This window comes from Paenibacillus pinistramenti (assembly GCF_005869875.1).
GTDB lineage: Bacteria > Bacillota > Bacilli > Paenibacillales > Paenibacillaceae > Fontibacillus > Fontibacillus pinistramenti.
Window position 1 is genome coordinate 1 of record NZ_VAWG01000014.1, and the last position, 57671, is coordinate 57671.

The 57671-nt window shown below is 53.7% G+C and carries 54 protein-coding genes and 1 riboswitch (1 of these 55 running past the window's edge); of the genes, 46 read left to right on the forward strand and 8 right to left on the reverse strand.

What is annotated here, in order from left to right:
• Positions 1-418: 418 nt before the first annotated feature.
• From FCN15_RS14760 to FCN15_RS14820, 13 genes are all read left to right on the forward strand, one after another.
• A complete protein-coding gene (locus tag FCN15_RS14760) occupies positions 419-1381 on the forward strand; it encodes a M15 family metallopeptidase (RefSeq protein ID WP_238996701.1) in 963 nt (320 codons plus the stop codon).
• Between the two features lie 263 nt (positions 1382-1644).
• Positions 1645-1983: a DUF3243 domain-containing protein gene (locus FCN15_RS14765; RefSeq protein ID WP_138495761.1), complete on the forward strand. Its 339-nt coding sequence runs from the start codon at positions 1645-1647 to the stop codon at positions 1981-1983.
• Positions 1984-2318: 335 nt separating this feature from the next.
• Positions 2319-3179, forward strand: coding sequence for an ABC transporter ATP-binding protein (locus FCN15_RS14770; RefSeq protein ID WP_138495762.1), 861 nt, complete (start codon positions 2319-2321; stop codon positions 3177-3179).
• 200 nt (positions 3180-3379) lie between these two features.
• Positions 3380-4663 carry a stalk domain-containing protein gene (locus tag FCN15_RS14775; RefSeq protein WP_238996702.1) on the forward strand — a complete coding sequence of 428 codons (1284 nt, stop codon included), beginning with the start codon at positions 3380-3382 and terminating at the stop codon, positions 4661-4663.
• A gap of 498 nt (positions 4664-5161) precedes the next feature.
• Positions 5162-6520, forward strand: a complete 1359-nt coding sequence (locus FCN15_RS14780; RefSeq protein ID WP_138495764.1) for an FAD-dependent oxidoreductase — start codon at positions 5162-5164, stop codon at positions 6518-6520.
• A 168-nt stretch (positions 6521-6688) separates the two neighbouring features.
• Complete coding sequence (locus FCN15_RS14785; RefSeq protein ID WP_338044381.1) at positions 6689-7327, forward strand: phosphatase PAP2 family protein; 639 nt, start codon at positions 6689-6691, stop codon at positions 7325-7327.
• 191 nt (positions 7328-7518) lie between these two features.
• Positions 7519-8340, forward strand: a complete 822-nt coding sequence (locus FCN15_RS14790; protein ID WP_138495766.1) for a formate/nitrite transporter family protein — start codon at positions 7519-7521, stop codon at positions 8338-8340.
• Between the two features lie 297 nt (positions 8341-8637).
• The gene (locus tag FCN15_RS14795) at positions 8638-10731 is read left to right on the forward strand and encodes a molybdopterin-containing oxidoreductase family protein (protein WP_138495767.1); all 2094 of its coding nucleotides are present in this window, start codon (positions 8638-8640) and stop codon (positions 10729-10731) included.
• A gap of 155 nt (positions 10732-10886) precedes the next feature.
• Complete coding sequence (locus FCN15_RS14800; protein WP_138495768.1) at positions 10887-12119, forward strand: MFS transporter; 1233 nt, start codon at positions 10887-10889, stop codon at positions 12117-12119.
• The gene (locus FCN15_RS14805; RefSeq protein WP_138495769.1) at positions 12100-12612 is read left to right on the forward strand and encodes a GNAT family N-acetyltransferase; all 513 of its coding nucleotides are present in this window, start codon (positions 12100-12102) and stop codon (positions 12610-12612) included. Before FCN15_RS14800 ends, FCN15_RS14805 begins: the two co-directional genes overlap by 20 nt.
• A 56-nt stretch (positions 12613-12668) precedes the next feature.
• The gene (locus tag FCN15_RS14810; RefSeq protein WP_138495770.1) at positions 12669-13463 is read left to right on the forward strand and encodes an SDR family oxidoreductase; all 795 of its coding nucleotides are present in this window, start codon (positions 12669-12671) and stop codon (positions 13461-13463) included.
• 210 nt (positions 13464-13673) lie between these two features.
• Positions 13674-15371 carry a glutamine--tRNA ligase/YqeY domain fusion protein gene (locus FCN15_RS14815; RefSeq protein WP_238996703.1) on the forward strand — a complete coding sequence of 566 codons (1698 nt, stop codon included), beginning with the start codon at positions 13674-13676 and terminating at the stop codon, positions 15369-15371.
• Positions 15372-15448: 77 nt separating this feature from the next.
• Complete coding sequence (locus FCN15_RS14820) at positions 15449-15973, forward strand: metallophosphoesterase family protein (protein ID WP_138495772.1); 525 nt, start codon at positions 15449-15451, stop codon at positions 15971-15973.
• 102 nt (positions 15974-16075) lie between these two features.
• Here the strand turns inward: FCN15_RS14820 and FCN15_RS14825 are convergent, their stop codons facing one another.
• Positions 16076-17266: an MFS transporter gene (locus FCN15_RS14825; RefSeq protein WP_162515373.1), complete on the reverse strand. Its 1191-nt coding sequence runs from the start codon at positions 17264-17266 to the stop codon at positions 16076-16078.
• 162 nt (positions 17267-17428) lie between these two features.
• Here FCN15_RS14825 and mobA point away from each other — a divergent pair, with 162 nt between their 5' ends.
• Positions 17429-18082, forward strand: a complete 654-nt coding sequence (mobA, locus tag FCN15_RS14830) for a molybdenum cofactor guanylyltransferase (RefSeq protein WP_138495774.1) — start codon at positions 17429-17431, stop codon at positions 18080-18082.
• Positions 18083-18179: 97 nt separating this feature from the next.
• Here mobA and FCN15_RS14835 read toward each other — a convergent pair whose 3' ends face one another.
• The 5 genes from FCN15_RS14835 to FCN15_RS14855 form a co-directional block, all read right to left on the reverse strand.
• Positions 18180-21365 carry an efflux RND transporter permease subunit gene (locus FCN15_RS14835; protein WP_138495775.1) on the reverse strand — a complete coding sequence of 1062 codons (3186 nt, stop codon included), beginning with the start codon at positions 21363-21365 and terminating at the stop codon, positions 18180-18182.
• Between the two features lie 177 nt (positions 21366-21542).
• Positions 21543-22475: a TetR/AcrR family transcriptional regulator gene (locus FCN15_RS14840; RefSeq protein ID WP_138495776.1), complete on the reverse strand. Its 933-nt coding sequence runs from the start codon at positions 22473-22475 to the stop codon at positions 21543-21545.
• A gap of 107 nt (positions 22476-22582) precedes the next feature.
• Positions 22583-22900 (reverse strand): DMT family transporter, encoded by a 318-nt coding sequence (locus FCN15_RS14845; protein WP_138495777.1) that lies wholly within the window; start codon positions 22898-22900, stop codon positions 22583-22585.
• A 4-nt stretch (positions 22901-22904) separates the two neighbouring features.
• Complete coding sequence (locus FCN15_RS14850) at positions 22905-23240, reverse strand: DMT family transporter (protein ID WP_138495778.1); 336 nt, start codon at positions 23238-23240, stop codon at positions 22905-22907.
• The gene (locus tag FCN15_RS14855) at positions 23237-23866 is read right to left on the reverse strand and encodes a TetR/AcrR family transcriptional regulator (protein WP_138495779.1); all 630 of its coding nucleotides are present in this window, start codon (positions 23864-23866) and stop codon (positions 23237-23239) included. Before FCN15_RS14855 ends, FCN15_RS14850 begins: the two co-directional genes overlap by 4 nt.
• A gap of 208 nt (positions 23867-24074) precedes the next feature.
• Between FCN15_RS14855 and cls the strand changes: the two genes are divergently transcribed.
• Positions 24075-25583, forward strand: a complete 1509-nt coding sequence (cls, locus tag FCN15_RS14860) for a cardiolipin synthase (RefSeq protein ID WP_138495780.1) — start codon at positions 24075-24077, stop codon at positions 25581-25583.
• Between the two features lie 75 nt (positions 25584-25658).
• Here cls and FCN15_RS14865 read toward each other — a convergent pair whose 3' ends face one another.
• On the reverse strand, positions 25659-26957 hold the full coding sequence (locus FCN15_RS14865) for a S8 family peptidase (protein WP_138495781.1): 1299 nt from the start codon (positions 26955-26957) through the stop codon (positions 25659-25661).
• Positions 26958-27014: 57 nt separating this feature from the next.
• Between FCN15_RS14865 and FCN15_RS14870 the strand changes: the two genes are divergently transcribed.
• The 4 genes from FCN15_RS14870 (at position 27015) to ychF (ending at position 31365) form a co-directional block, all read left to right on the forward strand.
• Positions 27015-27533: a hypothetical protein gene (locus FCN15_RS14870; RefSeq protein ID WP_138495782.1), complete on the forward strand. Its 519-nt coding sequence runs from the start codon at positions 27015-27017 to the stop codon at positions 27531-27533.
• A gap of 200 nt (positions 27534-27733) precedes the next feature.
• A complete protein-coding gene (locus FCN15_RS19520) occupies positions 27734-28804 on the forward strand; it encodes a MerR family transcriptional regulator (RefSeq protein ID WP_238996704.1) in 1071 nt (356 codons plus the stop codon).
• A 327-nt stretch (positions 28805-29131) separates the two neighbouring features.
• On the forward strand, positions 29132-30160 hold the full coding sequence (fni, locus tag FCN15_RS14885; protein WP_138495830.1) for a type 2 isopentenyl-diphosphate Delta-isomerase: 1029 nt from the start codon (positions 29132-29134) through the stop codon (positions 30158-30160).
• 104 nt (positions 30161-30264) lie between these two features.
• Complete coding sequence (gene ychF, locus FCN15_RS14890; protein WP_138495783.1) at positions 30265-31365, forward strand: redox-regulated ATPase YchF; 1101 nt, start codon at positions 30265-30267, stop codon at positions 31363-31365.
• A 117-nt stretch (positions 31366-31482) separates the two neighbouring features.
• On the opposite strand, the gene FCN15_RS14895 is transcribed toward ychF, so the two are convergent.
• On the reverse strand, positions 31483-32424 hold the full coding sequence (locus FCN15_RS14895; protein WP_138495784.1) for an SDR family oxidoreductase: 942 nt from the start codon (positions 32422-32424) through the stop codon (positions 31483-31485).
• Between the two features lie 198 nt (positions 32425-32622).
• Between FCN15_RS14895 and prfA the strand changes: the two genes are divergently transcribed.
• The 27 genes from prfA to spoIID all read left to right on the forward strand — a co-directional run.
• The gene (gene prfA, locus FCN15_RS14900) at positions 32623-33690 is read left to right on the forward strand and encodes a peptide chain release factor 1 (RefSeq protein ID WP_138495785.1); all 1068 of its coding nucleotides are present in this window, start codon (positions 32623-32625) and stop codon (positions 33688-33690) included.
• 4 nt (positions 33691-33694) lie between these two features.
• Entirely contained in the window at positions 33695-34600 is a 906-nt protein-coding gene (prmC, locus tag FCN15_RS14905; protein ID WP_420819582.1) for a peptide chain release factor N(5)-glutamine methyltransferase, read from the forward strand.
• Positions 34601-34729: 129 nt separating this feature from the next.
• On the forward strand, positions 34730-35905 hold the full coding sequence (locus tag FCN15_RS14910; RefSeq protein WP_138495832.1) for an FtsW/RodA/SpoVE family cell cycle protein: 1176 nt from the start codon (positions 34730-34732) through the stop codon (positions 35903-35905).
• 159 nt (positions 35906-36064) lie between these two features.
• Complete coding sequence (locus tag FCN15_RS14915) at positions 36065-36649, forward strand: DUF421 domain-containing protein (RefSeq protein ID WP_238996708.1); 585 nt, start codon at positions 36065-36067, stop codon at positions 36647-36649.
• A gap of 114 nt (positions 36650-36763) precedes the next feature.
• Entirely contained in the window at positions 36764-37492 is a 729-nt protein-coding gene (gene spoIIR, locus FCN15_RS14920) for a stage II sporulation protein R (protein WP_238996705.1), read from the forward strand.
• Between the two features lie 326 nt (positions 37493-37818).
• Entirely contained in the window at positions 37819-39012 is a 1194-nt protein-coding gene (locus tag FCN15_RS14925; protein WP_238996706.1) for an L-threonylcarbamoyladenylate synthase, read from the forward strand.
• 139 nt (positions 39013-39151) lie between these two features.
• Positions 39152-40000 (forward strand): DUF72 domain-containing protein, encoded by an 849-nt coding sequence (locus FCN15_RS14930; RefSeq protein ID WP_138495787.1) that lies wholly within the window; start codon positions 39152-39154, stop codon positions 39998-40000.
• Positions 40001-40096: 96 nt separating this feature from the next.
• The gene (locus FCN15_RS14935; RefSeq protein ID WP_138495788.1) at positions 40097-40657 is read left to right on the forward strand and encodes a manganese efflux pump MntP; all 561 of its coding nucleotides are present in this window, start codon (positions 40097-40099) and stop codon (positions 40655-40657) included.
• 76 nt (positions 40658-40733) lie between these two features.
• Entirely contained in the window at positions 40734-41312 is a 579-nt protein-coding gene (locus FCN15_RS14940) for a low molecular weight protein arginine phosphatase (RefSeq protein WP_138495789.1), read from the forward strand.
• Positions 41313-41397: 85 nt separating this feature from the next.
• Positions 41398-41480: riboswitch (ZMP/ZTP riboswitch) on the forward strand.
• A gap of 225 nt (positions 41481-41705) precedes the next feature.
• Positions 41706-42242 (forward strand): TIGR01440 family protein, encoded by a 537-nt coding sequence (locus FCN15_RS14945; protein ID WP_238996709.1) that lies wholly within the window; start codon positions 41706-41708, stop codon positions 42240-42242.
• Between the two features lie 91 nt (positions 42243-42333).
• Positions 42334-43581 carry a serine hydroxymethyltransferase gene (gene glyA / locus FCN15_RS14950; protein ID WP_138495791.1) on the forward strand — a complete coding sequence of 416 codons (1248 nt, stop codon included), beginning with the start codon at positions 42334-42336 and terminating at the stop codon, positions 43579-43581.
• 228 nt (positions 43582-43809) lie between these two features.
• Positions 43810-44439 (forward strand): uracil phosphoribosyltransferase, encoded by a 630-nt coding sequence (gene upp / locus FCN15_RS14955; protein WP_138495792.1) that lies wholly within the window; start codon positions 43810-43812, stop codon positions 44437-44439.
• 37 nt (positions 44440-44476) lie between these two features.
• Positions 44477-45649, forward strand: coding sequence for a non-hydrolyzing UDP-N-acetylglucosamine 2-epimerase (gene wecB / locus FCN15_RS14960; protein ID WP_138495793.1), 1173 nt, complete (start codon positions 44477-44479; stop codon positions 45647-45649).
• A gap of 176 nt (positions 45650-45825) precedes the next feature.
• Positions 45826-46098, forward strand: a complete 273-nt coding sequence (locus FCN15_RS14965) for an AtpZ/AtpI family protein (RefSeq protein ID WP_138495794.1) — start codon at positions 45826-45828, stop codon at positions 46096-46098.
• Positions 46091-46510 carry an ATP synthase subunit I gene (locus tag FCN15_RS14970; RefSeq protein WP_138495795.1) on the forward strand — a complete coding sequence of 140 codons (420 nt, stop codon included), beginning with the start codon at positions 46091-46093 and terminating at the stop codon, positions 46508-46510. Before FCN15_RS14965 ends, FCN15_RS14970 begins: the two co-directional genes overlap by 8 nt.
• A gap of 35 nt (positions 46511-46545) precedes the next feature.
• Positions 46546-47379 (forward strand): F0F1 ATP synthase subunit A, encoded by an 834-nt coding sequence (gene atpB / locus FCN15_RS14975; RefSeq protein ID WP_138495835.1) that lies wholly within the window; start codon positions 46546-46548, stop codon positions 47377-47379.
• Positions 47380-47483: 104 nt separating this feature from the next.
• On the forward strand, positions 47484-47708 hold the full coding sequence (gene atpE, locus FCN15_RS14980; protein ID WP_138495796.1) for a F0F1 ATP synthase subunit C: 225 nt from the start codon (positions 47484-47486) through the stop codon (positions 47706-47708).
• 132 nt (positions 47709-47840) lie between these two features.
• Complete coding sequence (gene atpF, locus FCN15_RS14985; RefSeq protein ID WP_138495797.1) at positions 47841-48329, forward strand: F0F1 ATP synthase subunit B; 489 nt, start codon at positions 47841-47843, stop codon at positions 48327-48329.
• The gene (locus FCN15_RS14990) at positions 48326-48877 is read left to right on the forward strand and encodes a F0F1 ATP synthase subunit delta (protein WP_138495798.1); all 552 of its coding nucleotides are present in this window, start codon (positions 48326-48328) and stop codon (positions 48875-48877) included. Before atpF ends, FCN15_RS14990 begins: the two co-directional genes overlap by 4 nt.
• A 15-nt stretch (positions 48878-48892) precedes the next feature.
• On the forward strand, positions 48893-50407 hold the full coding sequence (gene atpA, locus FCN15_RS14995) for a F0F1 ATP synthase subunit alpha (protein WP_138495799.1): 1515 nt from the start codon (positions 48893-48895) through the stop codon (positions 50405-50407).
• Between the two features lie 224 nt (positions 50408-50631).
• Complete coding sequence (atpG, locus tag FCN15_RS15000; RefSeq protein WP_138495800.1) at positions 50632-51498, forward strand: ATP synthase F1 subunit gamma; 867 nt, start codon at positions 50632-50634, stop codon at positions 51496-51498.
• A gap of 127 nt (positions 51499-51625) precedes the next feature.
• The gene (gene atpD / locus FCN15_RS15005; protein ID WP_138495801.1) at positions 51626-53026 is read left to right on the forward strand and encodes a F0F1 ATP synthase subunit beta; all 1401 of its coding nucleotides are present in this window, start codon (positions 51626-51628) and stop codon (positions 53024-53026) included.
• A gap of 49 nt (positions 53027-53075) precedes the next feature.
• Complete coding sequence (locus FCN15_RS15010; protein WP_138495802.1) at positions 53076-53489, forward strand: F0F1 ATP synthase subunit epsilon; 414 nt, start codon at positions 53076-53078, stop codon at positions 53487-53489.
• A gap of 478 nt (positions 53490-53967) precedes the next feature.
• Positions 53968-54222: a DUF1146 domain-containing protein gene (locus FCN15_RS15015; RefSeq protein WP_138495803.1), complete on the forward strand. Its 255-nt coding sequence runs from the start codon at positions 53968-53970 to the stop codon at positions 54220-54222.
• 310 nt (positions 54223-54532) lie between these two features.
• On the forward strand, positions 54533-55873 hold the full coding sequence (gene murA / locus FCN15_RS15020) for a UDP-N-acetylglucosamine 1-carboxyvinyltransferase (RefSeq protein ID WP_138495804.1): 1341 nt from the start codon (positions 54533-54535) through the stop codon (positions 55871-55873).
• A gap of 138 nt (positions 55874-56011) precedes the next feature.
• Positions 56012-56794 carry an alpha/beta hydrolase gene (locus FCN15_RS15025; protein ID WP_138495805.1) on the forward strand — a complete coding sequence of 261 codons (783 nt, stop codon included), beginning with the start codon at positions 56012-56014 and terminating at the stop codon, positions 56792-56794.
• Positions 56795-57096: 302 nt separating this feature from the next.
• On the forward strand, positions 57097-57671 hold the 5' end (the start) of the coding sequence (gene spoIID, locus FCN15_RS19525) for a stage II sporulation protein D (protein WP_238996707.1). 1102 nt of this gene lie beyond the right edge of the window; the window shows 575 of its 1677 coding nt (coding positions 1-575); it begins with the start codon at positions 57097-57099; the stop codon falls past the right edge of the window.

The following is a 57671-nucleotide window of genomic DNA, read 5'->3' on the forward strand; positions in this document are numbered from 1 at the left end:
TCCTCCGGCGGCCGCGGTGGTGGCCGCCAGCGGTAGGCGGCGCGCCTAGCCCGCCGCCGCATCACGCGCGGCCGTGCACCGCGGTCCGCGCCCATCGCTGCCCGCGCGTCCGTGCACCGCGCGCCACCGTCCGCCGCACCACACGCAGCCGTCCGCCATCCGCGCGGCCAAGTCCCGCGCCCGGCTGCCGGCGAAACGGCCCAGCTTATTCGCCCGGACAAGCTGAAACCTTTTTCCGGCGCGGAGCGTCTTGTTATCTGAAGATGGGAGATTTGGGATGGGTGATTTGGAGATTTGGCTCCGGGCTGCTCTTTGCCGGAGTTTGTACAGGAAGCATAGATAAGATACTAAGCCAGGATGATAGATATAAGATTAAGATTTAAGCTTTAGGCTTTACGTTCAGAGGGGGAACATGACGATGAAATCTACCGGGGTTATGAGAGGAACAGGCGTCGCTGCAGTACTGCTTCTGGGAGCCGTTCTGATGGCCGCTTGCGGCGGAAGCAACGATGCTTCAGGAGGGAACGGCGCCTCCAATCAGACCGGGATTACGGATCCGGCAGTTGCCTCAGGCAATACCAGCCTGGATAGTTCGGCAAGCAGTACAGATGCAGCCGGGGCTGAAGCTTCAGCCTCCGGCGCCCCGGAAGCAAGCGCCTCGGATGCCGAGAGCAGCGGGAGCGCCGGGACTGCCGAGCCTGCAGTTGCCAGCCCGGAGTCTGCCGGGGATTCCGGCCAAAGTCAGCCTCAGCAGGCGGTGGAAGGAGCCGGGCAGAACCCGGATACGTCCGTTGTAGCGAATCCGGACAGCGCAGCCGTCCTGATCAACAAGCAGTTTGGTCTGCCGGAGGATTATGAACCAGCAGACCTGGTTTATCCGGATGTGCCTTTTACCTTCTCCGAAAAGATTGAAAAGCGCATGATGCGCAAAGAAGCGGCTGCTGCTCTGGAAGACATGTTTGCCGCCGCCAAGAAGGACGGAATTTATCTCGCCGGCGTTTCAGGATACCGTTCTTATGAACGCCAGAAGACGATTTTTGAGAATTATGTCAAGAAAGACGGAGAAGAGAAGGCCCGCACCTACAGCGCGTATCCGGGATACAGCGAGCATGAGACCGGTCTGGCCATCGACGTATCAGGCAGCGACGGCAAATGTGCGGCCGAGGACTGCTTCGGCGGCACCCCGGAAGCGGAGTGGATCGCTGAGCATGCGCCGGAATATGGCTATATCGTCCGTTATCCGGAAGGCAAAGAAGACATTACAGGCTATAAATATGAACCTTGGCATATCCGGTATGTCGGTAAAGAGATTGCCGCAGATATCGCCAAACGCAATATTACGCTTGAGGAATACTATGACGCTGTGCCGGTCAGCAAATAAAGCCGGGACAGCCTGCTCTCAGAAAGCAGCCGCGAATGATGAATTCGGGCTGCTCTTTTTTTTATATAAAATGTGCAGGATTGCAGCTCTTCATGAGGAGCCTCTCCTAAAAAGTCCACGGCGCAGGTCTCGATTCTGCCTCACTTTTTGCGGGAGTTTATTATTTAGACCAGGCAGGTTTGACAGCATCCAATCCGGGTAAGGACATAGGGAGCCCAGCCGCTCTGACAATATGGAGTCCCAAACTTGAGGAGGTAATTGACATGTCTGAGAACAATCATGTAGTGAACAAAGAAGGTCAAGTCGCCTTAAACAAAGTGGATGATGCGCTGAACCGGATCAGCGACAAGCAGAAGGATGACATTCTGGGGAGCTTTAACGAATTCAAATCTTATTTGAGCAAAAGAGTTGAGCTGGCTCAAAATATTGGCCTGAACGAAGAAGCCATCGCCCTGGCTGCCGAGAAGGTAGCCGGTTATCTGGCCGAGAAGGAAGAGCCGCGCAATGCCGAGGAGAAACTGCTCCGCGAGCTTTGGAATGCAGGCGATAAAGAGCAGCAGCATGCGCTCGCCCACATGCTTGTCGGACTGGCCAGATCTTGACCGGAGCCTGCGCCGCCAATAAGCCGTTAATATAATAAGCCTAAGCCGCCAATAATTGGGGCACGATGAATCATAACTTGCTGAGGAACCCTTTCAGGATGGAGCTTTTTCCCTTGCCTGAAGGGGTTTTTGGCATGCTTGGACCATCTGCTCTGTCTGATAGATTTGTCACAAAAACTCATCAAATCTTCATCAAAACATCAGAAAGTTGGAAATAAGTATTGACACTGATAATGATTATCAGTATGGTTATATCAGAACACATTGATAATGATTATCAACCAACTCATTCGGATTATATAAACTTTAACTATTGAGGAAAGGGAGTCATCGCCATGGTAACATTGCAAACGGCCCATTTGGACATCGCTTATGAGGAGCGCCTGATCGTAGAGGACTTGAATATTAAAATTCCTGACGGCAAAATTACGGCCCTTGTAGGAGCGAATGGCTCCGGCAAGTCAACCATTTTGAAGACAATGGCGCGGATTCTCAGTCCTAAGAGCGGCAGTGTCCTGCTGAACGGCAAATCCATTCATAAGCAGTCCACACGTGAAGTGGCGAAGCAGCTCGCGATTCTGCCTCAGAATCCAACCGCTCCGGATGGCCTGACCGTTTATGAACTGGTATCTTACGGCCGCTTCCCTTATCAGAAAGGGTTCGGAAGCATGAACGCCGAAGACCGCCGTGTGATTGAATGGGCGATTGATGTGACCGGCATGTCCGCCTTCGCAGAACGTCCAATTGAGCAGCTTTCGGGCGGCCAGCGGCAGCGTGCATGGATTGCCATGGCTCTAGCTCAAGAGACGGATATGCTGTTCCTCGACGAGCCGACGACTTTCCTTGATATGGCGCACCAGCTTGAAGTATTGGAGCTTCTTGAAGAGTTAAATGCTGAACAGCACCGGACGATCGTCATGGTTGTTCACGATTTGAACCATGCGTCGCGTTACGCACAGCATATGATCGCCATTAAATCCGGCAAGGCTGTTGCTGAAGGCGCTCCTGCTGAAGTCATGACCCCTGACGTGCTGCAGGAGGTATTTGGAATTGAGGCGGATATCATTATTGATCCTCGCTCCGGAGTTCCGCTCTGCCTGCCTTACGGCCTGTGCGGCCGCAAGCCTTCTGCACGGGTGAGAACCAATGAAGAAGCTATGGTACCAGCTGCACAGATGGCAGCGGCGTTCCGTTAAGACTACAGCATACTTTAAATGTCCTGCTTACTAGACACAAAGACCGTGATTCTCTCTCGTTAGAGGGGATTGCGGTCTTTTTTTTATACTAAATTTGGAATCAAATCCTGGAAAAAGTATAATAAAAGAATCCTATATTCATAGTTTCATAGAACTTAATAGATTCATTATTCAGATTCAAACAGAAGAGGAGATGGATGATGAGGTTTCCAAGACGCAAAAGCATTCTGCTATTAGCCTTGGCCGGTTCTCTATTTATCGGCTCCGCTGGTTTAAACCATAGAGAGGGGGCTGCCGTCTATGCAGCGTCCTCGCAGCAGGCAGCGGTCCCGGCCATTCTGCTTGACGGGTATCCGCTTCCTTTCTCAGCGGCTCCGGCAGTCAAATCCGGCACAACCATGGTTCCGTTCAGGTCTGTCGCTGAAGCGCTGCATATTACGGTTACCTGGAATGCGAAAGCCCAGACCGTTACGGCCACGAAAGCGATGAGCAGCGGGACCGTGCGGACGGTGGTGCTTAAACAGGGCAGCAAACAGGCTGCTGTGAACGGCGCAGCCGTCTCTTTGGCGGTAGCGCCTTATGCACAAAATGGAAGCGTGCTTGTCCCGCTGAGCTTCTTCAGCAGCCAGTTCGGCGCAGCCGTCAGCTGGAACGGGGCGACCAAGACGGTGTCTATTCAATCACCGCCGGAGGATTTGGATACGACGGTCTTTTACGCGCTGAATTCGTTCTCCAAACGCAGTTATATGTCTCATTTTGACGCGGTTGATTTCGGATGGGCACGTATAGATGCAGACGGCAAATTGACCCTGCAGGGTCAGGATTACTACTGGCCGGAGGCGGCAGGCGAGATTACGCCGGAATCGCTTGTGGACAGCGCCGTGGCTGCCGGGCAGAGGGCGGAGCTCATGGTGGCAGGCACTGACGGCCAAGGGGAGCTCACGAAGCTGCTGGGAGATGCTTCACTCCGCGCGGACGCTGTTCAGGAGATGGTGAGCGTGGCGTCGGAGAAACATTTTACAGGCATTACACTGGACTTTGAAGGTCTCGGCTTGACAGGGGACGCGCTTGCCGTGCAGCAGTCGCTGAATGGATTTGTGCAGGACCTGGCGGCTGCCGCTCATCAGGCGGGGCTTAAGCTGACGCTTGCCCTGCATCCCTTGAACGGATCTTATAAGGGTTATGATTACAAAACATTAGGAAATTATGCGGATGAGCTGATTATTATGGCCTATGACTTCAAGAGCGAGAAGGGCCCGGAGCCGCTTGCCAGCATTGATACAGCGATTCAGCTTGCCCTCAAGCAGGTGGACAACAGCAAGCTTGTGCTCGGGATTTCGCTCGGCAGTGAAACGGCCCAGTCGATTGCCGGCCCGGCAGGCCTGGCTAAACGGTACGGCCTGAAAGGCATTGCGCTGTGGCGTCTCACGCTTGTGGATGACGAGACCCTTCAAGCGCTGGAGAAGAGCGTCATATTGAACTGAACCGGCCGAAGTGCCTAGATAAGGCTTGGAAAAAGGATACACAGCCCGGATTGCCTGCGCAGTCCGGGTTATTTTTTTGTGGTGCACCCTGCAAATAGCCGGCCTGCACGATAACGAAATCCGGCGCTGCTCTTTCCATAACTGACCTCGGCAGGATGAATGTATAGCTTATTCGGCGGGATAACCGGCCGGCTGCGGGAGAAACTATCGGGAGAAGGCAGAGCAGCAATGATCTGCAATGATCTTCTGCACTCTTTATCCTGAATCAGATATCTAAAAATTGAACAAAAAGTGAAAAGTGAAAAAAATCACTTGATTTGTGAAAAATGTCACACTATAATAAAAACATAAACAAGGTGAACAAATTCACAAACAGACAAAACGTTCGAACAAACGATCAAACGATCAACGAACAACCAGCGGATGTCAAACAAGTAATGTTAATCACGATCTGCTTCGCGCAGAATTTTCGTTCAACTTTAGAGGAGGAATTTTAAGATGAAGATTGCAGTTATTGGATGTACCCATGCAGGCACGGCGGCTATTGTAAATGCAGCGAAATTGTATCCTGAGGCTCAAATCACGGTGTATGAACGTAACGATAACATTTCGTTCCTGTCCTGCGGTATTGCCCTTTATGTAGGCGGCATGGTGAAGGATCCGGCCGGATTGTTCTACTCTTCGCCGGAGCAGCTTAAAGAGCTTGGGGTCGACACAAGAATGCAGCATGAAGTAACTTCTGTAGATACGAAGCAGAAGGTGCTGACCGCCCGCAACTTGAAGACTGGAGAAACATTTGAGGATACTTTCGACAAGCTGATTGTAACGACAGGATCCTGGCCGATTGTTCCGAAATTTGAAGGCGGCGAGCTGGACAACATTCTGCTGTCGAAGAATTTCAACCATTCGAACACGATCATTGAGAAATCGGAGAAGGCGAAGAGCATCGTGGTTGTAGGCGCCGGCTACATTGGCGTTGAGCTTGTAGAAGCTTTCGAGCTTAACGGCAAACAGGTCACCCTGATTGATGCGGAAGACCGGATCTTGAGCAAATATCTGGATGCCGAATTTACAGACAAGATTGAAGCGTCCCTGCAGGAGCAAGGCATTAAGCTGGCGCTCGGCGAGAAGGTAACCCGTTTTGAAGGCAAGGACGGCAAAGTCAGCACCGTCGTAACCGACAAAGGCAGCTATGAAGCGGATCTGGTGATCATGTGCATCGGCTTCCGGCCAAACACAGAGCTGCTGAAAGGCCAGGTTGATATGCTGGATAACGGCGCCATTATCGTCAATAACTATATGCAGACGAGCTGCCCGGATGTGTATGCGGCTGGCGACAGCTGTGCGGTGTTCTACAATCCAACCAAGAAGCATGCATACATTCCGCTTGCTACCAACGCAGTCCGCATGGGTACGCTTGTTGCCCGCAACCTGATCAAACCAACTGTCTCCTACATGGGTACCCAAGGCACTTCGGGCATCAAGATTTATGAAGACAACATTGCGGCAACAGGGCTGACTGAGGTTTCTGCGAAAGAGGCAGGTCTTGATGTGGACAGCGTTCTGATCCATGAGAATTACCGTCCTGAGTTTATGCCGACCCATGAAGAAGTCATCCTGAAGGTTGTGTTTGAGAAAGCAAACCGCCGGATCGTGGGTGCGCAGCTGATGTCGAAAGCGAACCTGACTCAATCCATTAACACGCTTTCGGTCTGCATCCAGAATCACATGGCCATGGAAGAGCTGGCGTTTGTCGACTTTTTCTTCCAGCCGCACTATAACAAGCCTTGGAACTTCCTGAATACAGCAGGACTTGGAGCTCTTCCAGAGGTTCCTGCGCTGGAGCCGACTCGTTAATCCCCCCAAATCAAGCCCAAACCAGGCAGTGCTGACCGGAAATTTAATTTCCGCCGGTGCTGCCTTTTCTTTTCCCCCCCCTGTTGCCACAGTTGTGAAATCACGCTAAAGTGGAGATTGTATGTCTAGGATAGGAAGGTGTTAACAGGAACAATGAAAGATAAACAATTGAAAAAAAGGTTGTCATTAGCGTTCATTCTAAGCGTTGTATTTGCTGTCTTGTTCGGTTTGATAGCGCTCTCTTTACGCCGTGAATGGATCGCCTCTTTCGATCTTTCGGTAATCAGGCAGGTGCAGTCCTGGGAAAGCCCCGGGCTTACCCATTTGATGGAATCGCTGAGCTGGATCGGCACGGCCAAGGTGGTCATCGTGATCGCAGTCGTCATCATGCTGGTGCTGTATTTTGGACTGGGCCACCGGCGCGAGCTGATCTTCCTGGCTTCGGTTACTGTGGGCGATTATCTGCTCAATGAGATGATCAAGCACTTCTTTAAGCGGGAACGTCCGAATCTGCACCGCATTATTGAAGAGACAGGGTACAGCTTCCCGAGCGGCCATTCCATGGTTTCGTTTGCCTTGTACGGTTCGCTGGCTTATTTACTCTGGAAGCATATGGGCACCTGGCTGGGCAGGGTCATTCTGCTTGGACTTGCAGCTCTGCTCATAGCAGGCATTGGCCTGAGCCGCATTTATCTCGGCGTTCATTATCCAAGCGATGTGATTGGCGGCTATTTTGCCAGCGGCTGCTGGCTGACGCTCGCGATTTGGTTCGGGGGAAAATGGACCGGCGGCCGCAAAAAGGCTTAGCCATCCGCTGTAAAGAGTCATTTCGCATTTTACCCCTATTGGATGAATTGCTTATGTTCTGCCTATGGCCGTTTTTATAAAAATTTTTAATAAATGAAAGCGGTATCGTGATTTATGTTATTTTTTAAGTGTTTTAGGCGGAGCTACAATAAGAGCAAATCTTCCAAGTGGAATCAAAAGGGGAATGCGAAATGGCTTATTATAAACCGAATGAAATGGCTGAACTCGTTGTAGACGTTGGGGTCAAGAAAGCCCGTAACAACCTTCTTACCCTCCTTGTACTGGGATTTCTGGGAGGGGCCTTCATCTCAATCGGCTTCCTTCTGGACATCCGGGTCATCGCCGGCGCGCCTAAGGAATGGGGAACCATTGCCAACTTTATCGGGGCTGCAGTCTTCCCGGCCGGTTTGATTCTGGTAGTTATAGCAGGCGCCGAGCTTCTGACCGGCAATATGATGGCGGTGCCGATTGCCCGTTACGCCGGTAAGATCAAAACGAGTGAAGTCATCCGCAATCTGGTTCTTATTACGCTTTCTAATTTTGTCGGTGCCATTTTTGTCGCTTATTTCTTTGGACATGTAGTCGGTCTGACGCACAGCGGTGTTTATCTGGACAAAGTGGTGGACATGGCAGGACACAAGCTTGATGACAGCTTCCTGCAGGCCTTTATTTCGGGGATTGGCTGTAACTGGCTGGTAGCACTGGCCATCTGGTCTTCTTACGCATCGGATAACATCAGCGGTAAAATTCTCGGCCTCTGGTTCCCGGTTATGGCGTTTGTCGCCATCGGCTTCCAGCACGTTGTGGCCAACATGTTCCTGATTCCGGCTGCCATCTTTGAAGGTCATTATTCATGGGGGCAGTATCTCCAGAACTTTGTACCGGTTTGGCTGGGGAACCTGGTCGGCGGCGGCCTGTTTGTAGCGATGGCTTACTTCCTGGCTTACCTGAAGCAAGCTCCGTCTGCTGCTGCTGTTAAACTGCCGGCTGCTTCCAAGACGGTCCGCAAATAAAATAATTTTAAATCGGCGCGGAATATCCGCAGACCTAAACAAAAGCTTTGAGCGCAGGGAACTGTGCCAAAGCTTTTTTCTATTTTCCGCAAAAAAAATGGGCAGAAACCATTGCAGCCTGTAAAGGCCGCGTTCGGTTCTGCCTGTGCCGGGTTGCACAAATATCCATGAATATCGCTTAAGGGGAAGTCAAAAATTCACGGGTGAGCTATCCAATATCCTATTACCCCGAAAGCAGAAGATTGAAACAGTTGAATGATCAAGAGATAATAAAATGTGAAAGTAAGGAGGGAAAGTATGAACAGAATTCCCGTAACCGGGCAGGCTGACGGAATATTCCCTGCGGTCTGTCCGCTGGATTGCCCCGATACGTGCGGGCTTCTGCTGCATAAGAAGGACGGAATCATTACCAAAGTGGAGGGCAGCCCGGAGCACCCGATTACGGCGGGCGCCATTTGCAACAAGGTCCGGAATATGACGGAGCGCATTTATCATAAAGAACGTTTGTTATACCCGCTCAGGCGGACCGGCCCGAAGGGGGAGGGAAGATTTGAAAGAATCACTTGGGAGGAGGCCTTTGCGGAAATCGCAGGCCGCTATCAAAACCTGCTGGACGAGTATGGGGGCGAGTCGATTCTGCCGTATAATTTTTACGGAAATATGGGTTATTTGAGCGTTCAGGGCATGGACCGCCGGTTCTTCAACCGGCTTGGTGCCTCGAGGCTGGTGAGAAGCATCTGCAATTCAGCCGGAACGGCCGGCTGGAACTATACGATGGGCTTCGGCGGCGGAGTCACTCCGGAGGATGCGGCGGAGGCGAAGCTGTTTATCGTCTGGGGCGCCAATATCGTCAGCACCTCGATGCACAAATTTATGCTGATTGAGAAGGCGCGCAGACAGGGCGCGAAGCTGGTTGTTATTGATGTTCATAGAAACCGGACCGGCGACCGGGCAGACTGGTTTATTCCGGTTCATCCCGGCACGGACAGCGCGCTTGCGCTGGGGCTGATGCATGTGCTGTTTGACCGGGGGCTGACCGATAAAACGTTCCTGTCCAGGTACACCGTAGGGCATGAACAGCTGCGCGAGCATGTCAAGACGTATACGCCGGAGACCGTCTCCGAGATCACCGGGGTGCCGGCGGAGGATATCATCAGGCTGGCCTTGATGTACGCCGAAGCTTCCCCGTCCTACATCCATATCGGGAACGGGCTGCAGCACCATGACAACGGCGGCATGGCGGTCCGGACGATTGCGTGCCTGCCGGCACTGACTGGAGCTTGGCAGGTGAAAGGCGGCGGGGCTTTTAAGAACAATACGGCCTATGGCGCCATTAACGGCGAGGCGCTCGAGGTTCCGGAGCTCAGGGAGAACAAGCAGACGAGGAGCGTTAATATGGTCCGGATAGGTGAAGCGCTGCTGGAGCTTGAGCCCAAGATCCGCTCGCTGTTTGTGTACTGCGCCAACCCGGCGGTTGTGGCCCCGGATACGGAGCGTGTAATCGCAGGCCTGAAACGGGAGGACTTATTCACGGTTGTGCACGACCTGTTCATGACGGATACCGCCAAATACGCGGATCTTGTGCTTCCGGCGGCCTCTACGTTCGAGAATACCGATCTGTACGGCTCTTACTGGCATCCCTACATGCAGCTGCAGGAGCCGGTCATTCCGGCTCAGGGCGAGAGTAAGAGCAACTTTGAATTGTTTAAGCTGCTGGCAGAGGCTATGGGCTTTGACGAGCCGGCCTTTCGGGATACGGAGGAGGATTTGATCCGTCAGGCGCTGGATGTGCCGGGCAATCCTTACATGAAGGGCGTTACCTTGGACAAGCTTAAAGAGCAGCGCTTTGTGAAGCTCAATATGGAGCCCCGGAAGCATTATCTGGACCGGCTGACCACACCCTCGGGAAAAATTGAGCTGTATTCGCGGTCCATGGAGGAGGCCGGCCTGCCGGGCCTTCCCGCTTATATCCCGCTGATCGAGGGGTACGACGGCCGGAACCGGCCTGCCCCGGGGGAGAAGGTCCCTTACCCGCTGATGTTCATCAGCCCGCCGAACCACAGCTTCCTCAATTCGACCTTCTCAAATGTGGACAAGCTCGCACAGATCGAGAAGGGGCCGGTGCTTCAGATTCATCCGGAGGATGCCGCCGAGCGGTCCATCCAGGACGGCGACAAGGTGGCCGTCTGGAACGGCCGCGGCAGATTTGAAGCGGCAGCGGCCGTAACGGACCGGATGCTGCCGGGGACGGTCGTCAGCCAGGGGCTTTGGCGGGGCCGGGAAGGCAGGCACAGCCGGGCTAATGCGCTGACCCCGGACCGGCTGGCGGATATGGGCGGCGGAGCAGCCTTTTTCTCAACCTTGGTGGAGGTGAAACGGGAAGAAGCCTGAGGCCTGGCTTGCCGCCCGGGGTGATTTAAGCCATACTGAAATTTGGATGACGCCGGAATCTGATAAATAATCTGATAAATAATTTGGTAAATAATCCGGCAATAATTCCGGCAAATAATAAGATGAAATAGAGAGATGCAGGAGCTTGTATGCAAATGAAATGGCTGCAGCAATACCCGCGGGAAGTGAAAGTCTTTCTTGCGGCAAGCCTGATCAATTCCGCCGGCGGCTCGCTCATGTGGCCGCTGATTACGATGTTTATATTCAAGGAACTGGGCCGGAGCATGACAGATGCCGGTCTTGTTATTTTGGTGCAGAATATCGGCGGCATTGCAGGCCAGATTCTCGGGGGTGCGCTGTATCACCGGGTTGGCGTGAAACGCCTGATTGTAGGTTCGCTTGCTTTTAATGCAGTTGGCTTGATTATTCTTCCTTACGGTGCGGCGCACTGGTATGTCTTTATGGCCCTGATGCTGGTGATCGGGTTTACGAACGCGATGTCCATGCCTGCGATCCAGGCCTTTATCGGATTCCGGTTTGCGGAGGACAGAGCCGGACTATTCAATGTGATTTATGTCGCGAACAATATCGGAGTGGCGCTTGGAACGGCTTTAAGCGGCGTGCTGGCCAGAATCTCCTATGATTTAAGCTTTATAGCCAACGGGCTCTCGTCGCTGTTCTTTGCCGTCTTCTTCCTTATTTATTTGAGCCGGATAGAGCATGAGCAGGGGGAACTGCAGGTGTCCAGGCGCAAAACGTCCACGGACGGGCACCGGACGCTGGAGCTGCTCCGCGATTACCGGATTTATTTGTTTATGGGAATCGGCTCTCTGTTTCTGTGGCTTGCCAACAGTATCTGGAACAATGGCGTTTCCCCGTACACGATTGAATTGGGAATGCCGGAGTGGAGATACAGTATACTGTGGACGCTGAACGGTGTGCTCATCTTCGCCGCGCAGCCGTTTGTGTCCTGGCTCCGGCGGTTATGGGCCGGGACGCCGCAGCGGCAGATGCTGGCGAGCGCAGTATTTTACCTGCTCGCCTATATCTGCATCCTGATGTTTCACAGCTATGCGGCCATGGCCTTTGCGATGGTGCTGGCTACGCTTGGCGAAATGCTGGTTTCGCCGGCGATTCCCGCGTTCATTTCGGAGCATACCGGGAGAACGGCTCCTTTTTATCTGGGCTTTGTAGGCGGGATGGGCTTTGCGGGCCGGGTGATCGGCCCTTATACAATGGGCGTGCTGTATGACTATGGCGGGCTTACGCCTGTCGCCTGGCTTGCGGTGTGCATCGCGGTGCTGTCCATAGCCGGTTTTGCCGTCCATTCGGCCTTGAACAAGCAGGCAGGCGCGCTGGAAGATCAATATGCACGGGGAGGGAAATAAGGTCTTGGCGGAAGAAATATGGATCCGGTTATCCGAGCTTCGGGATGCCGGTGATTTAATGGAGATCGACGCCAGAGTATGGAATGAGGCGAATACGCCCGGAACTCTGGCCGACAAGACGAAAGAGCAGTATCTGCAGCAGTCTCCGCCCGGCAGCCAGCTGGTTGCCGAAATCGGCGGCCGGGCTGCCGGATACATCGGTTTTGCCCATCCGACTGGTTTGGAGAGCAACCGGCATGTGTATGAAATCAATATTGCCATTCATCCTGACTACCAGCGCATGGGCATTGGCCGGAAGCTGATGGCTGCTATGAAAGAGAAGGCCAAGGCGGACGGGGTCCGCAAGCTGTCCCTTAGAGTCCTGGGCACAAACCAGGCAGCCAAGGCTTTCTACGAGCAGTGCGGCTTTCGGGTACAGGGGGTGCTGCCTGAGGAATTTTGGCTGGGCGGCAGGTTTGTCGATGATATTCTGATGTGGTGTCCGGTGAACTGATGGCTTGATGCTGAACTGGGAAGAATAAGGGATAAAGCGGAGAGGAGAATCGAATAATGGATCTTGGATTACAAGGGAAAAAAGCGCTCGTCGTGGCCTCCAGCCGCGGCCTTGGCAAAGCCGTTGCCCGGCAGCTTGTGCTGGAAGGGGCCGACGTCATGCTGACAAGCCGGAGTGAGGAGGCGCTGCGGGAGGTGCAGCAGGAGCTGCTCGCTCTCGGCACGGGAAGCCGGGTCGAGTTCTGCGCTGCGGATGTTAAGGACAAGGCGGACATCGAGCAGCTGATGGAGCGGTCCTCTCAGTTATTCGGCGGCAGAATCGACATTCTGGTGAACAACGCGGGCGGGCCGCCGCCGGCTTCCTTTGAGGAGCTGGATGACGAAGCCTGGCTTCAGGCCTTCCAGCTGAATCTGCTCAGCGTTGTCCGGCTGATCCGCTCGGCACTGCCGCTGATGAAGGCTTCCGGCGGCGGTCATATTGTCAATCTGACCTCAAGCTCGATCAAACAGCCGATTCCGGGGCTGATCCTCTCCAATACGATGCGCATGGGCGTGCTGGGCATGACCAAAACGCTGTCCAAGGAGCTTGGGCCTTACGGGATTCTGATCAACACGATTGCCCCCGGCAAGATCGAAACGGACCGGATCGTCCAGCTGGACCGGAAGCGGGCGGAGCAGGACGGGATATCCGCAGAGGAGATCGCGGAGCGCGAGCAGCAGAAGATTCCGCTCGGCCGTTACGGCACGCCGGAGGAGTTCGCGAAGGCAGTGGTTTTCCTGCTGTCGGGAGCAAACACGTATATTACCGGCACTGCGCTGGTGATCGACGGCGGGGTTATGGATGCTGTCTAATCGTTAAAGGCATCCGGAATCAAGCAGCGGGCCGCGTCTCGCTTCCGTGCAGGAAGCTGCGCGGCTTTCTTTTTTACCGCTGGGGTATGAATGCTTGTCCCGGCTTGTCCGGAAGGCGCCCGCGCTGGCCCCGGCATTGAACTATTGGCTGGATATCGGTATATTTATATAAACGAAACGGATCTTATTCGGATAGAAAGGTTGATTCGCGTGACACACGGTACAACGCCCCCTAACTTTATTAAGAATATCATTACAGAAGATTTGAAGAACGGCAAAGTGAGCAAGGTTATCACCCGGTTCCCGCCTGAACCGAACGGTTACCTGCATATCGGGCATGCCAAGGCGATTTGGATCAGTTTTACCCTGGCTGACGAGTTTGGCGGACGGACGAACCTGCGCTTTGACGATACGAACCCTCTGAAAGAGGATGTCGAATACGTCAACTCGATCAAGGAAGACGTGAAATGGCTTGGCTTTGAATGGGAAGAGCTGCATTTCGCTTCCGACTATTTTGAGGAGATGTACAACCGTGCCGTGCTGCTGATCAAGAAAGGCAAAGCATATGTGGATGACCAAAGCGCCGACCAAATCCGGGAGACACGCGGAACCTTGACTGAGCCGGGAATCAACAGTCCGTTCCGGGACCGCTCGGTAGAGGAGAACCTCGATCTGTTTACACGGATGAGAGCCGGGGAGTTCAAGAACGGGGAAAAGGTGCTGCGCGCCAAGATTGACATGGCTTCGCCAAATATTAACCTGCGCGACCCGGTTATTTACCGGATTTCGCATGCGTCCCACCACAACACAGGAGATGCGTGGTGCATCTACCCGATGTACTCCTATGCACATCCGCTTGAGGACGCTATTGAAGGGGTAACGCATTCCCTTTGCACAATCGAGTTTGAAGACCAGCGTCCATTCTATGACTGGGTCATCGCCGAGACGGAAATGGAAGCTCAGCCCCACCAATATGAATTCGGACGTTTGAACGTTGAGACTATGATCACAAGCAAGCGGAAGCTGAAGCTCCTGGTGGACGAAGGCTATGTAGACGGCTGGGACGACCCCCGGATGCCGACGATTTCCGGCCTGCGCCGCAGAGGGTATACGCCTGAAGCGATTAAGAGCTTTGTGTTTGAAGCCGGAATCTCCAAAGCCCAGGGCACCGTGGATCTGGCGATGCTGGAGCATTTCATCCGTGAGGATTTGAAAATGAAAGCTCCCCGCACCATGGCGGTGCTCGACCCGCTGAAGGTTGTCATCACCAACTATCCGGAAGGGCAGACGGAAATGCTGGAAGCCGAGAACAATTCGGAGAATCCGGAAATGGGCAGCCGGCAGATTCCGTTCTCCCGCGAGATCTATATTGAACGCGATGACTTTATGGAGAACCCGCCGAGCAAATATTTCCGGCTGTTCCCGGGCAACGAAGTCCGCTTGAAGCACGCCTATTTCATTAAATGCACCGATGTGATCAAGGATGAGGACGGCAATGTGGTGGAGATCCACTGCACTTACGATCCGGAGACCAAGAGCGGCACCGGGTTTACCGGCCGCAAGGTGAAGGGCACGATTCACTGGGTAGACGCTAACAGCGCCGTTCCTGCGGAATTCCGTTTATATGAGCCGCTCATTTCATCCTCGGATGAGGAAGCGGAAGCCGACACGATTGAAGACACGGAGAAAGCGGAGGCCAAATCCTTCCTCGATGAAGTGAACCCGGACTCGCTGCAAATGGTGAACGGGTTTGTAGAGCCGGATCTGGCAGGTGCCAAGCCGCATGACAAGTTCCAGTTCTTCCGCCACGGCTATTTCAATGTCGATCCTAAGGTTTCCAAACCGGGCGCCCCTGTCTTTAACCGGATTGTTTCCTTGAAGAGCTCCTTTCAGCTTCCAAAACAATAACAGGGCAGCGGGGGAAGAAACCGCCGGAGACCAAAGGCAGCGGGATCCGGCCCGGCCATGACAAAGGAGGAGTTCGAATGCGGATCGGGGTTGTTTCAGATACTCACCTGCGGGAAGGCAGAGTGAAGCTGCCTGCCCGGCTGACGGAGATTTTGAGCGGTGTCGATTATATTCTTCATTTGGGGGATTGGACGTCGCTGGAGGTGTACCGTCAGCTTTCCGCCCTGGCGCCAGTGGACGGAATAGCAGGCAACAATGACGGATATGAAATCATTGAACGTTTCGGGGAGAAGAAGATCCTTACGTTCGAGGGAATCCGGATCGGGCTTGTCCACGGGCATGAGCCTTATTCCTCGAGGCTGACCACGCCGCAGAAGGCGCGCAAGGCGTTCGAAGGGGACTCCGTACAGGTGATCCTGTTCGGCCACTCCCATCAGCCTTATCTCCAGAGCGACGGAGGGGTGCTGATGTTTAATCCGGGTTCTCCAACGGATAAGCGCAGGGAGAAGCAGTATTCCTTCGGAATACTGGAGATTGACAAGGGCAACCTGTCAGCAAGCCATATTTATTACGACCATAACGGCCGCCTCGGAGGAGAATAACCCGGCGTGCCAGTAAAGAAGCCAAAGGGATCCGTTCCAGTGCGAATGTACGGATCCCTTTGGCTTTCTTATTGTGAGCAGCATAAAGTTCTAGATAAAGTTCTAGGAATAATATCTGTCCGGCTTGTAGCCGTTGCGGTGAATGTAGATCCACAGCAGGCCCAGGCCGATCGTGCCGCACAGGGTCATGGATACCATGGTCTTGTACATGATAACCGAGCCGAGGTTCTGAAACAGCCAGCCCCCAAGCGGTCCGGCAGCCATAGCGGACAGCCCGCTCCAGCAGAGCACAAGTAAGGTTTGTCCGGCCGAGCGGTACGGCTTTGGCAGGAACAGGGACGTAAGCCGTGTGCCTACGAAGAAGAATCCTCCCAAGGTGGCCGAATTCAGCAGGCTGATGTAGATCACATGAGAAGGCAGTGTCGCACCGGCCATCAGATTCCAGCGGATGGCGGACAGCAGGCTTACCGCTGTCAGAAAGAGGAGAAGCCGGGACATTTTGCGAATATTTAATTTACTGAGCCAATGAAGGACAGCCGCTTCCAAAATAAACGAGGCGCAGACCGCCAAAGCGACGTCCATCATTTTTCCGCCCAGATCGCTGATAAACAAAGGCATAAAGAGCTGGTTGACCGATAGAGGAATCGTTATCAGCATACCGAGCAGCAGAAACAGAAAGAAATACTGGTTCATTAATACGCCGATAATCTCACGGGCCATAATGGGCGCTGCAGGAGCCTGTTTCCTTATTGAGGGGAAGGACAAGCCGATTCCAATCGCGGCAGCGATAATCAGGGTGGTTACGATCGTAACGGGGAGCGGATGCAGCACTCCGTCATGAAAGGCATAACCAAAGCCCAGGCTGGCGGTTAAGGGAAGGACAGCCCATCCGGCAGAAGCCCAATAGCGGCTCTTCAGGATATCTATCTTCAGCTCGGAGGGAGAATCCCCGGCGTATTCCATGGACAATGTATTGCTTGTATAGAGGAGGGGGGACAGAAAGAAAAACAACAGCAGCGTAATCCAGGTCAAATACGGATAGCCGGCGATCCACAGCATAAGGTGAATGCACAGCAGAATTCCTGTCAGCTGCAGCAAAAGAACATTCCGGGTACCGAGCTGCCGCACACGAAAGAAATTCCAAAACGGGTAAGCAGCGATGGAAACGAGCGGCCCTGCTGACATAAAGATGCCGATCTCAAGCTTGTCCAGCCCGGTTAACATCAGATAGAGCGGGAGATAAGACGTAAATATGGCTGCGATCCCGTAGGTGAAAAAGTTAAGCAGATGCAAGGAAAATGAGGCTCTACTTCCAGAATCTTTTTGCACCAGTCTGCGCCCTTCCTTTCTGTATAGAGAAGCAGAAACGCCCGTTTATCAAAAAGAAGGCGTTTGCATAAATGTAACATGGCTTTCCGGTTGTTACAAACCAATTATTATGTCATATAACAGAATATGGCTATCGAAAGGGTGGAGAAAATGAGCAGACTCGGCATTATCCTCGCAGGCGGCCAGTCGCGGAGAATGGGAACCCCTAAAGCGCTTCTCCGGATTCAGGGCAAAGCCGTAATCAGCACTATTATTGAAGCCATGTCGCCTCTGTGCGAGCAGGTGGTCATTTCAGCGGACAACCAGGAGCTGTATGAATTTACAGGTCTGCCCGTAGTCCCTGACCAGTATACCGGGGCCGGCCCGCTGGCAGGCCTTCACGCTGCCTTATCTTATTCTGGGCAGGAATGGAATCTGGTATGCTCCTGCGACCATCCTTTTGTGAGCAGCCTGCTGTTCGGCGGCCTGATTGCAGCGGCAGAGCAGGCGGGCGAAGAGGTGGATGCCATCATTCCGTTCTGGGAAGGAGAGCTGCAGCCGCTTGCCGCGGTGTACCGGGGCCGTGCCCTGGCCCGGCTGGCTGACTGCCTGGAGAATGGCGAGCGGCGTGTCCAGGACTGGACCAGCCGGTTAAACATCAAGCAGGCGTCGCTCGAGGAATTGGTTGATACCACAGGCACCGGCTGGAATAAGGCTTTGTTCAATATGAACAATCCGGAGGATTATGAGGAGGCGCTGCGGCTTGCGGAGAGCCTGCCTTCTCAAGCAGAGCTGCATTAAAGGACTCCGGCCATTTGGGTAAAAAGAAAGGGAAGCCCCGAAGCGGCAACACTTCAGGGCTTCCCTATTCTATTTTTCATACAATCCCAGCAGGTGCTTAGTCTTCCTGCTCAGCCAGGCTCCGGCGGCGGAACTTGGCAAGGAATTCGTACACGACCGGTACGATCACCAGTGTGAGCAGTGTGGAGCTCACGAGGCCGCCGATGACGGTCACGCCAAGACCTTTGGAAATGACGCCCGCGCTATTCTCCCAGCCGAATACGAGCGGCAGCAGTGCGCCGATGGTGGCGATGGCTGTCATCAGGATCGGACGAAGACGAGTTGCACCGGCTTCAAGCAGGGCTTCGCGTGTCGAAAGTCCTTCGCGTTCTTTGTGAATGACGCGGTCGATCAGGACGATGGCGTTCGTTACCACGATACCGATCAGCATCAGTCCGCCCATCAGGGACGAGACGTTCAGCGTATCGCCGGAGATCAGAAGCGCGATCAGCGCACCGATCACGGTGAACGGCAGCGAGAACAGAATAGCGAACGGAGCGAGCGCTCCGCCGAATGTCACGACGAGCACGAAGTAGACGATTGCGATCGCCGCACCCATGGCAAGGCCGAGCTGGGTGAATGTGTCGTTGATCTGCTCGGTCACACCGCCGAACTCAACGGTTACGCCTTCAGGCTTCTTCAGGTCGTCGATTTGTGCTTCCAGGTCCTTCGATACGCCGCTGACGTCTTTGGCCAGAATATTGGCTGTAATCTCAACGACGGTTTTACCGTTCAGACTGGAGATGGAATCCGGCGACGTTCCTTGTTCAACCTTGGCAACCTCTTTGATCGGAACCTGGATGCCGAGCGGCGAGGTCAGGGTTTGATTTTCAATGTCGCTGATGCTGCTGTAAGTCTTGCTGTCGGTTTTGACATGGACTTCATATTCCTTGTCGTCAATATCAACGGTGGTCAGAACCGGCTCCGTAGTGACAGGTGCCAATGCCATAGCCATTTGTCCTGCGGTCAAGCCAAGCGAACTGAGCTTCGCCTGATCTGCCAGCAGCGTGTACTGGTCATAACCTTGGGACAGGCTGGATTCGGCTTTCTCGAAATCGGCGGTATCCTTCTGAACAAGCTGAAGGATCTGATCGGCGAAAGGCTTGATCTGATCAATGCTGTCGCCAAAGATCTGAACGGTCAATTGGCTGCCGCCGAGTCCGCCGCTGGCGCCGGTATTCATCTCGGACCAGGTTCCGTAAGGGACCTCTTTGGTCAATTTAGCAACGAGATCCTCTTTCACCTGATCGAAGTTCTTGGTGTCGCTCTCATAGTTGGCATAGAACAGCGCCGATTTGGAAGGTCCCGGGCTGAGCGGGTTGCTGCCGCCTACCGAATACTGCATGCTGACCAAATCCGGCTGTGCCAGAATGATTTTCTCCGCGGCGAGGGCATGTTCTTTGACTTCTTCCAGCGTATCTCCCGCTTCCGGTGAGAAGGTAACCATTACATATTTGTCTTCCTGGTCAGGAAGGAAGCTCTTGCCGAGGAACGGCAGAGTCACAAGGCTGCCGAGGAGCACAACAAGGGCAAGGACGAACGTGATCAGCTTATGGGAGAGCGACCAGCCCAGAATCCGTTTGTAGCTGCGGGCGAGCGCGCCCGGCTTCTCCTCGTGATCATGCGTCTTCTTAAGGCCGTTGCGGAACAAAGTGTGCGCCAGCGCCGGCACCAGCGTAACCGCCACAAGCAGGGACGCCAGCAGGGCGAACACCATGGTCAGGGCAAACGGCATAAACAGCTCGCCGACCATACCGCTGACAAAAGCAAGCGGCAGGAATACCGCGATGGTGACGATCGTCGAGGAGGCGATTGGAATAAACATCTCGCGGGTCGCTTCCAGGATCAGCTTGCGGCCCTTCAGCCGTTCGCCGGTCAGAGACATGCGGCGGTAAATATTCTCGATGACAACGATGGAGTCGTCCACGACCCGGCCGATGGCTACGGTCATGGCGCCGAGCGACATCATGTTCAGCGTAATGTCCATCTGGCGCAGCGCAAGAATGGCAATCAGCAGCGACAGCGGAATGGAGATGATCGCGATGATCGTCGAGCGCAGGTTGCGCAGGAAGATCATGATAATCAGAACGGCGAACAAGGCGCCGAACAAGGCTTTGAACAGCATCGTGTTGACGGAATCCTCAATCGGCTTGCCCTGGTCCAGCAAAATCGTCAAATCAAGGTCCGGATTGTCCTTCTTGATCTGATCGACGGTGTCTTTGACTTCATTTACAACGTCAACCGTGTTGGCGTCATTGGTTTTGACAATCTGGATGCCGAGCGATTCTTTCCCGTTCGTACGGGAAACGGACTCGGCTTCGCCGGTCACCTCGATCTTGGCAATCTGATCCAAAGTGATCGTTGGAAGTCCGGCTGCAGATGCAGCGCCTGCAGAAGCGCCAGTGTCTGCCGCGGCTCCTGTGCTGCCGGCTGTGCCAGCGGCTCCGGCTGCCGAGCTGCCCGCAGATGCGCCGCTTTGGGCACCGGAGGATGCTGAAGGCACGAGCGGGATTTCAAGCTTTTTCAAATCGTCGAGGGTTGTAATGTTACCGTCTACCACAACGGCTTTCTGGGATTTGTCCAGTTCAAACAAACCAAGAGGAGCATGGACGGACGAAGCCTGGATGAGCTGCTGGACCGTATCCTCTGTCAGGCCAAGCTCAGCCATTTTGGCAGTGTCGTAGGTAAGCTCGACGTTCTTGGTGTACTGGCCTGCGATCTGTACGGATGCAACGCCGTCCAGGTCTTCCAGCTCCGGCTGGATGTCGTTCTCAGCGAGGCGCGTCAGCTGCTCCAGATCATTGGAGCCGTTGGAGGCAATGCTGAGGGAAATCACTGGCAGGGAGCTCAGGCTGAAGCGGGAAATCTGCGGCTTCTGTACGCCGTCAGGCAGCGTGATGCTGGTGATGGCCTCGCGGAGTGCGGCAGAAGCGTTGTCCAAATCCGCGCCGTAGTCATACTCAACTGTAATGGAAGAAGCATTCTCCATGGAGGTTGAGTTCACATTTTTGACCCCTTCAAGGTTGCGGATCTTCTGCTCCAGTGGAACGGTAACGTCATTCTGAACGCCTTCCGGCGCGGCTCCCGGATCTACGGTCGTAACCGTCAGATAAGGAATGCTGATGTTCGGAATCGTCTCCTGCTTCATGGTCAGGCCGCTGTACAAGCCTGCGGCGACCACAATGATGGTCAGGAACCAGATCGCGAACTTGTTCCTCAGGGAAAAATTAATGATGCCTTTCATAATGGTTGTCCTCACTCCTTATTTGTCTCTTTCTTCTCAAAAAATCCCTCAATAACGGCCTGGAGGCGAACGAACGGCCTCATGGTCGGCCCGGCAGCAGACAAGGCGGCCTGGAAAAAGTCTAGGGCAGCCCAGGCATCGGCCTGGAGGCAGCCCCTCAGCGGCCCGGCAGCAGCCTCAGCCTGAACCGGTGCGCTCGATCGCCGCCTGAACAAGCTGTTTGAGCTCCCGGTAGCCTGCCTGTGCAGACTCGTCCCCCTCAAGATGGCCGAGATTAGATAACATGCCGGTCAGTATGGCTTTCCTTGGCTCCGGCCTGAGGAATTCCTCTCCCAGAATGGATAAGCTTTCATACGTATCATCCGCCGTCTGGGTTCCACCTTGTTTGCCGGCCGGCAGCTGGCGCAGCTCCTGAATCACCTGCAGCGGATGGCGCGGGGCCTCCGGCAGCTCCGAGGATTCCTTCTCAATCCACCAGTCAAGCGCCTTGGGGGTGATGAGCGGATCTTTGCCTCTGTTCATGTAGAGGCCCGCAGTATGATCAATCAGTTCAATTAAGTGCCCGGCTACCCGTTCAAGTGAAAAGGGCAGAGAAGTGAACAGAAACAGCAGCTGAATGCAGGAGCTGAGCATGCCGTGAATCAGCAGCAGCAGGTCGCCCAGATACGGGGAGACAGCCGGGCCGTAGATTTCCGACATTTTCCCCTTCAGCAGAAGCAGCAGCTTCAGATTATTCCGGCGCATATGCTCATGCTGGTCCGGCAGCTTGCCGGCATCCGAATACTCCATGAACTGCATCTTCAGATACTCGCGTAATTCCACGACCTGGCTCAGCAGGACAACGATCTGTTTCTGCAGCTTCTCTCTCGGAGTCAGTCCCGGCGCATGCTCGGCCAGCTGCATCTGGTCTTCGAGCTTCTTGAAGCAGTAGTTGTAAATGGCGGCTTCAAGCTCCTCCTTCGATTTAAAATGAAGGTAGAGGCTGCCTTTGGAAATCCCGCACAAATCGGCTATATCCTGCATCGAAGTCGTCCGGGCTCCTTTGGTCGAGAAGAGTCTAAGCGCCGTCCGTATGATTAATTGTTTCTTATCTGCCGATTTATCCGACAAAGATTATGCGCACCTCTTTCTGGCTGGAGAGTTTTCTGACTATAGAGTTCTTCAAATGACTAAAAGGTCAAGCTGATTATAGTATAAAAAATAGCCCATTACAATTGTCATGTAATGAGCTTTAATCCTACAGCCGAGGCCAGAATGACAGCGATGCAGAGCATCCGCGTCCAGGTCTTGGACTCGCCGAACAGAAACATGCCGACAAGGGCGCTTCCCACGGTGCCGATGCCGGTCCAGACGGCGTAGGCGGTGCCCATCGGCAGGGAGCCCATGGCGTAGGTCAGCAGCGAGAAGCTGCCTGCGAAGGAGACGAGAAGCAGCAGATACGAAACAAGGTTCCTCCGGCTGCGCGCAATCCGGTTCATGCCGATCACGCCCAATACTTCGCAGCAGCCCGCCAGCACAAGAGATATCCAGGCCATCTGTTCAGTGCGCCTCCTTTTCCTGCCGGTCGGTGACCAGCTTCAGTCCGATAACCCCGCACAGCAGCAGGGCGATCAGCAGCACCTTGAGCAGCGCAAACGGTTCATGGAAAAAAATCATCTCGGCCAGCACCGTCCCCGCGGTGCCGAGACCTGTAAATACGGCATATACGGTTCCGACCGGCAGCCGCTTGGAAGCGGCAATAATCAGGTAGAAGCTGACCGCAATGCCGAGAAAAGTAGCCAGCCACTCCCACCAGCTGGAAGCGTGTTTAAGCCCCGATACCCAGACAACCTCAACGAGGCCGCCGATCAGGACATATAACCAGTTCCGGTTCATTCTTCTAAACTCCTTTGTTGTTCTAGGTGCGTGTTGTTCATGCTGCCGTCCTTCCCGCTGATTCCCCGCCAAAATACCGGCCAGGCCAGCTCCAGCCTGCGCACGGAGCGCTCGGGGTAGTCGTAGAGCGTGTCTACGAGCACGCCGTCCGCCAGCGCCATGAAAGCGGCAGCCGCCTGCTGAGGCCCGATCAGCGGACATTCCTCCATCTCCACTCGGAAAATAGCGGTGAGCCGCAGCTCCAGCTCATCCAGAAAGGGATAAGCAGCCGCAAGCACCTCGCGGTACAGGGACTGCGGAGGGAAATAGCACGTCCGCAGCAGGAACTTCAGATCCTGGTTGTGGCGGTACTGCTCCAGCAGCATCTCCAGCAGTCCCTTCAGCCGCAGCTCCAGAGGCTGTCTGCGGTGAGCCGCATAATACCGCTTCATGCTGCGGCGCGCCTGCTGCACGGAGCGGGCCAGAACCTTGAGGAACAGATCCTCCTTGCTGCGGAAATGCGCATAAATCGAAGGCTTCTGGATACCGCACAGCTCGGCGATCCGGCGCAGCGAGGCGCCCTCAAAGCCCTGGGCAGCAAAGCATTCTCTTGAGGCGTCCAGCAGCTTGATTTTTCCGCTCTTCATCCCTAACCTCCTGTTCAGGCCCTAGCAAAATCTAACCTAACGATCGTTAGGTAAATTCTTTCATGAACGGCTGTCATTGTCAAGCGGATAGAAATACCTGTCACTCGCTGATGAATTTTGATAGGAAGAATTTGTTTGTTCGTGTAATATAGACTAAGACAAATCTTCAGCGAATTTTCAGATTTAGACAGAGATCAAGGGGAATGATATGAGAAAAGGAATACAAATCTTTTTCATAACGGCTATTTTAATCGTCTTTTATTTGTTTGGCTTTAACTACTTCGGGAAGTTTGGCGGCACGCTGCTCAGTATCTTTCAGACGCTGACGGTGATTACGATCGGACTGGCGATCTTTATGGAGAACCGCAACCCTTCCAGTACGCTGGCCTGGATTCTGGTGCTGGCCCTTCTGCCTGTAGTGGGTCTTATTCTGTATTTCTTGATCGGCCAGAACTATTTCCGCAGAAGAAAGTACGACAAGAAAGCGCTGGAGGATATGGAGGCTTACGAGCGGATTGACCATAACGGGCTGGTGATCAAAGGGGAAGATTCGCGCTTCACCCTTGAACAGCAGAAGCTGATCCGGCTTTCGAAGAAGATGGCGCGCACGCCGGTTTCGCTCGCCAGCCGCACCTGGGTGCTTACGAACGGGGAGGAGACCTTCTCCTCGCTGCTGAGGGAGCTTAAGAAGGCTACGCATCATATTCATATGGAGTACTATATCTACCGCGCGGACGATATCGGACGGGAGATTCAGCAGACACTGATCGAGAAAGCCAAAGAGGGCGTTGAAGTCCGGTTTATGTATGATGCGGTCGGGAGCATCGGCCTGTCCAAATCTTTTCTGAAGGAGATGCGCGATGCCGGAGTTCAAATCGGCGTCTTTGGCGCCGTCCGCTTTCTGGCCTTGTCCAGCCGGGTCAACTACCGCAACCACCGGAAAATTGTTGTCATCGACGGCAAAACGGCGTTCATGGGCGGGCTGAATGTAGGCGATGAATATTTGAGCCGCAGCAAGACGTACGGCTTCTGGCGCGATACCCATATGCTCGTTAAGGGCGAGGCGGTGCGCACGCTGCAGATTATTTTTCTGCAGGATTGGAAATACGTCACCGGGCAGACCATCATGGGGCTGGAATACCTGTCGCCTGAGCTGGAGCAGAACTGCACCGGGGCAGTCCAGATTATTCCCAACGGACCGGATAACGAGAAGCGCTCGCTCAAAAATATTATCTTCAGCATGATCGTATCCGCCGAGAAATCGATCTGGATCGCCACGCCGTATTTTATTCCGGACGACGACATCCTGACGGCGCTTGAAATTGCGGCGCTGGCCGGACTGGACGTGCGGGTCTTATTTCCGGCCAAACCGGATAAATGGCTGCCGTTCCTGGCGTCCCACTCCTATTTCCCGTCCCTGCTGGAATCCGGGGTGAAGATCTACGAGTATGAGAAAGGATTCCTGCACTCCAAGCTGCTGATCGCTGACGGCAAAGTGGCGACCGTCGGCACGGCCAATATGGACATGCGAAGCTTCCACCTGAATTTCGAGGTGAATGCGCTGCTGGTCGGCACGGAGAGCGTCGACAAGATCGTAGCTGACTTCGAGCGTGACCTGCTGTCCACCCATTTGATTGAACTGAACAGCTTTATGAAGAAGAAGATTGTCGTGCGCTTTATGGAATCAGCGGCCAGGCTCATGTCCCCGCTGCTCTAGCGGCAGTATGCTTGCGAAAAATACGTAAACCCTTCGGCGGAGGCCGAAGGGTTTTTTAGCTTTTTTAGCGCTGCGTTAAACCTTCGGCCTGTTTATCCACGGCTTCGGAACCTGGCGCGGGCGGGAGCGGGGAAGGCAATGCCTTTGCGGCTTTGCCTTCCCCACCTGCCTCAGCAGGAACCGGACGTCCGCCTCGCCGCTTCCGGCGCTGTTCCTTCCGTCCGGGAGCCGGAAGGCGTGCCGCATCAGCAGCCGCTTGACCTGCCCGGGAGCCAGCCGCGGGCTGCGCTGCAGCAGCTGTGCGGCTGCTCCGGCCGCAAGCGGGGCGGCGATGCTGGTCCCGGACAGCAGGAAGTAGCTTCGGCCGACCCGCAGATAGGCCAGCTCGCGGTCCAGCCTGGAGCCCGGGGCCCGCAGAGACACCGTCTCGCCCGGCGCACAGAGATCCGGCTTCCGGATGCCGCCCGGACCCGGACCGCGGCTCGAATACCAGGCGACGCGGTCACCGGCCTGCCGGATCGTGCGGCGGTCGTCCACGGCGCCGACCGTCAGAGCCGAAGGGCTGACGCCGGGCGATTCAATCGTGCCGGAGGCGGGCCCGCTGTTGCCCGCGGCAGCGACGGTGAAGATGCCGGCTCTCACGGCCTTCTCGGCGGCCTGGCACAGCGGATCGCCCTTGCAGCCCGCCGCCGCGGCCGGGCCGCCAAAGGACATGGACAGGATGCGGATTCCAAGCCGCTTCCGGTTCGCGATGCACCATTCGATCCCTTTGATAATGGTGGAATCGCGGCCCTCCCCGAACTGGTCGAGCACTTTGACGCCTACCAGCTCTGCTCCCGGAGCGGGCCCCCGGTATTTGCCTCTGCTTGCCCAGCCGTTGCCGGCCGCATCCCCTGCAATATGCGTCCCATGCCCGTTATCGTCATAAGGCTGGGTCCGGCCGTTTACAAAATCCTTGAACGCGGCAATCCGGTTGACCGGCCGGGTCAGGTCCGGATGCGGATAGATGCCGGTATCAAGCAGGGCAATCCGGATTCCCCGCCCATCCAGTCCCCGCTTTCTCCGGACAGCCGCAGCCCCTATCGAGGGGGTGGCGATATCCAGGTTTATGGTCCGGACCCGGTCCGGGTAAATCCCTTTTACACTGCGGCATCTCGCGATCTGCCTGAGACAGCGGCGGGACGCCCTGCCAGCCAAGGCATGAATGAGGCCCAGTCTGCGCTGCACGGGGAATGCGTTGGGCCCAAGCTCTTTCCTGAATCTGCGCAGCAGTCCGGGCGTTAATCGGGAGCTAAACTGGACGATCACCGGAATGCCGGCGGCGCGGCGGCTCTTCAGATCCGGGGCAGCCAGCTTCCTTCTTTGGTTTGTCATTGACGGATCACCTCTGTTGATCAGTCTATGCGGCTTTTTCAGAGGAGGCGCCGGTCTATGAATCTAGTATGTTCCTCCATTTTGGTTGAAATGAGGCGTTTAATCGGTTCCGACTGCAGGTTTGGAGCATCTACTATTCTATCTCCAAAGAAAGTGGTGATAAGAATGAGAGCTTCGAACAAGAAAAGAGTTTTGACCAGCAAAGAGAAAGCCTTAATTATGGCAAGGGTGAAAGCGGCAAAGGCTGCCCGGGCCAAAGCAGCGGCAAAAGCCAAAGCAACCGCTCCAAAGCGGCGCAGAGTCAGACAAACGCTAGACCGGTTCATTGTGTTAGCGGTGAGCCCGAACGGAACGAATACGCCTAAGGATTCCGCCGGCTGGACGGCCCGTCTGATTCCGCAGGGCGGCGGAACTTCGATTACCGCCAACTTTGACGATTTCGGTGTTGTCCGGTTCCCGAATATCACGACCTTGACAGATGTTGCTTATACCTTGACGATTTTTGACGAGAACAATAACGCTCTTGTCTCCCGCTCCGTACCGGCTAACCGTGAGTTTTATGTAGCCCGCTTCTAAGAGGCTCTTATTCGAGGCAGATGAACCCGGTTACAAAGAAGGCAAAGCACCCGCCAGCGCCATGCATCAGCACCGCTGGCGGGTGCTTTTGTTTATGCCGCTGCCTATGTAGCAGGCTTCACATGCTGACAATGCGTGTAAAGTTCTTGTATAAGGTTGTATAATGGTGAGTAAACGAAATGATAGACGGAGTGATTGCAGTGTACTCAATCAAACAGGTGGCCGCGATGCTGGAGATTCCTGCGGTTACGCTGAGAGCCTGGGAGAACCGGTATAAGGCAGTGCAGCCTCAGCGCAATGAATCGGGCTACAGGGTGTATTCGCGGGAGAACGTGGAGGATCTCCGCTGGCTCAAGCAGCAGGTGGAGGAGAAGGGGACGAGCATTTCCAGTGCGGTATGCCAGCTGAAACAGCGTCAGTCGGAAATAGGCGGAAGAGCTGGAGCGGCCGGAAGAGCTGCCGGAGTGCCTGAAGGCCCTCTTTCGGGACGTGGACATGGAACAGGAACAGGAATTGCAGACGGACCAGTAACTGAACCGAGAACCGAGATCGAAACGGCAGTCGCAGCTGAACCGGGAATCTTAACCGGCCCCGGTACCGGAATGGCACCCGAAATGTTAACCGGCGTCGGCCCCGGCACTACTGCTCTTCAAACGATGAGCGGCCGGATTTATCAGTCGCTGATTTCTTTTCACGGGGAACGGGCCAAGGAGCTGATGGATTTCGGCTTCTCTCTGTACGGTTATGATGCGATGGTTTATCAGGTGCTGGTCCCTGTTCTGGTGCGGGTTGGAGATGAATGGGAGGCCGGCAGGGCGACGGTTGCCCAGGAGCATTTTGCGACCCAGATGATTATGCTCCGTTTCTCGCATTTCTTTCATCTCTTCCCGGTTTACCGCTCCCTGCCCAAGGCTCTTGCGTTCTGTCCGGAAGGAGAGCATCATCAGGCCGGGCTGCTGCTGTTCTCTTTGTTCCTGCGGAAGCAGGGCATGGAGGTGCTCTATCTTGGCGCCAATACCCCCGAGGCGGGGCTGGACAAGCTGATCGGCGAACAGGGGATTGATCTGGTCTGTATGTCGCTGACCACCCCCCGGCTGACCGGGGCAGCGGCTGAGCTGGTCGGGCGGCTTAAGGCCTCATATCCGAGGCTGCGTTTTGCGGTTGGGGGGAAGGCGCTGGAGAAAGCGGAGGCCGGGTCTTTCCCTGTTGAAGTGATGCCGCCGATGCCGCAGGAGTGGGAACGGTGGTTTGAGAAGGAATTTTTCGAATAAGGGGTTAATACGGGTAAGGGTTAAGGCGGACACGGGGCGAAAGACTATACCTTGAAATCCGCCGCAAAAATGATTACTGTTTACCCTATGACTGCCCGGTTTTTTTACATAGAAAGATGATGGACAATATTAGTTGAAAAAGGCGATGCAGCAGCAAAGGTTATCCCAAATCGACCTGGCTATAGAGAAAGGAAGACAATCATCGTGAAGCAGAAGCGGCGCGGCACAGCATATAAAGGAACAGCACACAGCGGTTCAGTATTTACAAGAAGGGGATTCCGGAAATCTGCCGATCCCCTGCTTCTGGAGTCAGGGCAGGCTTCGTCCATGACGGACATCTCGGGACGCAAGACGGAGCATATCCGCATCTGCCTGGAGCAAGAGGTTAATGGAGCAGGGGTGAGCACCGGATTCGAACACTACCGGTTTCGCCATAATGCTCTGCCGGAGGTTGACTTTGAGGAGATTTCTCTGGAGACGGAGTTCCTCGGCCATAAGCTGCGCGCTCCGCTGCTTATCAGCTCAATGACAGGCGGGAGCCCTGCGGGCGGCTCCATTAACGAGCGGCTGGCAGAAGCTGCGGAGCACAGAGGCTGGGCGATGGGCGTAGGCTCGGTGCGCGCCGCCGTAGAGCGGGACGAGCTTGCGCCGACCTTTGCGGTGAGACGGTTCGCGCCGACGATTCCCGTCATCGCCAATCTGGGCGCCGTCCAGTTCAATTACGGATTCGGCACGGAGGATGCGCGGCGGGCTGTGGAGATTGCGCAGGCCGATATGCTGGTGCTGCATTTGAACAGCCTGCAGGAGGTATTCCAGCCGGAAGGCGACACGGCGTTCGGCGGTCTGCTGAAGAAGATCGAAGGGTTGTGCCGGGAGCTCGAAGTGCCTGTTGGCGTCAAGGAGGTCGGCTGGGGCATCGACGGGGAGACTGCGCAGCGCCTTTATGCGGCGGGAGTAGACTTCATTGACGTGGCGGGTGCGGGCGGAACCTCCTGGAGCCAAGTGGAAAAATTCCGCAGCGCCGACGCCCTGCGCCGCCAAGCTGCCGAAGCGTTCGCCGGCTGGGGCAATCCGACCGCCGAATGCATCCGCGAGGTGCGCGGATTGCTGCCGGAGGCGGCCCTGATTGGCAGCGGCGGCCTCAGCAGCGGCGTCGAAGCCGCCAAAGCCATCGCGCTTGGCGCCGACCTGGCCGGCTTTGGCCGCTCGCTGCTCGGCTCCGCCGTTTCGTCGGCGGCTGAGGTGGAAGAGCAGCTCGCCCGCACCGAGCTGGAACTGCGGACCGTCATGCTCGGAATCGGCGTCCGGAGTGTGCAGGAGCTGAAGAAGACGAACCGGCTTATCCGCCTTTCATAGCCTTGCCCCTGCATTTGATCTAATATATAATATGTAAGATTGTTTGAAGGAAGCTTTGGCTGGATTGAAATTCATCTTACTTATTATGAGGAGTTGTCATATAAATGGCTTTGAAAGCAGGAATCGTGGGTCTGCCGAACGTCGGAAAGTCCACGCTGTTTAACGCAATCACGCAGGCGGGAGCGGAATCCGCCAACTATCCGTTTTGTACGATCGACCCGAATGTCGGCGTTGTTGAGGTTCCGGATGAGCGGCTGGACAAACTGACGGAGCTGGTCGTTCCGAACAGAACGGTTCCGACAGCTTTTGAATTTGTGGACATTGCAGGTCTGGTGCGCGGCGCAAGCAAAGGCGAAGGACTCGGCAACAAGTTTCTCGCCCATATCCGCGAAGTGGACGCCATCGTTCATGTGGTCCGCTGCTTTGAAGACGAGAATATTACGCACGTCGACGGCAAGGTTAACCCGGTAAGCGATATCCAGACGATCAACCTGGAGCTGATCCTTGCAGACCTGGAAAGCGTGGATAAACGTATCGACCGTGCGAAGAAAAATATGAAGGGCGGCAACAAGCAGTACGCCCAAGAGGTTGAAGTGCTGGAGCGCCTGAAAGAGGCGCTGTACAACGACCAGGCTGCGCGCAGCGTGGAGCTGTCCGATGAGGAAAGGCTGCTCGTCCGCGACCTGCATCTTCTGACGATGAAGCCGGTCCTATATGCCGCTAACGTGAGCGAAGACGGCGTGACCGACGCGGATACCAACCCTTATGTGCAGCAGGTCCGTGATTTTGCCGCTGCGGAGAACGCCGCTGTGGTACCGATCAGCGCCAAGGTAGAAGCGGAAATCGCCGAGCTTGAGGGCGACGATAAGGCGATGTTCCTTGAGGAGCTGGGACTTCAGGAGTCCGGATTGAACCGTCTGATCAAGGCTGCCTACAGCCTGCTTGGCTTGTATACGTATTTTACAGCAGGTGTGCAGGAAGTTCGCGCCTGGACCATCCGCAAAGGAACCAAGGCTCCTGGTGCGGCCGGCGTCATCCATAGCGATTTCGAGCGCGGCTTTATCCGTGCAGAGGTAGTCTCTTACGATGACCTCGTCGCCGCTGGTTCCATGAATGCTGCCAAAGAACGCGGCCAGCTCCGCCTTGAGGGCAAAGAATACGTCGTGCAGGATGGCGACATTATGCACTTCCGCTTTAACGTATAACTCCATTTAAAACGGATTATTTTAGCATAGAAAAATAAAAGAATCCCACCCGGACCGGGTGGGATTTTTATAGCTTGCAGCGGACCGGCACCATAGCCGGCCTGCCGAACCTCTTATTTAAACCTTCAATTTCTCCTGCTGCCGGAGGCTGGGTTCGGAATCAGCCGAAGCCTCCGCCTGTTCCGCGGCTGCCCTTGTCACGGCCTCGCTCCATGCCCAGAAACGCCGGGCCTCCTCGGAAGAGGCGGCTCTGGCAGATATTTTTGCAGGCTTCCGCTTGTAGAAATACTGGCCCGAACAGCCGGTAACCTCCGGAGAGGCGGCCAGATACACGGCAGTGTCCGCGCCCTGCTCAGGCGTCAGAAAGAACGGCCTTAACATCCGGTGCACGGAAGCCCCGAAGCCCGTTGAGCGGCTTACGCCGATCTGCGTCGAGACGGCGCCGGGATGAACGGCATTGACCGTAACTCCGGTACCCTTCAGCCTCTCGTCCAGCTCTTTCATAAACCATAAATTGGCCAGCTTGGAGCGGCCGTAGGCTCCCCAGACTGTAAAGCTCTGCTCCATTTGGGGATCCTCGTAATTCATTCTGCCTATTTTATGAGCGCCGGAGGAGACGATGACAATGCGCCCCTGGCGGCTGTTTTTTAATAAGGGAAGCAGTTCCCGGGTTAAAATAAAATGTCCGAGATGGTTGACGCCCATCTGGCGTTCGAATCCATCCTCGGTTTCTTCGCGTTTAAGCGTAACAACGCCGGCGTTGTTCACCAGGACGTCGATGTGGCTGCAGCGTTCTTTCAGAATGTCCGCGGCCCGGCGGATTTGCCTGATGGAAGCCAGGTCGCACAAGATCAGTTCGGGATCCTCGCGTTTGCAGCAGCGTCTCACATTTTCCACAGCCGCCGTTCCCCGCTCCAGACTGCGGGCCAGCAGGAAGACCTTCATGCCGTACTCGGAAGCAAGCCTTCTGGCCATGGCCAATCCCATCCCTCCGCTTGCTCCGGTGATGACGGCGATTCTTTGCCGGGTATCCGGCCAGCTTGATTCTTGTTTAGACATGGCAGCTTCACCTTCCGTTAGAATAGGTATGAACTCAGTCTAAAAGTTCTGAATCTAAAATGCAAATACCCGCATCTGTTCAAAATTTGAATGTCATGATATAATAAAAAGTCGTTTACCAATTTGAAGTTTGCAGAATAAATATAGCTATGAGCTTATGCCTATTATCAGATATGAACCTACGAGAGGTGAATTCCTTTGCTGGATAAACTTGAAGCCCTGGTTGATCGTTACGAGAAGCTGAGTGAGCTGCTTTGCGATCCGGATGTTGCCAGTGATCCAAAGAAGCTGCGGGACTATTCGAAAGAACAGTCGGACCTGCAGCCCGCTTATGAAGCCTATAAAGAATACAAGCAGGTACTGGAAGAGCTTGACGCGGCTAAAGAAATGCAGAACGAGAAGCTTGATGATGAAATGAAAGAAATGGTTAAAGGCGAAATTGACAGCCTGACGGCCCGCAAGCAGGAGCTTGATGAGCAGATCCGCATTCTGCTGCTGCCTAAAGACCCGAATGACGACAAGAACGTCATTGTGGAGATCCGCGGCGCTGCCGGCGGGGACGAAGCGGCTCTGTTTGCGGCTGATTTGTACCGGATGTATACCCGCTATGCCGATGCCCAAGGCTGGAAGATCGAGCTGATGGATGTGAATGAAAGCGACCTTGGCGGCTTTAAAGAGGTTATCTTTATGATCAACGGCCGCGGGGCTTACAGCAAAATGAAATACGAGAGCGGCGCGCACCGCGTTCAGCGGATCCCGGCTACGGAATCCGGCGGACGGATTCACACCTCCACCTCCACGGTAGCGGTGCTGCCTGAAGCTGAGGAAGTCGATATTCAAATCCTAGACAAGGATATCCGTGTCGATACGTTCTGCTCCAGCGGAGCGGGCGGACAGTCGGTTAACACCACCAAATCCGCAGTCCGCGTAACCCATATCCCTACCGGCATTGTCGCCACCTGCCAGGACGGCAAATCGCAGAACTCCAATAAGGAGAAGGCCCTGCAGGTGCTGCGTACCCGGATCTACGATATGATGCGCCAGGAAGAGGAGGCCAAATACGCCGGCGAGCGGAAGAGCAAGGTCGGCACCGGTGACCGCAGTGAACGGATCCGCACCTATAACTTCCCGCAGAGCCGGGTGACGGACCACCGTATTGGTCTGACCCTGCACAAGCTGGACCAGGTGATGAACGGTGAGATTGGAGAAATCTTGTCAGCGCTGACGATTGCCGAGCAGTCCGAACTGCTGGAAAAAGGAGAATAACGCTTTGAACAGAGACAGTTATGTCATGTCAGCAGCGATAAATATTAAGGAAGCCCTTCAAGAGGCTTCTTCTTTTTTGGAGAAGGCCGGCATTATGGAGCCTGAATCCAATGCCCGCCTGCTGCTCAGCCACCTGCTTGGCTTCTCGCCGGCTGCGCTGCTCGCTGCGCAAAGGGAGCCTTTTCCCGGCAGCCGGCGGGCCGAATGGGAGCAGCTTGTAAGCCGCAAGGCGCAGGGCGAGCCGGCCCAGTATATTATTGGGGAGCAGGAATTCTACGGACTATCGTTTGAAGTTAATCCTGCCGTCCTGATCCCCCGCCCGGAGACAGAGCTGCTTGTGGAGCGGATCGTGCAGCTCGGCAGCGGGCTCTTCAGCGCTGAGGCCCCGGCTGCCCATTCGCCGCTTGTGGCGGACATCGGCACAGGCAGCGGCGCCATTGCTGCGGCGATCAAGCATCTGCGCCCCGGCTGGCGCCTGATGGCCAGTGATATTTCGCCGGCTGCGCTGGAAGTCGCCCGCAGAAATGCTGCCCGCCTTGATCTGCAAATTGACTTCCGGGAGGGGAATCTGCTGGAGCCCTTCACAGGCCTTAAGCTCGATATTCTGGTGTCTAATCCCCCTTATATTCCGGCAGCGGTGATTGAGGGGCTGCAGCCTGAGGTTAAGAATTATGAGCCGCGCTCCGCACTGGATGGGGGAGCAGACGGGCTCGATCCATACCGGATCATGATGGAGCAGCTGCCGCTGCTTGAGGCTCCGCCGAGGCTGATCGGATTTGAGCTCGGGATGGGACAGGCTGACGAGGTCGCCGAGCTTCTGGACAAGACCGGTTACTGGTCCCGCATTGAAACGGTGAAGGATTACGCCGGAATCGGGCGGCATGTGATCGGGATGGCTGGCAGCAATTAAGATTTGTTCTGACACGCCCGGATAGTGTAACATTAGGAATGGTTTGAACGTAGTTTATATGTCAGTCACTAAAGAACTTTGCGAAGAGACAGAGTTCAGGCATAAAGGACTCTGGGGGGATCCGGGTTGATCATCAACAAACTGAAGAAAATGGACTGGGCGATCGTAGCCATTCTCGCGCTGTTTATGGTGCTGAGCGTGATTCTGATTCACAGCGGGATCGCGGGCTGGAAGGATTTTAAAGGCGCCGATAAGAGAATGGCGATTTATTATATCCCCGGCTTTATCGCCTTTTTTGGCATGGCTCTGCTGGATTATAAAATCCTGGTCAAATATTACTTATACATTCTGGGTCTCGGACTGCTGCTGCTCCTGCTCGTTATCTTTATCGGGGGCAGCATTAACGGGGCGCAGGGCTGGCTGAAGATTCCCGGCGGACTCAGCCTGCAGCCGGCCGAGCTGTTCAAGCTCGTGCTGATCATCACCTTGACGGCACTGCTCGTTAAGAGGCACAAGGCCAAATTATCGTTCTGGAAAAATGTCGTGCCGCTGTCGCTGGTAACGATGGTGCCGTTCGGGCTCGTTATGGCCCAGAACGACATCGGCAACGGGCTCAGCTATCTGGTCATTCTGCTCGGCCTGCTTTGGATCGGGAATCTGAAGTATTCCCATACTCTGATCATTCTGGTCGTATTTGCGGCAGCGATTGTGGTCGGCATCAAATCGTATATTTCTTTTCACGATCAGATCCAAGCTTCCCTGGCCGGCACCAGCAAAGAGCACTGGCTGGACCGGATCGATCCCTGGCTGCTGCCGGACATAGCCAGCAAGGATGCTTCTTACCACACGCATAACGCCAAGATTGCGATTGCTTCGGGCGGCATGTTCGGCAAAGGCTACATGAAGGGCGACTTTGTGCAGAGCAGCCGCGTTCCCTATACGTATTCTGACTCGATCTTTGTTGTGGTGGCGGAGGAGTTCGGATTCGTCGGCTGCTCGGTACTGCTGCTTCTCTACTTCATTATGATCCACCGGATGATCCTCATTTCCCTGGAGGCGAAGGAGAGGAGCGGGCCTTATCTCATTGTAGGCGTCGTAGCCATGCTGCTGTACCAGATCTTCGAGAACATCGGCATGTTCATCGGCATTATGCCGCTGACCGGGATTACGCTGCCGTTCATCAGTTACGGGGGAACCTCGCTCTTAATCAATATGGCGAGCATGGGGGTTGTCATGAGCGTACGACTCCACGGGCATGAGAAGGAAGATACGATCGTGCAGAGCGGCGGAGCTTCATCTAAATAGAAGAAGAGAGATTGAATTAAGCCTTAAATGGCCTTAGGCCGAATGGTACTTTCAGCTGCGAAGCGGAAGGGGATCATTCGGTTTTTTTTATTATGGAATGAAATAGACTGAAATGGCAGAAGGCAGGAAATAGTAACCCTAAAGGAGGGACTCAAGTTGATGCTCAAGGTGATTTGGGAGACGCTTATTATCGCTGCAGCCGGGCTGGCCATACTCCGAATAAGCGGAAGAAAATCCATATCCCAGATGACGATTCCTCAGGTTGCTATTTTGTTGGTGGTTGGAACCGTTTTGGGCTCCGAAGTAGCAGGAAAGGGATTGTTTCATTCGATTCTGGCCTCCGCTCTGTTTCTGATGATTCTAATAATTACGGAGTGGATTGCTCTGAAATGGAACACAGGGGAAATCCTCATGAAGGGCCGGTCGGTGGTCGTGATCCAAGACGGGCAGCTCGTTACGGCCAATATGAGCAGGCTTCGTCTGACCGCAGACGATGTCGAGAAGCGGCTGAGGATGCTGGGGATTTCGCGGATTGAAGATGTTAAGACAGCCACGATCGAAAATAACGGGGAGCTCGGTTACGAGCTGATGCCGCAGGCGAAACCGGTCACGATGGGAGATCTGGAGAGAATCCTCAAAGAAAATTTCCAGCACATACAGGTAACGAAGCCGGCTGGTCCGGCAGTTACTATTTTTACGGAACTCAGCGGCCCGTCCAAAGAACCCCCTCCGGGGCTGCATTAATCATGCTGGGGTACGCAGCAATGTGAGATGAGAGAGGAAATTGATAGGTTTATAGATTCTGAAATCCGGACATACTGGCTGATAGAGAAGAGATTCGGCGGGGAGATGATTCGGATGAATAAGGAAATGAAGCGCGGTAAAGGGAACATGATGAAGACGGTGCTGCTCCTTGGCTTTAGCTTGATGATTCTGCTGATGTCCTGGGATAACCAGAAGACGGATGCGGCTGCTGTAAATACCGAAATTCCGTCGGAATCGATCCGGCTGCGGATTCTGGCTGATTCGGACGACCCGGGCGATCAGCTTGTCAAACGCAAGGTGCGCGATGCGGTGGTAGAGCAGATGAACGGCTGGGTTCAGGCGCTGGACAATCCGCAAAGCCTGGAGCAGGCCCGTGCAGTCATCCGGGGGCATTTGCCGGAGATCGAACAGCTGGTAGGGAATGTGCTTCAAGCGAATGGCCAGAACTATGGGTACAAAGTGGAGCTGGGCATTGTCCCGTTTCCGGCTAAGCTGTATGGCGGAGAGGTCTATCCGGCAGGCAATTATGAAGCGCTCCGCATTACGCTCGGTTCCGGCCAGGGCCAGAACTGGTGGTGCGTATTGTTTCCGCCCCTTTGCTTCATTGACGGCGGCAGCGGCGACGCATTGGCGAAGAGCAGCGAGGTTCAGACCGCTTCGGCAGCCTCGGCCAGCAAGGAGGTTAAGACTGCGAAGGCAGACGCCGGAGACAGCACAGCCGCTCAAACGGAAGCCGGCAAAGCGCAGCCCCCTGAGGTGCATTTCTTCCTGTGGGATCTGCTGAAAGAGTTCTGGGGCTGGGTAACCGGGATTTTTGCTTAAACCATAGGTTGAGAACTTAGATGTGCAGGATTAACGATTTGTTGGGCGCAACTTGTGCAAATAGGGTTATAATAATAAGATGAATCAGAACTTATATTCTTCCTAAACTTATAATTGAAAATACGATCTACTAATGTTCAATATCCATTTGCTTCTATTCTGATATCACACCAGGGCTGCTCCGATCCGGGGCAGCTGTTTTGGCGCAGATTTACGAAAATTGCGGCGACGGATTACAATAGAGGACAACCTGTCTGACTGCATACGCCGAAAGACAAAACTATAGACTAATATAGAAAGAAGATTCAGCCATGATTAATGATCCTATGATTAATGGTCCGGAAAAACAACACGCTGTTCCTGCGGAAATGAAAGCGAAAGTGAAAACGGAAGAGAAAATAGACAAAGCCAACGGAGAAGCCCAGCGGGTAGAATTAGCGTCGCCCAAACGCACTCAATATTGGGATGTGCGGGGCGGCCTGGATGAGGCGGAGGCCGTTACGGCCATCGCCGAGGCGGCGCAGGTGCTGGCCTCCGGTGGTACGGTTGCCTTTCCGACAGAGACCGTCTACGGACTTGGCGCCGATGCCCGGTCCACGGAAGCGGTGGAACAAATCTTTGCGGCGAAAGGCCGCCCGTCCGACAATCCGCTGATCGTGCATATTGCGGGTGAAAGCCAGCTCGCGGAGCTGGTGACGGACGTGCCCGAGACAGCCAGAAAGCTGATGGCCGCCTTCTGGCCCGGGCCGCTGACGATCGTGCTGCCCGTGCGGGAGGGCGCCGTCAGCCCGAAGGTGACGGCGGGGCTGTCCACCGTGGGCGTGCGGATGCCCGCCCACGACACTGCGCTGCGGCTCATCGCCGCAGCAGGCTGCCCGGTGGCGGCGCCAAGCGCCAACCGGTCAGGGCGCCCGAGCCCCACGGCGGCAAGCCACGTGGGCGAGGACCTCGCCGGCGCGATCGACGGCATCGTTGACGGCGGGCCCACCGGGGTGGGCCTGGAGTCAACGGTGGTCGAATGCGGCGCCGGCGGCGAAGTGACCGTGCTCCGCCCAGGCGGGATTACGGCAGAGGCGCTCGCCGCCGTGGCGGCGAGCGTTGCACTCGACCCCGCCCTGCGAAGCGGCGGGGAAGCCCATGTCCCGGCGCAGCCGCGCTCGCCGGGCATGAAGTACACGCACTACGCCCCGAAAGGGCGGCTGTGCGTGGTCAAGGGCGCCGCGGCCGAGGTCGCGGCCCGCATCCAGGCGGAGCTGGATGCTGCCGCTGCGCGCGGCGAACGAACCGGGGTGCTCGCGTTTGACGAGCACCTGCAGCTGTACCGGGCTGACGCGGTACAGTCGCTCGGCAGCCTCGCGGAGCCTGCCGAAGCGGCGCAGCGGCTGTATGCCGCGCTGCGCCGTTTCGACGAGGAGCGCATCGGCTTTATGGCCGCCGAAGCCTGCCCGGAAGAAGGGCTCGGCGCCGCCGTGATGAACCGCCTGCTTAAGGCGGCGGGCAACGAGGTTATATACGTGTAGGCATCCGCTGAGCATCTGCTAAGGATGCCGGACGATTTTTATACAAGAAAAATGCAGGCAAGAGAAGGCTCCCGCCGTCTGCTGCATGAAGCAGCCGCTCAGAGCGGGCTTCCTTGCTGCCAAGGCTGGGGGGCGGCTTATGATCAGAATTGGACTCGGCGGGTGGGGAGATCATGATGTGCTGTATCCTCCAAAGACGCCTGCCGCTCAGAAGCTTTCCGTATATGCCCGGCACTTTCCGGCCGTGGAGGTAGACAGCTCTTTCTATGCTGTGTTGGGGCAGGCCACCTACCAGCGCTGGATAGATCAGACGCCGGATTCTTTCACATTTATTCTTAAAGCCTATCAGGGAATGACCGGACATACGCGCGGGGAAATTCCTTTCTCCAGTGCAGGAGAAATGTTTGAGGCATACCTCCATTCCATTGCACCAATGGCCGCTTCAGGCCGGATGCAGGCGGTTCTGTTTCAGTTCCCGCCCTGGTTTGACTGCACGCCGGATCATGTCCGGCAGCTGCGTGCGGTGAGAAAGCGGATGGAAGGGCTGCCGGCTGCCCTGGAGTTCCGCCACCGAAGCTGGTTCTCCGAGGAATACAAGGAGCGTACATTAGACTTCATGCGGGAGGAAGGCTGGATTCATATCGTGTGCGATGAGCCGCAGGCAGGAGAAGGCTCCGTTCCGACTGTGCTTGAGCCTGCTGTTCCTGAGCTTACAATCGTACGCATGCATGGCCGGAACACCTCCGCCTGGAACAAGAGCGGCGCGCCTAATTGGCGGGAGGTGCGTTATTTATACGATTACAGCAGGGAAGAGCTGGCCGGCTGGGTAACGAATCTCGAAATGCTGCAGGATAAGGGCGCCCGCAACATTAGTATGATCTTTAATAATAACTCGGGCGGCCATGCCGCGCCGAATGCAAGATTGATGATGGACCTGCTGGGACAGAAGGCGGCAGAGCTGCCGCCGGAGCAGATCGATTTGTTCTAGCCCGCTCTGACAGAGCAAAGACAAGCTGAAGGCATGTTCGCCGTCTTGTCCGCATAAGGTGGTACTAACCCTATTGCAGACTTGGAGGCGTGCGGCATGAATGATGCTACTGCCCAGCTCGGCCAGATCGTGACCATAATTGTGATGGCCGTGGCGCTAGGCATGGATGCGTTTTCTCTCAGTGTTGGTATCGGTATGAAAGGCGTTCGGCGTCTCGATATGGCCAGAATCAGCGGGCTGATCGGAGTCTTTCATATTTTTATGCCCCTGCTCGGCATCTTTACCGGTTTATATGTTGGACATTTACTGGGAGCGATAGCAGGCTACGTTTCAGGTGGGCTGCTTGCGCTGCTCGGCGGACATATGGTTTGGGCTTCCTTCCGGAATGACGGGGCCAAGCCGATTGATCATACAAAGCTGCTGCGGGTTGCGCTGTTTTCGCTCAGTGTCAGTGTGGATTCCTTTTCGGTAGGGGTATCGCTGGGGATGTTTCACAGCAACCTGCTGTTTACGGTACTGACCTTTGGCCTGTTTGGCGGACTGATGTCTTTGATTGGTCTTTGGCTGGGGAGCCGGGTCGGAAGGAGTCTGGGCGATTACGGCGAAGCGCTTGGCGGCGCGATTCTGCTCGCGTTTGGCCTGATGTTTATCTTTTGATACAATAACCTATGAAAAAAAAGCTCAGCTCCACCCATGAATTTTAGGCTTACTACTGATAATGGGGAGGGATTCCATGCGCATCTTATTTGTTTGCACAGGCAATACCTGCAGAAGCCCGATGGCAGAGGGCATGTTCAGACAGATGGCGGGCGAAGCCGGCATACCGGTGGAGGTGAAATCCGCGGGAGTCGCGGCAATCCCCGGATCGGCCATTTCGAAGCATGCCGAGGCGGTGCTGCTCAGCCGCCAGATTTCCGGTCGTATGACCTCCACGCCGCTTAATAATGAATTGGCGGAATGGGCGGACCTGATTCTGACGCTGACGCAGGGGCATAAACGCCAGGTCCTTTACGCTTTCCCTGAGGCAGCTTCCAAAACCTTTGTGCTTAAAGAATATGCTGATGACGAGGACGGCACTCAAGGCAGCCGGCAGGAGCTTGATGCGCTGCTGGCAGAGAAAGCGCTGCAGACCGCGCTCGGCGGCCAGGTCACAGACGAGGACCGCAGGCGGATCATGCAGCTGCAGCGGCAGATGCCGGTTTATGATATATCCGACCCCTTTGGCGGCAGCCGGGCGGACTATGAGGAGACGGCGGCTGAGATCCACGAAGCGCTGGTCAGGTTGATCCGGAAGCTGAAAGCTGAAGGCTGAAGCCACAGGGCGGCTAAAATCCTGATTTTTAATGATTTAAAGTTGCAATTCCGTTCCGGATACTATATGCTAAAGGCAACAAGAGCAGTTCCGGTGTAACTGGCGACAGATGTGGACGAAACCACGGTGGAGCATCGGAATATACGGCCGGTCGCCTGGGCAAAGAGCATGACGCACATACGTGTGCGTTCTGCTCTTTTTTTCATTTTTAACGACCCCTAAGACCTGTCGAATCCACTGTGTCATGGAAGTTGATCCGTTCCCATTATATAATGATGGCAAGAAGGGCTCTTATCTTGAGCGATCACACGGCTGAATGAGCCGGACACAGGAGGAATTGATGTGGATCAGTCTTTGCAGCCGGGAGAGCTGGCTGATCAGGCGGCGGAAGTGATGCTTGAGCTTGCCGATACAGCCAAGCTGGGTCCAGGCAAAGTAGTCGTGATCGGGACCAGCACCAGTGAAATTGCCGGGCAGAGAATCGGAACGGCCGGTGCACAGCAGATTGCGGCAGAGCTGTACGAAGGTTTTGAGCGGGTCCGTGCCAAATACGGATTCGAGCTTGCTTTTCAATGCTGCGAGCATTTGAACCGGGCGCTCGTTGTGGAGCGTGCCGTACTGGAACGGCTCGGTCTGACGGAAGTGAGCGCAGTGCCGGTTCGTACGGCAGGAGGGGCAATGGCGGCGGAGGCCTATCTGCGTTATTCCGAGCCCTGCCTGGCGGAGAGCATTGAAGCTCATGCCGGTATAGACATCGGCGAGACGCTCATCGGTATGCACCTCAAGCGGGTAGCGGTGCCGCTCCGTTTGGGCCGGCGTTTTGTCGGACAGGCGCGGGTAAATGCCGCAATGACCCGTCCGAAGCTGATCGGCGGTGAACGCGCCGTTTACCGGGTGCAGCAGCAGGAAGGCGGGAAGCTCTGCGACTGAGCAGCGGGCGCGAAAGGCGCGGCCGGCCGCTGGGCTGGCATTGGGAGAAGGAAATATTAAAATTTATATAATTCTGGGAGGTTTTTAAAGAATGGAGCACTTGAGAAAGCAAGACGCGGCAGTTCTGGAAGCGATGAATCTGGAGCTCAAACGCCAGCGCAACAACATTGAGCTGATTGCCTCGGAGAACATTGTCAGCGAAGCGGTCATGGAAGCTATGGGTTCCGTTCTGACCAATAAGTATGCGGAAGGCTACCCTGGCAAAAGATACTACGGCGGCTGCGAGCACGTCGACATCGTAGAGGATCTGGCACGCGACCGTGCCAAGGAATTGTTTGGCGCCGAGCACGCCAACGTTCAGCCGCATTCCGGCGCGCAGGCGAACCTTGCGGTTTATCTGGCAGCTCTGAAGCCCGGCGACACCGTGCTGGGCATGAACCTGGCGCATGGCGGCCACTTGACGCACGGCAGCCCGGTTAACGCATCCGGCCTGCTGTACAACTTTGTAGCTTACGGCGTACAGGAAGATACGTTCAAGATCGACTACGATGAAGTCCGCAAAGCAGCGTTCAAGCACCGTCCCCGCCTGATTGTTGCTGGTGCCAGCGCTTATCCGCGCACGATCGACTTTGAAGCTTTTGCTTCCATCGCTAACGATGTCGGCGCTTTGTTCATGGTCGACATGGCGCACATCGCGGGCCTTGTTGCAGCCGGAGTTCACCCGAGTCCGGTGCCTCATGCCCATTTTGTAACGACAACGACGCATAAGACGCTCCGCGGCCCGCGCGGCGGCATGATTCTGTGCAAGAAGCCTTGGGCGCAGGCGATCGACAAAGCGATTTTCCCCGGCATTCAGGGCGGTCCTTTGATGCACGTGATTGCATCCAAAGCAGTTGCGCTTGGTGAAGCGCTCCAGCCTTCCTTCAAGACTTATGCGGAGAATGTCGTGAAGAACGCCAAGAAGCTGGCCGAAACGCTGCTCGAGGAAGGCCTCAACCTGGTATCCGGCGGTACAGACAATCACCTGATGCTGATCGACACCCGCAATCTGAGCATTACAGGCAAAGATGCAGAGCATGTACTGGATTCCATCGGAATCACCGTTAACAAGAATGCCATTCCGTTTGATCCGACCAGCCCGTTCGTAACAAGCGGCATCCGGATCGGTACTCCAGCTGCTACGTCCCGCGGTATGGATGAAGAGGCTATGGTTGAAATCGGACGGATTATTGCTGCGGCGCTGAGAGCTCCTAAAGACGAAGCCGTGCTTGCACAAGCTAAAGCGCGTGTAACGGCTTTGACGGACCGTTTTCCGCTGTATCCTGAAATGAAATATTAATTAGATTATATAAAGACAGCAAAGCGGTCATCCTGTGGATGGCCGCTTTACATATAACAGCCTATCTAATAGCCTTTTTCCCCTGTCCTAAGCCCTCTTTCTCACAACCGGACAGCAGTAGGTGAAAACGTCCTGGTCAAGTGATATAATGGACAAGATTTACGGACAAGAAATGAAGGAAATATTACCGTGAGAAGTTAATAATGGCATTGTACGGAGGGAAAATTAATGGGAAAATTGATCATTTGCGACCATCCCCTGATTCAGCACAAACTGACATTTATCCGCGATATGCGGACCAATACCAAAGAATTTCGGGAATTGGTGGATGAGGTCGCCACTTTGATGGCTTTTGAAATTACAAGAAACCTGCCTCTTCAGACGATTAAGGTGCAGACACCTGTAGCGGAAACGGAATCGCAGGTCATCGCGGGACGCATGCTCGGGCTGGTTCCGATCCTGCGTGCAGGTCTAGGCATGGTGGACGGCGTTCTTAAGCTGATTCCGGGTGCCAAGGTAGGCCATGTGGGGCTGTTCAGGGATCCTGAGACCTTAATGCCTGTCGAGTATTACACCAAACTGCCTACCGATGTGCAGGAGCGCGAGCTGATCGTCATTGATCCGATGCTGGCCACTGGCGGCTCGGCGATTGCAGCCATTGACGTCCTCAAGAAACGCGGCTGCACCCAGATCAAAATGATGAACCTGATCGCTGCGCCGGAAGGAGTTAAAGCCGTGCAGGATGCGCATCCTGATGTGGATATTTACGTAGCGGCGCTTGACAGCCACCTGGATGATCACGGCTATATCATTCCGGGCCTTGGGGATGCCGGAGACCGCCTGTTCGGAACGAAGTAACCCAGGAACATGAAGAAACCAGAAACGAGGGATTATGGTGTCTAAGATTAAAGTAATGACGATTTTCGGCGTCAGACCGGAAGCGATCAAGATGGCTCCGCTGATTCTTGAACTCGAGAAGCATCCGGAGCATATTGAATCGATCGTATGCGTAACCGCCCAGCACCGTGAGATGCTGGATCAGGTGCTTGAGGTATTCAAGATTTCGCCGGATTTTGACCTGAATGTCATGAAGCATCAGCAAAGCCTTAACGAAATTACTATCCGTGTCCTGCAGGGCCTGGAGGGGGTTCTGCGTGAAGCGAAGCCGGATATTGTGCTTGTTCACGGGGATACGCTTACAACGTTCCTTGCGAGCTATGCCGCATTCCTTCAGCAGATCAAGATCGGGCATGTGGAAGCCGGACTCAGAACCTGGAACAAGCTGTCTCCTTATCCCGAAGAGATGAACCGTCAGCTTACAGGCGTTCTTGCCGACCTTCATTTTGCGCCGACGGACTGGTCTGCAGGCAACCTGCGCAAAGAGAACAAATCAGATTCAGTTATTTATATCACAGGCAACACCGTTACGGATGTGTTTCAATATACCGTACAAGAAAATTATACCCATCCTGTACTGGACTGGGCGGAAGGAAAGCGCCTGATTCTGATGACAGCACACCGCAGGGAATCCCAAGGGGAGCCGCACCGCAATATTTTCCGGGCCGTGAAGCGGATTGCTGATGAATTTGAAGATGTGGCCATCTGCTATCCTGTGCACCCAAGTCCTGCTGTTTCCGGGCCTGCGCATGAGATCCTGGGCAATCATCCGCGCATCAAGCTGATTGACCCGCTGGACGTCGTGGATCTGCATAACTTCTATCCTCATACTCACCTGATTTTGACGGATTCGGGCGGTCTGCAGGAAGAGGCGCCTTCTTTCGGTGTTCCGGTGCTGGTGCTGCGCGATACGACGGAACGTCCTGAGGGGATTGACGCGGGAACCCTGGAGCTGGTCGGTACGGATGAAGAGAAGGTGTATGAACGGACAAAAGTATTGCTGAGTGACACGGAGACATATCAGTCCATGAGCCGGGCCGCCAACCCGTATGGAGATGGCAAAGCATCCAAGCGGATTGTCAATGCGATTCTTCACCATTTCGGAGTGATAAACGAACGTCCTGAAGAATTTCACAGAAAGTTCACAAATGAAAATCACCCAAAGTTGTAAAAGAAATACGTACAGCATACAGTTAAACTGTACGGTTTGTAGGGGTTTATAGTGTTGAAAATGAAAATGAGGTTTCAAAAGCGCTTTCTTCCACGCTGTATCAGCATTTTCCCTCAATTGACAAAGTTTATTTTGTATGAGTAAAATGAACTAGAATTCCGAGGGTGGGACAGAAAATGGACAAACCTGATCATTCGAAAAACACTGATAAATCCGGCTCGCAAAATGGATCTAACCACGCTGCCTGGAAAATGGCGGGAACGGTAAGCATGATAGGAATTGACTTTACCGTCTGTACAATGGCTGGTTTTTATCTGGGCTCTTGGGGAGGAAATCATTTCGGAAACAAGGGAATTTGGATTGCCGTCAGTGTGCTTGGTGGAATGATTGCTGGAATTTTGGGAGCTGTTGCAATAATTAGGGGAATAATGAGGGAAAGCAATGAATGAACTGTCCAAATATTTAGTAACGCTGATTCGGGTAGTTCTGTTCTTTGTCGCTTTTTGTCTGTTCCTATCCGCTGTGCTTCCCGCTCAGCGGCCAGTCATGAACGGGCTCGTTCTGGGTTCGGTCGTGAGCTGTTTGAATGTGCTGTATATGGCCCGCAGGATTCGGCTTGTAGCCGAATCGGCAGCAACCGCCGGTAAAGGCAGAAAACGCGCCGGAATTGGTTTTGGCGTGCGATTGCTGACATCTGTCGCTGCAATTATGATCGCACTGAAATTCCCGCAGTATTTCAATCAAGTTGCTGTAATTGCCAGTCTGGTGTTCGCACAATTTCTGCTTCAAATTCTGGGGATGATTTTTGCCGTTAAAGAGGGAAAGTCTTCAGATGAGCAAGGCGGAAAGAGAGAAAGCTAGAGCAAGTAGAATTCTCGACTGGGAAAGGGGTGAGAATTATGCATAAGTCACCAATTATCGAATGGCATGGCCTGAACATCGACTTGTCTGTTGTTCTGATGCTTGTCGTTTCTTGTCTTGTCGTATTTCTGCTCGCATTTATTGCGACGCGAAACCTTTCAGTAGAGAACCCTGGCAAACTCCAAAACTTCATAGAGTGGGTCGTGGATTTTGTTAAAGGACTCATTTCAAGCAATATGGACATGAAGAAGGGCAAACCTTTCTTATCACTCGGCATTACGCTGATCATGTTCATTTTCGTGAGCAACATGTTAGGATTACCGTTTGGTGTCGTAACGGAGTACCATGACAAAGAAGCGGCGCACATCTTCGGCAAACCGATCGTTTCAGTTACGGAGCAGATTGATAAGCTTCAAGCTGAACAAACTGCAAGCGGGGAACATGAGGAAATTGAGGTCGGCGTAGCTTGGTGGAAATCGCCAACCGCTGATGCCGGTGTATCCATGGGGCTTGCCATTATGATCTTTGTAATGGTTCACTTCCTGGGAATAACGCGCAACACGAAAGGTTATTTCAAGCACTATGTGCAGCCTTACGTATTCTTCCTTCCGATTAACCTGATTGAGCAGTTCTCCAAGGTATTGACGCATGGTATGCGTCTATACGGTAATATTTTTGCCGGGGAAGTGTTGATCTCCGTCCTTCTGAAACTGACAGCTTTTGGCGTCGGTGGATGGATCGCATCCGTTGCAGGTCTGGTTGTTTGGCAGGGCTTCAGTATCTTTGTCGGCTCGATTCAGGCATTCGTATTTACGATCCTGACCTTCGTGTATCTGTCACAAGCGCTGGAAAGCCACGAAGAACACTAGGTTTTACGGTAAAGCAGCTGGTTGTTAGGGTTAAGGGTGAAGACTTATATCAAACTTAACTTAAAAATATTAAACAAAACGACATTTTGAGGAGGATTTTTAAAATGGGAGTTATGGCATACATCGCCGCTGCGATCGCAGTAGGTCTGGGCGCTTTGGGCGCAGGTATTGGTAACGGTTTGATCGTTAGTAAGACAGTAGAAGGGATTGCCCGCCAGCCGGAAGCTAAATCCACTCTGCAAACTACAATGTTTATCGGTGTAGGTTTGGTCGAAGCCCTTCCAATCATCGGGGTAGTCCTTGCGTTCATTTTCTACGGGGCTGCTTAATAAACGGACAAGAGGAAATATGGCGGGGAAGGCAGGGCCGTCCGCGCCATCTCTTTTTAACCTGATTTCATCTTCAGGCTTCCGCAAGGCGGAAGCGGGTAGGAACCGATGACTGGAAAGGAGTGACTGGGATTGGAATTCTCATGGGAATCTCTCGTGTTTGCGCTGATAGCGTTTCTGATTCTCTATCTGCTGCTTAACAAATATGCGTTTGGCCCACTGTTCTCTGTCATGGAGAAACGGCGTGAGCTTGTGCTTCAGCAAGTGGAAGAAGCGAAACAGACCCGCGAGCAGGCGAATGTATATGTCGAAGAGCAGAAACAGGCGCTGCAGCAGGCACGTAAGGATGCATACGATATTATCGAGCAATCCAAGCAAACAAGCAGCAAACAGGCGGCTCAGATCATTGAGCTGGCTAAAGAAGAAGCCGTACGTCTTAAAGACGAGGCTGTTCGCGATATCGAGAACGAGAAGAACAAAGCGGTTGAGCAGCTTCGTTCTGAAGTGGGCGTTGTATCCGTTAAGATTGCGTCTAAGCTGATTGAGAAAGAAGTGAAAGACGACAGCGTTCAGGAAGAGCTGGTTGACCAATACCTCAAAGAGGTCGGTGGCCGCTCATGAGCAGCAAAGTAGCGGTTGTTGCCTCACGTTATGCAAAAGCAATTTATGAAATTGCGGCTCAGGAAGGCCGTACGCTGGAAGTTGAACAGGAACTCAAGGCGGCGGTTGATGCATTAACCTCTGACAAGAATATCGTGAATTTCATCTCTTCTCCAAGCATTTCCGAGCAGGCTAAACGCCAGGTTATTGAGGCGAGTCTTACAGGCAAGCTTTCCAAGCCCGTTGTGTCCCTGCTTGAACTGCTGGTAGAACGGGGAAGAACGAATATTCTGCCTGAACTGCTAGAAAGCTACATCCGTATTTCAGGAGAGGCGCTGGGCCTTGCAACGGCTGTAGTCTATACGACTTACACGCTTGATGAAGAGGAGAAACAGCAAGTGTCTGAACAATTCGGCGCTTTGGTTAACAAGAAGATCCGCGTTGAGAACGTGGTGGATACCAGCCTTCTGGGCGGCATGAAGGTTGTCATCGGCGACACGCTGTATGACGGCAGTCTCTCCGGGAAGCTGGAACGGCTTGAGAAATCTTTTCGAAGACAAGCACTGTAGATAGGGGTGAAACACTTGAGTATCAGACCTGAAGAAATCAGCACACTGATTAAAAGTCAGATCGAACAATATAAAACCGAAATCGAAGTAGCCGAAGTCGGTACCGTTATTCAAGTCGGCGATGGTATTGCCCGTGTTCACGGACTTGAAAATGCTATGGCTAACGAGCTTCTCGAATTCGAAAACGGGGTTGTAGGTCTTGCCCTCAACCTTGAAGAAAGCAACGTCGGTGTCGTTATCCTCGGACCTTACAGCGAAATTCGCGAAGGCGATCAAGTGAAGCGCACCGGACAAATCATGCAGGTTCCTGTAGGCGAAGCTATGCTGGGCCGTGTTGTCAACCCGCTGGGTCAGCCAGTTGACGGCAAAGGACCGATTGCAACAACAGAATTCCGTCCGGTAGAACACAACGCTCCAGGCGTAATTGACCGTAAATCCGTACACGAGCCAATGCAGACGGGTATCAAAGCGATCGACTCCATGGTACCTATTGGCCGCGGACAACGGGAATTGATCATCGGTGACCGCCAAACCGGTAAAACGGCTATCGCCATCGATACGATCATCAACCAAAAAGGCAACGGCGTAAAATGTATCTACGTAGCGATCGGCCAAAAGCAATCCACGGTTGTAGGCGTAGTAGAAACACTTCGCCGTCACGGCGCTTTGGATTACACCATTGTGGTAACGGCTTCTGCTTCTGAACCGTCCCCGCTGCTGTACATCGCTCCTTATGCCGGTGTAGCTATGGCTGAGTACTTCATGTACAAAGGCGAGCATGTCTTGATTATTTATGATGACCTGTCCAAACAGGCGGCAGCATACCGCGAATTGTCCCTGCTGCTTCGCCGTCCTCCAGGCCGTGAAGCGTTCCCTGGTGACGTATTCTATCTGCACTCCCGTTTGCTGGAACGTGCAGCGAAGCTGAGCGACGAACTGGGCGGCGGCTCGATTACCGCATTGCCATTCATCGAAACTCAAGCTTCCGACGTATCCGCTTATATCCCTACTAACGTTATTTCGATCACTGACGGACAGATCTTCCTGGAATCCGACCTGTTCTACTCTGGTCAGCGTCCAGCGATCAACGTTGGTATCTCCGTATCCCGCGTAGGCGGTTCTGCGCAGATCAAAGCGATGAAGAAGGTTGCCGGCACACTCCGTCTCGACCTGGCTCAATATCGCGAACTTCAAGCGTTCTCCCAATTCGGGTCCGACCTTGATAAATCGACGCAAGCCCGTCTGAACCGTGGTGCCAGAATGATGGAAATTTTGAAGCAGGGCGTTAACCAGCCGCTTGCCGTTGAGAAGCAGGTAGTCAGCTTGTATTCAGCGGTCAAAGGCTATCTGGATGATATCCCTGTAGGCGACATCCGCCGCTTCGAGGCTGAATTCCTGTCTTTCGTCGATAACCAGCATCCTCAAGTCCTCCAGTCGATTCGGGATACGAAGGATCTGACTTCCGAGAACGAAACGGCTTTGAAGGAAGTTATCGAACAATTTAAAAAAGGCTTTGCAACTAAGGCTTAATATAGGAATATGCACGAGCTTTGGCGATTGCCAAAGCTTGCGTGCATAGCCGAATCCTAGCTGACGGGAACCTCCCGCAGCTGGCTTTATGCTTTCGAACCTAACTTTGGGCTCTGCCCAAAGTTTAGCTTATGCTTACGAAGTAGTTTTGGCTTCGCCAAAACTAAAGCCAATGCTTACGAAGTAACTTTGAGCCTTGCTCAAAGTTTAGAGGTGGTGAAATCATGGCAAAAGGAATCCGCGAGATTAAACGTCAGATCAAAAGCGTACAGAACACCCGCCAAATCACGAAAGCGATGGAAATGGTTGCTTCCGCGAAGCTGAGAAGAGCGCAGGAGAAGGCACAAGCTGCCCGCCCTTATGAAGAAAAGCTGAAAGAAGTGGTGAACAGCATCGCTGCCGGTTCGAAAGGCGTTTCTCATCCGATGCTGGAAAACCGTCCTGTTAAGAGAACGGCATATATCGTGATTACTTCCGACGGCGGTCTTGTTGGCGGCTATAACTCCAATATGCTTCGTAAATTGATGGATGAGCTGTCCAAACATACCTCTAAAGAAGAGTACGGTTTGTTCGTGGTAGGACGTAAAGGACGAGACTATTTCAACCGCCGGAACCTTCCCGTAGTGGAAAGTGTGGTTGAGTTATCCGACACCCCTTCATTTGCCGATATCAAAAAGATTACAAGCGCAGCGGTTCAGGGATTTGAGGAAGAGCGGTTCGATGAAATCTATATTTGCTTTAACCGTTATATCAATCCGCTTACTCAGATTCCAACGATCGAGCGTTTGCTTCCTTTTGAACGGATGGACAACACGACAAATGGTGAGTTAAAAGCTTCTTACGAATATGAGCCTTCACCGGAAGGCGTTCTGCAGGTGCTCCTTCCTAAATATGCCGAAACTCTCATTTATGGTGCTCTCCTGGAAGGGAAAGCGAGTGAGCTCGGCGCCAAGATGACGGCGATGGGAAATGCAACAAAGAACGCGTCGAAGATGATCGGCGAATTGACATTGACCTACAACCGGGCGCGTCAGGCCGCAATTACCCAGGAAATTACGGAAATTGTCGCAGGCGCAAACGCCCAATCTTAATTTTATGGCTAAGATGACAGTTTGCGGGAAGCAGCTGCGTACTGCATGCATGCCGGAGCTGTCATGTTCGTGAAGCCGGAATTGCACCTTTAGCAGTGCTCCGCAAACTTTGAGGAGGGAACAAGAGATGAACAAAGGACGCGTTGTCAGCATTATGGGTCCGGTCGTTGACGTTGAGTTTCAGCGTGGTCAACTTCCTGAGATCTTCAACGCTATTAGTATCCCGGGCGATGCCGCAGCAGGACGCCCAGATGATTTGACCCTGGAGGTTTCCAACCATTTGGGAGACAACCTGGTTCGTTGTATCGCCATGTCTTCTACGGACGGTCTTGTCCGCGGTATTGAAGCAGAAGACCTGGGTGCTCCAATCTCCGTACCGGTCGGAGAAGTAACGCTTGGCCGCGTATTTAACGTGCTTGGCCAAACGATTGATAACAAAGGTCCTGCTGAGGGCGGAACGAAGAATCCGATTCACCGTCAGCCGCCTTCGTTCGAAGAACTGTCGACTCAATCTGAAATCCTTGAGACGGGTATCAAGGTTATCGACTTGCTTGCTCCTTATGCCAAAGGCGGTAAGATCGGCCTGTTCGGCGGTGCGGGTGTAGGTAAGACGGTTACCATCCAGGAGCTCATCAACAACATCGCGCAGGAACACGGCGGTATCTCCGTATTTGCCGGTGTAGGCGAGCGTACTCGTGAAGGTAATGACTTGTACCATGAAATGTCGGATTCCGGCGTTATCAGCAAGACGGCGATGGTGTTCGGACAGATGAACGAACCTCCTGGTGCACGTCTTCGCGTAGCTTTGACAGGTTTGACCATGGCTGAATATTTCCGCGATCAAGAAGGCCGTGACGTGCTGCTCTTTATCGATAACATCTTCCGCTTTACCCAAGCGGGTTCCGAAGTATCCGCCCTGCTCGGCCGTATGCCTTCCGCGGTAGGTTACCAGCCTACGCTGGCAACTGAAATGGGTCAATTGCAGGAACGGATTACCTCCACGAAGAAAGGTTCCGTTACGTCGATTCAAGCGATCTACGTGCCTGCGGATGACTATACGGACCCGGCTCCGGCAACTACGTTTGCTCACTTGGATGCAACTACAAACCTGGAGCGTAAAATTTCCGAGAAAGGGATCTTCCCTGCGGTTGATCCGCTCGCTTCCAGCTCCCGGATGCTGACACCAGAAATCGTTGGCGAAGAGCACTACAATGTAGCGCAAGGCGTTAAACAAATTCTTGCCCGCTACAGAGAGCTTCAGGATATTATCGCCATCCTCGGTATGGATGAATTGTCTGAAGACGATAAACTGGTTGTAGCAAGAGCGCGTAAGATCGAACGCTTCCTGTCTCAGCCATTCCACGTTGCGGAGCAGTTTACAGGGATCAAAGGCAAGTATGTTCCAGTTGCTGAAACTGTACGCAGCTTTAAAGAAATTCTGGACGGCAAACATGATGACCTTCCGGAAGCAGCCTTCATGTACGTGGGAACTATTGAAGAAGCTGTGGAGAAAGCAAAAACTCTGTAAGCTTACAGCTGATGGAGATCCTTTGCAAATAGCCTAAGGAGTGATGAGCGTGAACACTTTTTTGCTTGAGATCGTCACACCGGAGCGCGTAGTTTTCTCCCAGCAGGTGGATAACGTGATTGTACGCGGTACGGAAGGGGAGTTCGGCGTGATGGCCGGACACGTTCCTTTGGTAACCCCTCTTCAAGTTGCGCCAATTATCGTCAAGACCGGCAGCAATAGAACGTCAATCGCCGTACACGGCGGTTTCATCGAAGTGCAAAAGGAGAAAGCGATCATATTGGCCGAAAGTGCGGAGCTTTCGCAGGATATTGATGTGGAACGTGCCAGAGCGGCTAAAGAACGGGCTGAACGCAGACTCGCTAACCGCAGCAGCAAGGACCATGTTGATCACCGCCGGGCTGAACTGGCCCTGCAAAGAGCCGTTACCCGGATTAACGTGTCTTCGAGAAGTAAGGAATAGCAACCAGAAAAAGCCGAATCCCATGGACTTCGGCTTTTTCGTTCATTTTACATAAGCGATAACAGACGCGGTAACAGAGTATGTTTTTTGTGGAAGATCGGGCACAGGCACAAGGAATTAAAGAATATGGGCAAGCTAATTAGAAAACAAGGAATGCAGCCGCAAGCAAGATAAGAATTAGAAATGAGACCTAATAATTAGAAATTTGATCTGGAAATTAGTAATTAGATCAGGGAATTAGTAAGGAATGCAAACCGCTTCACTAAGCAGCAAGCAAAATGTCAAAAAAATAAAAAAAATCTATAAAAATACGTTTTCATAAGAGGGAAATACGAATAAAAAACTGGATTATTACCGGTTTGGCAAGTATGATATAGAAGGTCTATTTATTTACAGACTTTATGCTTGGAAAGTATCGGGCGCATTAACCGATTAAAGGCCTCTGGCATAACATATCGTACACAAGGAGGAAGGCTGATTGGATACAACGCTAAGTGAGGTTTCAGCTTCAGCTGCGGTCAGCTCGCTTACAGCCATCGTAATATGTCTGGTCTGTATCTGTTTCTCCTGGTGGGCTTTGCAGAACCTAAAGCTGGACTTGATCATCAGGCACCCGAAAGGGCCGCAGGGCAAGCTGCTTCATCTTCTGTTTGCCATTGTGCTTGGAAAGTTTGTTGCGGATTTTATTATCCAGTATCTAAGCTACACCCACATGCTGCGTTACTTGTTTTAATTTTTATGACTTTGGTTATATGTGTGTTAGGCCTTGCACGCTAGAATTTTTGTCGAATAACATCAAATCGAAGTGTTAACAATGGTGGATAAGGGTCCTTGTCTTTTTAATTATCTTATCTAAGAAGCCCAGCGGTGTAGGTCCTACTCCTTTTGGCCTATCCCTCCGGCGAAAGTACCTTGTGCGCCTGAAATTAACAATGCTAAGATGAACTTTGTGATTCGGATGGAATTCTGCATTCCATATCAGCGGAGCAATCCGCCAAACTTCATGGTGAGAAAAGAGAAAATGAACGCGCGGAGGGAACCGTATGAGTAAATTTATCGTCCGCGGCGGCAATGTGTTGACCGGGAACGTAAAAGTTAGCGGAGCAAAAAACTCAGTGCTGCCGATTATCGCAGCTTCTTTATTAGGTGAAGAAGGGGTCAGTATTATCCGAGATGCTCCACCTCTTGACGATGTAAGGACGATCAACCGGGTATTGGAATCGCTGGGGGCAAACGTTACATATGACCAGGAGGTTATTACGGTTGATGCTCGTCAGTTGACTTCCTATGAAGCGCCTTATGAGTGGGTTAGAAAGATGAGAGCTTCTTTCTTGGTCATGGGTCCTCTGCTGACCAGACTCGGCCATACGCGCATTTCACTGCCTGGCGGCTGCGCGATTGGAACAAGACCGATTGACCAGCACCTAAAGGGCTTTGAAGCAATGGGAGCTAAAATTAATCTGGGCCAAGGGTACGTTGAGGCAATAACGGAAGGAAGACTCCGTGGAGCTAAGATTTACCTGGACGTGGCTAGCGTTGGCGCGACTGAAAATATTATGATGGCCGCATCTTTGGCGGAAGGCACAACCATTATCGAAAATGCGGCGAAAGAGCCGGAAATTGTCGATTTGGCCAATTACTTGAACAGCATGGGAGCAATTGTCCGCGGAGCTGGTACAGAAATGATCCGGATTGAAGGCGTAGATAAGCTGCACGGCGTTGATCATACGGTTATACCAGACCGGGTGGAAGCCGGAACTTACATGATTGCGGCTGCAATTACGGGCGGCGATGTGTTTGTGGAAGGGGCAATCGCTGATCATTTGAACCCTGTTATTGCCAAGCTCGAAGAAATGGGCGTTGGTATTGAGATTAAGGAAAACGGCATTCGTGTCGCGGCTAAGCACCCGCTGAAATCAGTGGACGTCAAGACGCTTCCTTATCCAGGTTTCCCGACGGATATGCAGTCACAAATGATGGCACTTCTGCTGAAATCGGAAGGTACAAGTGTGGTAACGGAAACGGTGTTCGAGAACCGGTTTATGCATGTGGATCAATTTTCACTGATGAATGCACAAATCAAGGTTGAAGGCCGTACGGCGATCGTCAGCGGGGCTTCCAAACTGACAGGAGCAAAGGTATGTGCAACGGACTTGAGAGCCGGAGCTGCGCTTATCCTTGCCGGGTTGGCAGCCGAAGGAACAACAGAGGTCAGCGGAACGCATCATATCGACCGCGGATATGTGAATCTTGCAGAGAAGCTGTCCGGGCTGGGTGCTGATATTTGGCGCATTGAGCTTGATAAGGAAAGCGTGAAGAAGGAACGCACCGAAGCAGTTCTGGAAGAGCTTCCGAAATTGAAAATTCAAACGAGCTGGGCTTAAGTTCAGCAAGTTTTGGAGTGTATAAAAGGCCGCCGACGGGCGGCTTTTTATTTTGCTTTTTGCAGAAGGAGAGAGGGAAGGTATAATAGAAAGAAAGCGCAATCATTCAGCGGCCAAAACGGGAAGGGATTGAGGGATATGGCTTTAATTCAGTGTCAGTTTTTCTCCGAAGTATTGGGATTAAGTACGCAAATGACCGTAATTCTTCCGCAGGAAACAACTAGAGAGATTGGGGTGGAGAGCAAACGGCGGCAAGGAAAATACCCCGTGCTGTTCCTGCTCCATGGTTACAGCGATGATGATACCATCTGGCTGAGACGCACATCCATTGAAAGATACGTCGCCTCTTTGGGGATCGCCGTAGTGATGCCTAATGTCCATCAAAGCTTCTATAGCGATATGGAATACGGCAATCCATACTGGACTTTCTTGAGTGATGAGCTGCCGAAGCTGGCCGCGTCTTTCTTTCCGCTGTCTGAGAAGAGAGAAGACCGGTTTGTAGCTGGATTGTCCATGGGCGGCTACGGGGCATTCAAATGGGCGCTCCGCTGCCCGGAACAGTTTGCAGCGGCAGCCAGCCTGTCCGGTGTCCTTGATCTGGCCGGCCACATCAAGACTAATCCCCATACAGCGAAGAGTCTTTCTCTCGTATTTGGCGGCCGGGACATAGAGGGGACGGAAAACGATACGCTTTGGCTGCTGGAGAAGGCAGCGGCGTCTGAGGGACCCAAACCGCTTCTTTATCAGTGCTGCGGAACGGAAGATTTTCTCTATGAGGGCAATGTGAAATTCAAGGAACTCGCGGACCGGACCGGCTATGAAGTGACGACGGTATTTGATGAGGGAGACCACAATTGGGAGTATTGGGACGCGCATATTCAGGATGTGCTGAAATGGCTTCCGTTAAAGAGCGGCGAATGAAGTAGAAGCAGCGGCAGGAGCAGCATGAGCGGCAGGAGCGGTTTTATAGGAATGGAGCAGCCCGGGGAGGGCTGCTTTTCGTATGATCAGGTCAGCCAGAGATTTCTGGCTGGCCTATTTTTTTGCGCGGATGGGCGGGTTGTCTATCTTTCTTGCAGGTTTTAAAAGGTTCTAGCAGATCCCCAAAACTCATATCTATAAGTATACTGATTGCCGCAAGCTAGGGAGCCTGAAGCGGAATCATCGTTTGAGCACTTGCGAGAGCAAGAGCAGCATGGGGACACGGAGGTAGAATTCACAAAATGAGAACAGGCCAAGCAGGAAGAGCGGAACGTATGGGCGGAGTGGAGAGAGCAGAGAAAGCAGAGAAAGCAGAGAAAGCAGAGAAAGCAGAGAAAGCAGAGAGAGCAGGCGGAGTGGTCAAGGCTGATAGAGCCGCCAAAACGGTAAGAACTGGCGGAGCGGATAACGTAGACACGGCGTATAGAGTGTGCGGAGTGGATAGAGGGGACAGGACTGACAGAGCTGACAAAGCTGACAGAGCTGAGATAGCTGAAAGATCTGATAAAGCTGAAAAAGTTGACAGCGCTGAAAAAGCGGGTAAAGCGGATGAAGCGGATAAAGCGGGTAAAGCTGGTAAAGCAGACAAAGCTGACAGAGCCGAAAAAGCTGAAAAAGCTGAAAAAGCTGAAAAAGCTGAAAAAGCTGACAGAGCTGAAAAAGCTGGAGAAGCTGGCAAAGCGGAAAAAGCGCATAGAGCGCCGCTTGCATTTAAGCTTGCGGATAAGCCGCATGTTCAGCTGGGCCGCGGGGCCAGCCTGAACGATGCGCCAGCGCAGGGCAGTGGCCGCGGAATGTCGCGGCCACTGCCCCGGGC

Excerpts from the sequence above, each read along its gene's own strand:
- FCN15_RS14760 (WP_238996701.1), top strand. The coding sequence starts at position 419 with ATGAAATCTACCGGGGTTATGAGAGGAACAGGCGTCGCTGCAGTACTG.
- FCN15_RS14765 (WP_138495761.1), top strand. The coding sequence starts at position 1,645 with ATGTCTGAGAACAATCATGTAGTGAACAAAGAAGGTCAAGTCGCCTTA.
- FCN15_RS14770 (WP_138495762.1), top strand. The coding sequence starts at position 2,319 with ATGGTAACATTGCAAACGGCCCATTTGGACATCGCTTATGAGGAGCGC.
- FCN15_RS14775 (WP_238996702.1), top strand. The coding sequence starts at position 3,380 with ATGAGGTTTCCAAGACGCAAAAGCATTCTGCTATTAGCCTTGGCCGGT.
- FCN15_RS14780 (WP_138495764.1), top strand. The coding sequence starts at position 5,162 with ATGAAGATTGCAGTTATTGGATGTACCCATGCAGGCACGGCGGCTATT.
- FCN15_RS14790 (WP_138495766.1), top strand. The coding sequence starts at position 7,519 with ATGGCTTATTATAAACCGAATGAAATGGCTGAACTCGTTGTAGACGTT.
- FCN15_RS14795 (WP_138495767.1), top strand. The coding sequence starts at position 8,638 with ATGAACAGAATTCCCGTAACCGGGCAGGCTGACGGAATATTCCCTGCG.
- FCN15_RS14800 (WP_138495768.1), top strand. The coding sequence starts at position 10,887 with ATGAAATGGCTGCAGCAATACCCGCGGGAAGTGAAAGTCTTTCTTGCG.
- FCN15_RS14805 (WP_138495769.1), top strand. The coding sequence starts at position 12,100 with ATGCACGGGGAGGGAAATAAGGTCTTGGCGGAAGAAATATGGATCCGG.
- FCN15_RS14810 (WP_138495770.1), top strand. The coding sequence starts at position 12,669 with ATGGATCTTGGATTACAAGGGAAAAAAGCGCTCGTCGTGGCCTCCAGC.
- FCN15_RS14820 (WP_138495772.1), top strand. The coding sequence starts at position 15,449 with ATGCGGATCGGGGTTGTTTCAGATACTCACCTGCGGGAAGGCAGAGTG.
- mobA (WP_138495774.1), top strand. The coding sequence starts at position 17,429 with ATGGCTATCGAAAGGGTGGAGAAAATGAGCAGACTCGGCATTATCCTC.
- FCN15_RS14835 (WP_138495775.1), bottom strand. The coding sequence starts at position 21,365 with ATGAAAGGCATCATTAATTTTTCCCTGAGGAACAAGTTCGCGATCTGG.
- FCN15_RS14845 (WP_138495777.1), bottom strand. The coding sequence starts at position 22,900 with ATGGCCTGGATATCTCTTGTGCTGGCGGGCTGCTGCGAAGTATTGGGC.
- FCN15_RS14850 (WP_138495778.1), bottom strand. The coding sequence starts at position 23,240 with ATGAACCGGAACTGGTTATATGTCCTGATCGGCGGCCTCGTTGAGGTT.
- FCN15_RS14855 (WP_138495779.1), bottom strand. The coding sequence starts at position 23,866 with ATGAAGAGCGGAAAAATCAAGCTGCTGGACGCCTCAAGAGAATGCTTT.
- cls (WP_138495780.1), top strand. The coding sequence starts at position 24,075 with ATGAGAAAAGGAATACAAATCTTTTTCATAACGGCTATTTTAATCGTC.
- FCN15_RS14865 (WP_138495781.1), bottom strand. The coding sequence starts at position 26,957 with ATGACAAACCAAAGAAGGAAGCTGGCTGCCCCGGATCTGAAGAGCCGC.
- FCN15_RS14870 (WP_138495782.1), top strand. The coding sequence starts at position 27,015 with ATGAATCTAGTATGTTCCTCCATTTTGGTTGAAATGAGGCGTTTAATC.
- fni (WP_138495830.1), top strand. The coding sequence starts at position 29,132 with ATGACGGACATCTCGGGACGCAAGACGGAGCATATCCGCATCTGCCTG.
- ychF (WP_138495783.1), top strand. The coding sequence starts at position 30,265 with ATGGCTTTGAAAGCAGGAATCGTGGGTCTGCCGAACGTCGGAAAGTCC.
- FCN15_RS14895 (WP_138495784.1), bottom strand. The coding sequence starts at position 32,424 with ATGTCTAAACAAGAATCAAGCTGGCCGGATACCCGGCAAAGAATCGCC.
- FCN15_RS14915 (WP_238996708.1), top strand. The coding sequence starts at position 36,065 with ATGCTCAAGGTGATTTGGGAGACGCTTATTATCGCTGCAGCCGGGCTG.
- spoIIR (WP_238996705.1), top strand. The coding sequence starts at position 36,764 with ATGAATAAGGAAATGAAGCGCGGTAAAGGGAACATGATGAAGACGGTG.
- FCN15_RS14925 (WP_238996706.1), top strand. The coding sequence starts at position 37,819 with ATGATTAATGGTCCGGAAAAACAACACGCTGTTCCTGCGGAAATGAAA.
- FCN15_RS14930 (WP_138495787.1), top strand. The coding sequence starts at position 39,152 with ATGATCAGAATTGGACTCGGCGGGTGGGGAGATCATGATGTGCTGTAT.
- FCN15_RS14935 (WP_138495788.1), top strand. The coding sequence starts at position 40,097 with ATGAATGATGCTACTGCCCAGCTCGGCCAGATCGTGACCATAATTGTG.
- FCN15_RS14940 (WP_138495789.1), top strand. The coding sequence starts at position 40,734 with ATGCGCATCTTATTTGTTTGCACAGGCAATACCTGCAGAAGCCCGATG.
- FCN15_RS14945 (WP_238996709.1), top strand. The coding sequence starts at position 41,706 with ATGCTTGAGCTTGCCGATACAGCCAAGCTGGGTCCAGGCAAAGTAGTC.
- glyA (WP_138495791.1), top strand. The coding sequence starts at position 42,334 with ATGGAGCACTTGAGAAAGCAAGACGCGGCAGTTCTGGAAGCGATGAAT.
- upp (WP_138495792.1), top strand. The coding sequence starts at position 43,810 with ATGGGAAAATTGATCATTTGCGACCATCCCCTGATTCAGCACAAACTG.
- FCN15_RS14965 (WP_138495794.1), top strand. The coding sequence starts at position 45,826 with ATGGACAAACCTGATCATTCGAAAAACACTGATAAATCCGGCTCGCAA.
- FCN15_RS14970 (WP_138495795.1), top strand. The coding sequence starts at position 46,091 with ATGAATGAACTGTCCAAATATTTAGTAACGCTGATTCGGGTAGTTCTG.
- atpE (WP_138495796.1), top strand. The coding sequence starts at position 47,484 with ATGGGAGTTATGGCATACATCGCCGCTGCGATCGCAGTAGGTCTGGGC.
- FCN15_RS14990 (WP_138495798.1), top strand. The coding sequence starts at position 48,326 with ATGAGCAGCAAAGTAGCGGTTGTTGCCTCACGTTATGCAAAAGCAATT.
- atpG (WP_138495800.1), top strand. The coding sequence starts at position 50,632 with ATGGCAAAAGGAATCCGCGAGATTAAACGTCAGATCAAAAGCGTACAG.
- atpD (WP_138495801.1), top strand. The coding sequence starts at position 51,626 with ATGAACAAAGGACGCGTTGTCAGCATTATGGGTCCGGTCGTTGACGTT.
- murA (WP_138495804.1), top strand. The coding sequence starts at position 54,533 with ATGAGTAAATTTATCGTCCGCGGCGGCAATGTGTTGACCGGGAACGTA.
- FCN15_RS15025 (WP_138495805.1), top strand. The coding sequence starts at position 56,012 with ATGGCTTTAATTCAGTGTCAGTTTTTCTCCGAAGTATTGGGATTAAGT.